This window comes from Citrobacter sp. CFNIH10, from assembly GCF_002934585.1.
GTDB classification, from domain to species: Bacteria; Pseudomonadota; Gammaproteobacteria; order Enterobacterales; family Enterobacteriaceae; genus Citrobacter_A; species Citrobacter_A amalonaticus.
This window is the reverse complement of sequence record NZ_CP026216.1, coordinates 2,824,757-2,882,427: the sequence shown is the minus strand read 5'-3', so window position 1 is coordinate 2,882,427 and position 57,671 is coordinate 2,824,757. Positions and strand designations below refer to the sequence as shown.

At 55.3% G+C, this 57,671-nt stretch carries 54 protein-coding genes (2 of these 54 running past the window's edge); 31 read left to right on the top strand and 23 right to left on the bottom strand.

Annotated features, from left to right (window positions below):
- The 8 genes from C2U53_RS17245 to cobO all read left to right on the top strand — a co-directional run.
- A protein-coding gene (locus tag C2U53_RS17245; RefSeq protein WP_043001349.1) for a methylaspartate mutase subunit E crosses the window boundary here: on the top strand, positions 1–1,085 show its 3' portion. It extends 361 nt beyond the left edge of the window; 1,085 of the gene's 1,446 nt are visible here — the last part of the coding sequence; its start codon lies off the left edge, out of view; it ends in the stop codon at positions 1,083–1,085.
- Positions 1,085–2,326 (top strand): methylaspartate ammonia-lyase, encoded by a 1,242-nt coding sequence (locus C2U53_RS17240; RefSeq protein ID WP_043001350.1) that lies wholly within the window; start codon positions 1,085–1,087, stop codon positions 2,324–2,326. The genes C2U53_RS17245 and C2U53_RS17240 overlap by 1 nt, the downstream gene beginning before the upstream one ends.
- Positions 2,327–2,329: 3 nt before the next feature.
- Positions 2,330–3,700, top strand: coding sequence for an acyclic terpene utilization AtuA family protein (locus tag C2U53_RS17235; protein WP_044256532.1), 1,371 nt, complete (start codon positions 2,330–2,332; stop codon positions 3,698–3,700).
- The gene (locus C2U53_RS17230) at positions 3,697–4,014 is read left to right on the top strand and encodes a DUF4387 domain-containing protein (RefSeq protein WP_042320615.1); all 318 of its coding nucleotides are present in this window, start codon (positions 3,697–3,699) and stop codon (positions 4,012–4,014) included. Before C2U53_RS17235 ends, C2U53_RS17230 begins: the two co-directional genes overlap by 4 nt.
- Positions 4,015–4,184: 170 nt before the next feature.
- Entirely contained in the window at positions 4,185–5,492 is a 1,308-nt protein-coding gene (locus tag C2U53_RS17225) for a dicarboxylate/amino acid:cation symporter (protein WP_043001352.1), read from the top strand.
- Between the two features lie 70 nt (positions 5,493–5,562).
- Positions 5,563–6,564, top strand: a complete 1,002-nt coding sequence (gene glsA, locus C2U53_RS17220) for a glutaminase A (protein ID WP_044256534.1) — start codon at positions 5,563–5,565, stop codon at positions 6,562–6,564.
- A 113-nt stretch (positions 6,565–6,677) separates the two neighbouring features.
- Entirely contained in the window at positions 6,678–8,330 is a 1,653-nt protein-coding gene (locus tag C2U53_RS17215) for a class I fumarate hydratase (RefSeq protein ID WP_043001354.1), read from the top strand.
- Between the two features lie 9 nt (positions 8,331–8,339).
- The gene (cobO, locus tag C2U53_RS17210) at positions 8,340–8,942 is read left to right on the top strand and encodes a cob(I)yrinic acid a,c-diamide adenosyltransferase (RefSeq protein ID WP_043001355.1); all 603 of its coding nucleotides are present in this window, start codon (positions 8,340–8,342) and stop codon (positions 8,940–8,942) included.
- A gap of 61 nt (positions 8,943–9,003) precedes the next feature.
- On the opposite strand, the gene C2U53_RS17205 is transcribed toward cobO, so the two are convergent.
- Positions 9,004–9,912, bottom strand: a complete 909-nt coding sequence (locus C2U53_RS17205) for a LysR family transcriptional regulator (protein WP_043001356.1) — start codon at positions 9,910–9,912, stop codon at positions 9,004–9,006.
- Positions 9,913–10,317: 405 nt separating this feature from the next.
- On the opposite strand from C2U53_RS17205, the gene cobA reads away from it, so the two are divergent.
- Entirely contained in the window at positions 10,318–11,097 is a 780-nt protein-coding gene (gene cobA, locus C2U53_RS17200; protein ID WP_043001357.1) for a uroporphyrinogen-III C-methyltransferase, read from the top strand.
- Here cobA and C2U53_RS17195 read toward each other — a convergent pair.
- Positions 11,076–11,969: a PocR ligand-binding domain-containing protein gene (locus tag C2U53_RS17195; RefSeq protein ID WP_054176155.1), complete on the bottom strand. Its 894-nt coding sequence runs from the start codon at positions 11,967–11,969 to the stop codon at positions 11,076–11,078. The genes cobA and C2U53_RS17195 overlap by 22 nt on opposite strands.
- Positions 11,970–12,341: 372 nt before the next feature.
- On the opposite strand from C2U53_RS17195, the gene otnK reads away from it, so the two are divergent.
- The 8 genes from otnK to C2U53_RS17155 are packed head-to-tail and all read left to right on the top strand — an operon-like array spanning position 12,342 to position 19,117.
- Positions 12,342–13,604 carry a 3-oxo-tetronate kinase gene (gene otnK / locus C2U53_RS17190; RefSeq protein WP_044266323.1) on the top strand — a complete coding sequence of 421 codons (1,263 nt, stop codon included), beginning with the start codon at positions 12,342–12,344 and terminating at the stop codon, positions 13,602–13,604.
- Complete coding sequence (locus tag C2U53_RS17185; RefSeq protein ID WP_054176183.1) at positions 13,604–14,248, top strand: aldolase; 645 nt, start codon at positions 13,604–13,606, stop codon at positions 14,246–14,248. The genes otnK and C2U53_RS17185 overlap by 1 nt, the downstream gene beginning before the upstream one ends.
- Positions 14,249–14,257: 9 nt before the next feature.
- On the top strand, positions 14,258–15,064 hold the full coding sequence (locus C2U53_RS17180; protein WP_042285318.1) for a DeoR/GlpR family DNA-binding transcription regulator: 807 nt from the start codon (positions 14,258–14,260) through the stop codon (positions 15,062–15,064).
- Positions 15,045–15,821, top strand: coding sequence for a hydroxypyruvate isomerase family protein (locus tag C2U53_RS17175; RefSeq protein ID WP_044256547.1), 777 nt, complete (start codon positions 15,045–15,047; stop codon positions 15,819–15,821). Before C2U53_RS17180 ends, C2U53_RS17175 begins: the two co-directional genes overlap by 20 nt.
- A 36-nt stretch (positions 15,822–15,857) precedes the next feature.
- Positions 15,858–16,667, top strand: a complete 810-nt coding sequence (locus tag C2U53_RS17170) for a 3-keto-5-aminohexanoate cleavage protein (RefSeq protein ID WP_043001361.1) — start codon at positions 15,858–15,860, stop codon at positions 16,665–16,667.
- Between the two features lie 24 nt (positions 16,668–16,691).
- On the top strand, positions 16,692–18,038 hold the full coding sequence (locus C2U53_RS17165) for a bile acid:sodium symporter family protein (protein WP_104446153.1): 1,347 nt from the start codon (positions 16,692–16,694) through the stop codon (positions 18,036–18,038).
- Between the two features lie 6 nt (positions 18,039–18,044).
- Positions 18,045–18,464: a heme-binding protein gene (locus tag C2U53_RS17160; protein ID WP_104446152.1), complete on the top strand. Its 420-nt coding sequence runs from the start codon at positions 18,045–18,047 to the stop codon at positions 18,462–18,464.
- Complete coding sequence (locus C2U53_RS17155) at positions 18,461–19,117, top strand: aspartate/glutamate racemase family protein (protein WP_044266333.1); 657 nt, start codon at positions 18,461–18,463, stop codon at positions 19,115–19,117. Before C2U53_RS17160 ends, C2U53_RS17155 begins: the two co-directional genes overlap by 4 nt.
- Before the next feature lie 166 nt (positions 19,118–19,283).
- On the opposite strand, the gene sucD is transcribed toward C2U53_RS17155, so the two are convergent.
- The 8 genes from sucD to sdhC all read right to left on the bottom strand — a co-directional run bounded on the left by sucD (position 19,284) and on the right by sdhC (position 29,129).
- Complete coding sequence (gene sucD / locus C2U53_RS17150) at positions 19,284–20,153, bottom strand: succinate--CoA ligase subunit alpha (RefSeq protein ID WP_043001365.1); 870 nt, start codon at positions 20,151–20,153, stop codon at positions 19,284–19,286.
- Positions 20,153–21,319 (bottom strand): ADP-forming succinate--CoA ligase subunit beta, encoded by a 1,167-nt coding sequence (gene sucC / locus C2U53_RS17145; protein ID WP_042320639.1) that lies wholly within the window; start codon positions 21,317–21,319, stop codon positions 20,153–20,155. The genes sucD and sucC overlap by 1 nt, the downstream gene beginning before the upstream one ends.
- A 115-nt stretch (positions 21,320–21,434) precedes the next feature.
- Positions 21,435–22,655, bottom strand: coding sequence for a 2-oxoglutarate dehydrogenase complex dihydrolipoyllysine-residue succinyltransferase (gene odhB / locus C2U53_RS17135; RefSeq protein WP_044256556.1), 1,221 nt, complete (start codon positions 22,653–22,655; stop codon positions 21,435–21,437).
- A gap of 14 nt (positions 22,656–22,669) precedes the next feature.
- Complete coding sequence (sucA, locus tag C2U53_RS17130; RefSeq protein WP_104446151.1) at positions 22,670–25,471, bottom strand: 2-oxoglutarate dehydrogenase E1 component; 2,802 nt, start codon at positions 25,469–25,471, stop codon at positions 22,670–22,672.
- A gap of 414 nt (positions 25,472–25,885) precedes the next feature.
- Entirely contained in the window at positions 25,886–26,602 is a 717-nt protein-coding gene (gene sdhB / locus C2U53_RS17125) for a succinate dehydrogenase iron-sulfur subunit SdhB (RefSeq protein ID WP_043001368.1), read from the bottom strand.
- Between the two features lie 15 nt (positions 26,603–26,617).
- Positions 26,618–28,384 carry a succinate dehydrogenase flavoprotein subunit gene (sdhA, locus tag C2U53_RS17120; RefSeq protein WP_043001369.1) on the bottom strand — a complete coding sequence of 589 codons (1,767 nt, stop codon included), beginning with the start codon at positions 28,382–28,384 and terminating at the stop codon, positions 26,618–26,620.
- Positions 28,384–28,731 (bottom strand): succinate dehydrogenase membrane anchor subunit, encoded by a 348-nt coding sequence (sdhD, locus tag C2U53_RS17115; RefSeq protein ID WP_043001370.1) that lies wholly within the window; start codon positions 28,729–28,731, stop codon positions 28,384–28,386. Before sdhD ends, sdhA begins: the two co-directional genes overlap by 1 nt.
- The gene (gene sdhC, locus C2U53_RS17110) at positions 28,725–29,129 is read right to left on the bottom strand and encodes a succinate dehydrogenase cytochrome b556 subunit (protein WP_043001371.1); all 405 of its coding nucleotides are present in this window, start codon (positions 29,127–29,129) and stop codon (positions 28,725–28,727) included. Before sdhC ends, sdhD begins: the two co-directional genes overlap by 7 nt.
- A 694-nt stretch (positions 29,130–29,823) precedes the next feature.
- Here sdhC and C2U53_RS17095 point away from each other — a divergent pair.
- Both C2U53_RS17095 and C2U53_RS17090 read left to right on the top strand, forming a co-directional pair.
- Positions 29,824–31,107, top strand: a complete 1,284-nt coding sequence (locus tag C2U53_RS17095) for a citrate synthase (protein ID WP_043001372.1) — start codon at positions 29,824–29,826, stop codon at positions 31,105–31,107.
- 186 nt (positions 31,108–31,293) lie between these two features.
- A complete protein-coding gene (locus C2U53_RS17090) occupies positions 31,294–32,340 on the top strand; it encodes an AbrB family transcriptional regulator (RefSeq protein WP_043001373.1) in 1,047 nt (348 codons plus the stop codon).
- Here the strand turns inward: C2U53_RS17090 and nei are convergent.
- From nei to C2U53_RS17035, 11 genes are all read right to left on the bottom strand, one after another.
- A complete protein-coding gene (gene nei / locus C2U53_RS17085) occupies positions 32,337–33,128 on the bottom strand; it encodes an endonuclease VIII (protein WP_104446150.1) in 792 nt (263 codons plus the stop codon). The genes C2U53_RS17090 and nei overlap by 4 nt on opposite strands.
- A 23-nt stretch (positions 33,129–33,151) precedes the next feature.
- On the bottom strand, positions 33,152–33,796 hold the full coding sequence (gene pcp, locus C2U53_RS17080; RefSeq protein ID WP_043001375.1) for a pyroglutamyl-peptidase I: 645 nt from the start codon (positions 33,794–33,796) through the stop codon (positions 33,152–33,154).
- A 9-nt stretch (positions 33,797–33,805) separates the two neighbouring features.
- Positions 33,806–34,801: a DUF979 domain-containing protein gene (locus C2U53_RS17075; RefSeq protein WP_043001376.1), complete on the bottom strand. Its 996-nt coding sequence runs from the start codon at positions 34,799–34,801 to the stop codon at positions 33,806–33,808.
- Positions 34,798–35,526 carry a DUF969 domain-containing protein gene (locus C2U53_RS17070; RefSeq protein WP_043001377.1) on the bottom strand — a complete coding sequence of 243 codons (729 nt, stop codon included), beginning with the start codon at positions 35,524–35,526 and terminating at the stop codon, positions 34,798–34,800. Before C2U53_RS17070 ends, C2U53_RS17075 begins: the two co-directional genes overlap by 4 nt.
- Before the next feature lie 77 nt (positions 35,527–35,603).
- A complete protein-coding gene (pxpA, locus tag C2U53_RS17065; RefSeq protein WP_104446895.1) occupies positions 35,604–36,338 on the bottom strand; it encodes a 5-oxoprolinase subunit PxpA in 735 nt (244 codons plus the stop codon).
- Positions 36,328–37,260: a 5-oxoprolinase subunit PxpC gene (pxpC, locus tag C2U53_RS17060; RefSeq protein WP_044266346.1), complete on the bottom strand. Its 933-nt coding sequence runs from the start codon at positions 37,258–37,260 to the stop codon at positions 36,328–36,330. The genes pxpA and pxpC overlap by 11 nt, the downstream gene beginning before the upstream one ends.
- Entirely contained in the window at positions 37,254–37,910 is a 657-nt protein-coding gene (gene pxpB / locus C2U53_RS17055) for a 5-oxoprolinase subunit PxpB (RefSeq protein ID WP_043001379.1), read from the bottom strand. Before pxpB ends, pxpC begins: the two co-directional genes overlap by 7 nt.
- 21 nt (positions 37,911–37,931) lie before the next feature.
- The gene (gene ybgI, locus C2U53_RS17050; protein ID WP_043001380.1) at positions 37,932–38,675 is read right to left on the bottom strand and encodes a radiation resistance protein YbgI; all 744 of its coding nucleotides are present in this window, start codon (positions 38,673–38,675) and stop codon (positions 37,932–37,934) included.
- 175 nt (positions 38,676–38,850) lie between these two features.
- A complete protein-coding gene (gene phrB, locus C2U53_RS17045) occupies positions 38,851–40,269 on the bottom strand; it encodes a deoxyribodipyrimidine photo-lyase (RefSeq protein ID WP_043001381.1) in 1,419 nt (472 codons plus the stop codon).
- A gap of 21 nt (positions 40,270–40,290) precedes the next feature.
- Positions 40,291–41,244, bottom strand: coding sequence for a 2-thiouracil desulfurase family protein (locus tag C2U53_RS17040; protein ID WP_043001382.1), 954 nt, complete (start codon positions 41,242–41,244; stop codon positions 40,291–40,293).
- Positions 41,245–41,338: 94 nt separating this feature from the next.
- The gene (locus C2U53_RS17035; protein ID WP_043001383.1) at positions 41,339–41,545 is read right to left on the bottom strand and encodes a YbfA family protein; all 207 of its coding nucleotides are present in this window, start codon (positions 41,543–41,545) and stop codon (positions 41,339–41,341) included.
- A 308-nt stretch (positions 41,546–41,853) separates the two neighbouring features.
- Between C2U53_RS17035 and kdpF the strand changes: the two genes are divergently transcribed.
- From kdpF to potE, 9 genes are all read left to right on the top strand, one after another.
- Positions 41,854–41,943, top strand: coding sequence for a K(+)-transporting ATPase subunit F (gene kdpF / locus C2U53_RS17030; protein ID WP_042285393.1), 90 nt, complete (start codon positions 41,854–41,856; stop codon positions 41,941–41,943).
- The gene (kdpA, locus tag C2U53_RS17025; protein WP_104446149.1) at positions 41,943–43,622 is read left to right on the top strand and encodes a potassium-transporting ATPase subunit KdpA; all 1,680 of its coding nucleotides are present in this window, start codon (positions 41,943–41,945) and stop codon (positions 43,620–43,622) included. The genes kdpF and kdpA overlap by 1 nt, the downstream gene beginning before the upstream one ends.
- Before the next feature lie 19 nt (positions 43,623–43,641).
- Complete coding sequence (kdpB, locus tag C2U53_RS17020; protein WP_044327929.1) at positions 43,642–45,690, top strand: potassium-transporting ATPase subunit KdpB; 2,049 nt, start codon at positions 43,642–43,644, stop codon at positions 45,688–45,690.
- Positions 45,691–45,698: 8 nt separating this feature from the next.
- A complete protein-coding gene (kdpC, locus tag C2U53_RS17015; protein WP_043001386.1) occupies positions 45,699–46,274 on the top strand; it encodes a potassium-transporting ATPase subunit KdpC in 576 nt (191 codons plus the stop codon).
- Positions 46,264–48,951 (top strand): two-component system sensor histidine kinase KdpD, encoded by a 2,688-nt coding sequence (kdpD, locus tag C2U53_RS17010; protein WP_104446148.1) that lies wholly within the window; start codon positions 46,264–46,266, stop codon positions 48,949–48,951. Before kdpC ends, kdpD begins: the two co-directional genes overlap by 11 nt.
- Positions 48,948–49,625 carry a two-component system response regulator KdpE gene (kdpE, locus tag C2U53_RS17005; protein ID WP_043001388.1) on the top strand — a complete coding sequence of 226 codons (678 nt, stop codon included), beginning with the start codon at positions 48,948–48,950 and terminating at the stop codon, positions 49,623–49,625. Before kdpD ends, kdpE begins: the two co-directional genes overlap by 4 nt.
- A 278-nt stretch (positions 49,626–49,903) precedes the next feature.
- Positions 49,904–50,008 (top strand): leader peptide SpeFL, encoded by a 105-nt coding sequence (gene speFL / locus C2U53_RS29940; protein ID WP_114149115.1) that lies wholly within the window; start codon positions 49,904–49,906, stop codon positions 50,006–50,008.
- Positions 50,009–50,265: 257 nt separating this feature from the next.
- Positions 50,266–52,464, top strand: coding sequence for an ornithine decarboxylase SpeF (gene speF / locus C2U53_RS16995; protein WP_046401512.1), 2,199 nt, complete (start codon positions 50,266–50,268; stop codon positions 52,462–52,464).
- The gene (gene potE / locus C2U53_RS16990) at positions 52,461–53,780 is read left to right on the top strand and encodes a putrescine-ornithine antiporter (RefSeq protein ID WP_044256569.1); all 1,320 of its coding nucleotides are present in this window, start codon (positions 52,461–52,463) and stop codon (positions 53,778–53,780) included. Before speF ends, potE begins: the two co-directional genes overlap by 4 nt.
- 57 nt (positions 53,781–53,837) lie before the next feature.
- Here potE and pgm read toward each other — a convergent pair whose 3' ends face one another.
- Positions 53,838–55,478: a phosphoglucomutase (alpha-D-glucose-1,6-bisphosphate-dependent) gene (gene pgm, locus C2U53_RS16985; protein WP_044266360.1), complete on the bottom strand. Its 1,641-nt coding sequence runs from the start codon at positions 55,476–55,478 to the stop codon at positions 53,838–53,840.
- A gap of 23 nt (positions 55,479–55,501) precedes the next feature.
- Entirely contained in the window at positions 55,502–56,047 is a 546-nt protein-coding gene (seqA, locus tag C2U53_RS16980; RefSeq protein WP_043001391.1) for a replication initiation negative regulator SeqA, read from the bottom strand.
- 190 nt (positions 56,048–56,237) lie between these two features.
- Between seqA and ybfF the strand changes: the two genes are divergently transcribed.
- The 3 genes from ybfF to fldA all read left to right on the top strand — a co-directional run.
- The gene (gene ybfF / locus C2U53_RS16975) at positions 56,238–57,011 is read left to right on the top strand and encodes an esterase (protein ID WP_043001990.1); all 774 of its coding nucleotides are present in this window, start codon (positions 56,238–56,240) and stop codon (positions 57,009–57,011) included.
- Between the two features lie 128 nt (positions 57,012–57,139).
- Entirely contained in the window at positions 57,140–57,433 is a 294-nt protein-coding gene (ybfE, locus tag C2U53_RS16970; protein WP_043001392.1) for a LexA regulated protein, read from the top strand.
- 149 nt (positions 57,434–57,582) lie between these two features.
- On the top strand, positions 57,583–57,671 hold the 5' portion of the coding sequence (fldA, locus tag C2U53_RS16965; RefSeq protein ID WP_043001393.1) for a flavodoxin FldA. It continues 442 nt past the right edge of the window; 89 of the gene's 531 nt are visible here — the first part of the coding sequence; it begins with the start codon at positions 57,583–57,585; its stop codon lies off the right edge, out of view.

Genomic DNA, 57,671 nt, shown 5'->3' with positions numbered 1-57,671 from the left:
TCAACGGACTGCCGGTGGTTAACCACGGTGTGGCGGCCTGTCGTCGGATGACCGAAGCGCTGGAGAAACCGATTCAGGTCCGTCACGGTACGCCGGATGCGCGTCTGTTGGCGGAGATCGCCATGGCCAGCGGCTTCACCAGCTATGAAGGCGGCGGGATCTCCTACAACATTCCTTACGCCAAGCGCGTGACGCTGGAAAAATCGATTCGCGACTGGCAGTACTGCGACCGTCTGATGGGGCTGTATGAAGAACATGGCATTCGCATTAACCGCGAACCATTCGGCCCGTTGACCGGCACGCTGATCCCGCCGTTCATGTCTCACGCAGTGGCGATTATCGAAGGTCTGCTGGCGCTGGAACAGGGCGTGAAGTCGATTACCGTCGGCTACGGCCAGGTCGGTAGCCTCACGCAGGATATCGCAGCGATTCAGTCCCTGCGTGAACTGTCTCATGAATATTTCCAGAACTACGGTTTTGATGATTACGAGCTGAGCACCGTCTTCCACCAGTGGATGGGCGGTTTCCCGGAAGACGAATCCAAAGCATTCGCCATTATCTCCTGGGGCGCAGCGGTCGCCGGTATGTCCGGCGCGACCAAAGTGATCACCAAGAGCCCGCATGAAGCCTTCGGTATTCCGACAGCGGCGGCAAATGCCCAGGGGCTGCGTGCGTCACGTCAGATGCTCAACATGGTCAGTGACCAGAAATTCCCGCCGTGTGCCGCCGTCGAGCAGGAAGTGGAACTGATTAAGAGCGAAGTTCGTGCGGTTCTGAAGAAAGTGTTTGAGCTGGGCAACGGCGATGTTGCGCGCGGCACCGTGCTGGCCTTCGAAGCAGGCGTGCTGGACGTACCTTTCGCTCCTGCCTCCTGTAACGCCGGTAAAATCCTGCCAGTTCGCGATAACGCCGGGGCGATCCGTATTCTGGAAGCCGGCTCCGTTCCGCTGCCGCAGGACATTCTCGCTCTACACCACGATTACGTCGCCGAACGTGCCCATTTCGAAGGACGTAAACCCTCATTCCAGATGGTTGTTGATGACATCAACGCTGTATCCCACAGTCAATTAATAGGAAGACCATAATGAAAATTAAACAGGCGCTTTTCACCGCTGGCTACTCCTCATTCTATTTTGATGACCAGCAGGCGATCAAAAATGGCGCAGGTCATGACGGGTTCATTTATACCGGTGCGCCGGTTACCCCGGGCTTTACCTCTGTCCGCCAGGCTGGCGAGTGCGTTTCCGTACAACTGATTCTGGAAAACGGCGCCGTCGCGGTGGGTGATTGCGCCGCAGTGCAGTACTCCGGTGCCGGCGGCCGCGATCCGCTGTTCCTGGCTGAACATTTTATTCCGTTCCTCAACGATCATATTAAGCCGCTGCTGGAAGGCCGCGATGTGGATGCGTTCCTGCCGAACGCCCGTTTCTTCGACAAACTGCGCATCGACGGTAATTTGCTGCATACCGCCGTTCGTTACGGTCTGTCGCAGGCGCTGCTTGACGCCACCGCGCTGGCCTCAGGTCGTCTGAAAACCGAAGTGGTGTGTGACGAATGGCAACTGCCGTGCGTACCAGAAGCCATTCCTTTATTTGGTCAGAGCGGCGACGACCGCTACATCGCCGTCGACAAGATGATCCTCAAAGGCGTTGACGTCCTGCCGCACGCGCTGATCAACAACGTTGAAGAGAAGCTCGGTTTTAAAGGCGAAAAACTGCGTGAGTACGTGCGCTGGTTGTCCGACCGTATTCTCAGCCTGCGCACCAGCCCACGCTATCACCCGACGCTGCATATCGACGTGTATGGCACCATCGGTCTGATCTTCGACATGGACCCGGTGCGCTGCGCCGAGTATATCGCCAGCCTCGAAAAAGAAGCGCAGGGTCTGCCGCTGTACATTGAAGGCCCGGTCGATGCAGGCAACAAACCGGATCAGATCCGCATGCTGACCGCGATCACCAAAGAGCTGACCCGTCTGGGTTCCGGCGTGAAAATTGTCGCCGACGAATGGTGCAACACCTATCAGGACATCGTGGACTTCACCGATGCCGGTAGTTGCCACATGGTGCAGATCAAAACCCCGGATCTCGGCGGCATTCACAACATCGTTGACGCGGTGCTGTACTGCAACAAGCACGGGATGGAAGCCTACCAGGGCGGCACCTGCAACGAAACCGAAATCAGCGCCCGCACCTGCGTCCACGTGGCTCTTGCCGCCCGTCCAATGCGTATGCTGATCAAGCCGGGTATGGGCTTCGATGAAGGTCTCAATATCGTATTTAACGAAATGAACCGCACCATCGCGCTGTTGCAGACTAAGGATTAAGAGATGGCACGCACATTTAAGATCTTATCGCCGACGGCTATCCTGGGCTATGGCTTCCCGGAAGAGAGCTTTCGTAAAGCCATGGAAGAGTCACCGGATCTGATCGCGGTTGACGCAGGCTCCTCCGATCCCGGCCCCCACTACCTGGGGGCGGGTAAACCGTTTACCGATCGGGCCGGAGTGAAACGCGATCTGCGCTATATGATCACGGCGGGCGTTAAGAACAACATTCCGGTGGTGATCGGCACCGCCGGGGGATCCGGTGCTGCACCGCACCTTGAGTGGTGTCGGCAGATTATCCTGGAGATCGCACAGGAAGAAAAACTGTCCTTCTCCATGGCGCTGATCCCATCGGATGTCAATAAAGAGGTGGTTCACCAGGCGCTGGATAACGGCAAAATCACCGCGCTGGACTTTGTTCCGGCACTGACCCACGAGGCGATCGAAGAGAGCACCTACATCGTGGCGCAGATGGGGATCGAACCGTTCCAGCGGGCGCTGGAAGCCGGTGCGCAGGTGGTGCTGGGCGGGCGGGCTTATGATCCGGCCTGCTTCGCGGCGCTGCCGATTATGCAGGGCTTTGATGAAGGTCTGGCGCTGCACTGTGGCAAGATCCTGGAATGTGCGGCCATTGCCGCCACCCCAGGTTCCGGTTCTGACTGCGCAATGGGGATTATCGACGACAACGGCTTTACGCTGAAGACGTTCAACCCGAAACGCAAGTTCACCGAAACGTCGGCGGCGGCACATACCCTGTATGAGAAATCCGATCCGTACTTCCTGCCAGGCCCGGGCGGCGTGCTGAACCTGAAAGGGTGCAGTTTCAAAGCGGTAAACGATGGCGAAGTGTACGTCAGCGGTTCACGTCATGAAGCAACGCCGTATGCGCTGAAACTGGAAGGCGCGCGTCAGGTGGGCTTCCGTTGCCTGACCATCGCCGGTACCCGCGATCCGATCATGATTGCCAGCATCGACACCATTCTCGAAGAAGTTCAGGCCAGCGTCGCCCGCAACCTCTCGCTGAATGATGACAGCATCCGCATGACGTTCCACCTGTACGGCAAGAACGGCGTGATGGGTAACCATGAACCGGTGCAAACCGCCGGGCATGAGCTGGGCATTTTGCTGGACGTGGTCGCGCCGACGCAGGATATCGCCAACAGCGTCTGTTCGCTGGTGCGATCTACTCTGTTGCACTACGGCTACGAAAACCGGATCGCCACGGCAGGCAACCTCGCCTTCCCGTTCTCGCCATCCGACATTCAAAGCGGGCCGGTGTATGAGTTCTCAATCTATCACCTGATCGAAGCCAGCGACGCCCTGCGTTTTGACTTCCATATCGAACAGGTGACGCCAGAAGGAGTTCAGGCATGAAACACGCTATTTGCACCCTGGCGCAGGTGATTCGTTCTAAAAACGCCGGACCGTATGAACTGGTGTTAGATATTTTATTTAAAACGCGCGAAGACTATCAGCGGGTAAAACGTTCTGAGCAATTAACCCCGCAGTTAATTGCCCGCTTATATAACGTTGAACCTGATTTTATTCATCGCATCGTCTGGTTTGACCCGGCGAATGCCGTAAAAATCGTGATGCCTCGCGATATTATTTCCGGCAACGTTGGTGACAATGATGTTTATGGCGCGCAGCAGCATGCGCCGTTATTAAGTATTGAGTTCGATCTGTAACCAATAAAATACAACAACGTCCATTGGCGTACAGGATTTCGCTGTATCACTGTATTCCAGATAATTCATGCGGTTGGTCATAACCTGCGTGCGTCTAAGCTGCTGTCCTGGCTCTGGCGCACGCGACCCTACAACACTTCACAGACCAGCCTAGATCCGATGGAGTAAACATGAAGAAAATAAGTCTAACAAAAATGATCATATTAGGCCTGATACTCGGCATGATTGCCGGGGTGGCTATTAATAATATGGCATCGGCTGATACAGCAAAATCGTATGCGCAGGATATCTCTATTTTCACCACCATATTCTTACGTATGGTGAAAATGATTATCGCGCCGTTGGTTATTTCAACCCTGGTTGTCGGCATCGCGAAAATGGGCGATGCGAAAACGCTGGGGCGTATATTTTCAAAAACTTTTTTCCTGTTTATTTGCGCCTCACTGCTGTCGATTGCGCTGGGTCTGGTGATCGTCAACCTGTTCCAGCCAGGCGCGGGCATTAACTTTGTTGCCCATGACGCCGGGGCCGTGGCGGCCGTTCAGTCTGAACCGTTCACGCTGAAAGTGTTTATTTCTCACGCCGTACCGACCAGTATCGTTGACGCCATGGCGCGTAACGAAATCCTGCAAATCGTTGTGTTCTCAATCTTTCTCGGCTGTAGCCTGGCGGCGATTGGTGAGAAAGCCGAACCGATCGTGAAGGTGCTCGACTCTCTGGTTCACGTCATGCTGAAACTGACGGGTTACGTCATGCTGTTCGCCCCGTTAACGGTATTCGCCGCTATCTCCGGGCTTATCGCTGAACGCGGGCTGGGCGTGATGGTGAGCGCCGGGATCTTCATGGGTGAGTTCTACCTGACGCTGGGTATGCTGTGGGCGATCCTCATCGGCCTGTCAACGATGATTGTCGGTCCGTGCATCGGTCGCCTGACGAAAGCGATCCTCGAACCGGCACTACTGGCATTTACCACGTCCAGCTCGGAAGCCGCGTTCCCGGGTACTCTGGATAAGCTGGAGAAATTCGGCGTCTCGTCCAAGATTGCCAGTTTCGTACTGCCTATCGGTTACTCCTTCAACCTCGTGGGTTCAATGGCCTACTGCTCGTTTGCCACCGTCTTTATCGCGCAGGCGTGCAACATTGAGCTGAGCATGGGCGAGCAAATCACCATGCTGCTGATCCTGATGTTGACTTCTAAAGGTATGGCAGGCGTACCGCGTGCCTCGATGGTGGTCATTGCCGCTACCCTCAACCAGTTCAACATTCCGGAAGCCGGTCTGATCCTGCTGATGGGCGTCGATCCGTTCCTCGACATGGGCCGTTCTGCAACCAACGTGATGAGTAACGCCATGGGCGCCGCGATTGTCAGTCGCTGGGAAGGCGAACATTTCGGTTCCGGCTGCCGGGGTACTGCGCCGGTCAAAACGCCAGAACAGGAGCGTCCTGCCACTGAGCCGTCAGAAGTGGTGATGTCCTGATGATATAAGGTTGCCGGATAAGCACTCGCCCCTTCCGGCAACATGCCAATCACACCAACAAGGTTGCACCATGAACGTAAAATTCTTCGGCGCGAGCATGTTAACCGCCAGCCTGTTTTTTAGCGCCGCCGCGCTGGCGCAAACGGCGCCGGATTACGCCGCATTGATAGAACAGGCACACCAGAAATACAAAAGTAACAACGACGGCAAAGTCGCCGACTACATCCCTGCCCTTGCCACTTACAGCCCCAACAACTTCGCCATTACCCTCGCTACCGTTGACGGCAAAATTTACCAGGCAGGAGACATCAACAAAGCATTCCCGATGGAATCGCTGAGCAAAGTCTTCACCCTCGCGCTGGCGATGGAACAGCACGGGCCACAGGAGGTGCTGGATAAACTCGGCGCTAATGCCACCGGCCTGCCCTTTAATTCCGGTCTCGCGGTCGAACTCACGAAGGGCGCACCGGAGAATCCGCTGGTCAATGCAGGTGCCATGAGTACCGTCAGCCTGATTGACGCCAAAGACAAAACCGACCGCTGGAACAAAATCCTCACCAACCTGAACGCCTGGGCCGACGCCACGCTCACGGTCAATGAACCGGTATTCAGATCGGAAATGGAGACCAACCAGCACAATCAGGCGCTGGCGCAACTGATGGCATCGTACAACAGCTTCTACGGCGATACGCAGGAGGCCGTAGAGATTTACACCCGCCAGTGTTCAGTAGACGTCACCGTTGAGCAGCTTGCCAAAATGGGTGCCGTGCTGGCCAACAAGGGTAAATCGCCGTTCAACGGCAAACAGTTGCTCAATGAGCGCTATGTACCGCAGGTGCTGGCTGAAATGGCCATCGCCGGTCTCTATGACGGCAGCGGAAAATGGCTGTACACCGTCGGTATTCCGGCGAAAAGCGGCGTCGGCGGGGGCATGGTCGCGGTGGTACCGGGACAGTACGCCATTGCCGTTTACTCACCGCCGCTGGACAGCGCCGGGAACAGCGTGCGCGCCCAGCAGACTATTGAATATGTTGCCCATGCAACACAGGCCAATCTCTTTATGGCGCATTAAGTGGATGCCGGATGGCGCTCATGCGCATCCGGCCTACGAATCAGGCATTTTTGTAGGTCGGATACGGCGCGACGCCGCCCTCCGGCGATATCAACCTTAACGTGAGAAGTAACATGTCTAAACCCTTTGTCTGGCAAGAACTCTTTGTACAAAGCAAAGAGAGTACGGAATACGAATTACTGAGCAATCAGCATGTTACGGTGACAGAGTTAGATGGCGAAGAGGTCATCAAAGTGGCGCCGGAAGCATTAACGCTGCTGGCGCAACAGGCATTCTATGAAGCATCGTTCTTCCTGCGCTCCGGACATTTAAAGCAGATCGCCAGCATCCTGCACGATCCGCAGGCCAGCAGTAACGACAAATATGTCGCCCTGCAGCTGTTACGTAATGCGGAAGTGTCGGCGAAAGGCGTGCTGCCGAACTGCCAGGATACAGGTACGGCGACAGTGGTCGCCAGCAAAGGCCAACAGATATGGACCGGCGGCGATGACGCCGAAGCGCTCAGCAAAGGGATTTACACCACCTTTAAAGAAAATAACCTGCGCTATTCGCAAAACGCCCCACTGGATATGTATACCGAGGTGAATACCGGCACCAACCTGCCGGCGCAGATCGATATCAGCGCCACACCGGGTAACGAATACCGCTTCTTGTTTGTCAATAAGGGCGGCGGCTCAGCCAACAAGGCGGCGCTGTTCCAGGAGACCAAATCGATCCTGCAACCGGAAAAGCTCACCGCATTCCTGATCGAGAAGATGAAATCACTGGGCACCGCAGCCTGCCCGCCGTATCACATCGCTTTTGTCGTCGGCGGTCTCTCCGCAGATCAGGCGCTCAAGGTCGCCAAACTGGCCTCAACCAAGTATTACGACAACCTGCCCACCAGCGGTAATGAGCTGGGTCAGGCGTTTCGTGACACGGCGCTGGAATCCGCGCTGCTCAATGCCAGCCGCGAATTTGGCATTGGCGCGCAGTTTGGCGGTAAATATTTCGCCCATGATATTCGCGTAATTCGTCTGCCGCGCCACGGCGGCTCCTGCCCGATCGCGATGGCGCTCTCCTGCTCCGCCGATCGCAATATCAAAGCGAAGATCAACAAACACGGGATCTGGCTGGAAAAACTCGAGCATAACCCAGGTAAATTTATCCCTGAATCCAGCCGCATCGAGAACAGCGCACAGAGCGTAAACCTGGATCTGAACCGTCCGCTGCGCGAGATCCTGCATGATTTATCCGCCCTGCCAGTCGGCACGCGGCTTTCGCTAAACGGCCCGATCGTCGTCGCCCGCGACATCGTGCATGCCAAACTCAAAGAGCGCCTGGACAACGGCGAAGCGATGCCAGCGTACATGAAAGATCACATTGTCTACTATGCCGGCCCGGCTAAAACGCCGGATCAGATGGCCTGTGGTTCGCTCGGGCCAACCACCGGCGGGCGCATGGACGGCTATGTCGACGCTTTCCAGGCCGCTGGCGGTAGCCTGATCATGCTGTCCAAAGGCAACCGCAGTGCGCAAGTCACCGAGGCTTGCCATAAACACGGCGGATTCAACCTCGGCAGCATCGGTGGCGCCGCCGCCTTGCTGGCGCAGCAATACGTGAAAAGCCTGCGCTGCCTCGAATATCCCGAACTGGGAATGGAAGCGGTCTGGATGATGGAAGTTGAAAACCTGCCTGCCTTCGTGCTGGTAGACGACAAAGGAAACAACTTCTTCAGTCAGTTTGAACAACAGCATCGTTGTGCATCCTGCCCGGCAGGACATTAAGGAGCGTTTATGCAAGCGCGAGCCAATGGCGACCGTCATCGCCAGCGTCAGCAAAAGCTGAAAGAACAGGTGGAAATCCGTGTGGCCGCCGCCACGGAACAAAAAGGGATTTTGATCGTATTTACCGGAAATGGAAAAGGGAAATCCACGGCCGCCTTTGGCACTGCCACCCGTGCGGTGGGTCATGGTAAAACCGTTGGCGTCGCGCAGTTTATCAAAGGCCAGTGGGATAATGGCGAATACAACACCCTGCATCCGCTGGGGGTTGAGTTTCACATTATGGGTACCGGGTTTACCTGGGAAACGCAAAACCGCGAGGCGGATATCGCGGCGGCGCAGGCTGTCTGGACAGAGAGCAAGCGCATGCTGGCCGATGCGCATTACGATCTGGTGGTCCTGGATGAACTTACATACATGCTGGCGTATCACTACCTGGATACTGACGAGGTGATTGCCGCCATTCGGGAGCGTCCGGCGCAGCAGAGTGTGATTGTGACCGGGCGAGGGTGTCACGCGCAGTTACTGGAGCTTGCCGATACGGTGAGCGAACTGCGCCCGGTCAAGCATGCGTTTGACAGCGGTATTCAGGCTCAGGCAGGAATTGACTGGTAGTTACGTCGTTGCCGGATGGCGCATGCGCTTATCCGGCTTCCCGTTTACCCGTCATCCGCCGTCAGCGTTCCAGGTGAGATACCACCGATTTTTGTAACAGCCAGTCGCGGAAAACCTGTAAATGACGGGATTCCGCTTTTTCTTCCCGCCAGGTCATGATGAAACGATTACCCGTGCGCATGGGCACATCGCAAGGGATCACCATGTCACCGTTGTCCAGATCGTGCTGGATCGCAAAACGTGGGAGCAGCGCAACCCCCAAATTCGATCGCACCGCGGCGATCAGCATCGACAGCAGATCAAAACGCGGGCCTTTGTTGACCAGTGGGCTACTGACATCCGACAGGGCGAACCACTCCTGCCAGCCGTTAATTCGCGTACTTTGATGCAACAAGGGAAACTCATTGAGCAACTCTTCAACCGCCAGTTTCTGGTTGGGCTGCGACAGCAAACTGCCGCTACAAACCGGGAGGATTTCCTCTTCGAACAGATACTCCACTTCTGACCACGGCGAACAGAAGTCTTCACGCATAATGGCCGCATCATATTCACGGTTGAGGAAATCGCCCATGTTCGCCAGCGAGTGAATATTAACGATAATATCGGGGTTAAGTTTGTTGAATTCACGCAGATTGGGGATCAGCCAGTGGGTGCTGAAGGTCGGGTTGACCGCCAGTTCAATGACTTCGACCGTGGGCTGCCAGGTCATAATGGTATTCGTATCACGCTCAAGTTTATTTAGCGTTTCTTTAACAATGCTCAAATAATGCTTCCCGGCCTCGTTTAAAAAAATCCGCTTTTTGGCATGATTAAATAATGCAGTATGCAGAAAATCCTCAAGTGCATTCACCTGGCGAAATACAGCACTTTGCGTTAATGCTAACTCCTCCGCCGCACGCGTATAACTTTCATGACGTGCCACCACTTCAAACGTCACCAGTAATTCAGTCTTTGGTATCTTTCCTCTCATAACGTCTTCCATATGCCGCGTACAAAAATAGTTTAATTTATAAAAAATAAATGCAACCGACTCCCGATTGGCCTGAGAGTTATATTTTATTTCCTACCTGGATGTCATTGATCCACTCCATGGTTTATTCACACAGGGGGCGAACAAATAATAACCAATAATACGCAAGACTGGCCATAAACACAATTTAATTAAGGTTATTTTGCGACAAATAGCGCCAATAAGTTCTTAATAATTTTTCAAGATAACTTGTTTATCGGAGAAAAAACTTTGCGGGTTTAATCAATATTATTTACTTATTATTTCAGGAGAATTCAGTTCACTCAACGATAAGCAAACGATGACGTTTTTTTATCTGCTTTTACTATTTTTACCGTTTTTCCCGACAATAATTAAGGACGACATATGAAAAATTCCGGAAAAGTCTGGCTGGTTGGTGCAGGTCCTGGTGATATCAGCTTACTGACCCTTAAAGCCCTGCAGTGTATTCAACAGGCTGATGTCATCATTTACGATCGGCTGGTCAATCCTAAAATGCTTGAGTGGTGCTCAGCGAGCTGTACCTGCATCAACGTTGGCAAAAGTCCGGGCTATCATAGTGTTCCTCAGGAGGAGATCAATGCCCTGCTTATCCAGCATGCGCGAACACAGCGGAACGTTGTGCGCCTGAAAGGCGGCGATCCTTACGTGTTTGGCCGCGGTGCCGAAGAGGTGGAATGTCTGGTCGAAGAAGGCATTGCTTTCGAAGTGGTGCCGGGGATCAGTTCCGCCATTGGCGGGCTGGCCTGCGCCGGGATCCCGGTGACCCACCGCGACCTGGCATCCGGTTTTCATGTCGTGACAGGACATACCCGCGAAGGTAATCAGCAGCAGGACTGGCGGCAGTTGGCGAAGCTCAACGGCACGCTGGTGATTGTTATGGGGATCGCTAACCTGCCGTTTATTTGTGAAGAACTGCTGATGGGAGGCAAATCACCGGCCACACCCGCGGCGATTGTGATGTCGGCTACCCGGGACAATCAGCGGCGCTTAACTTGTACGCTCGGTACATTACTCACGAAAGCACAGGAAGCGAATATTGTGCCACCGGCACTGATTGTGGTTGGCGATGTTGTCCGTTTGAGCGACCGACTCTCTTTTATTCCCGAGGTGATGGAACGCGCCTACAGCGAGAGGTGTTCATGACGGAATGACTGCGGAGACGTCTGGTGAGCCGCCCGGAACACCCGACAAAAATAGCTGGTCTGCGCATACTGAAGTTTCCGGGCGATGCTGTCGATAGAGTTCTTCGGATCGCGCAGCAACTCACTCGCCCGCTGCATTTTTTTCTGGCTCACCCAGGTTTTAAAATTCACTCCCTGCCGTTTCTTAAAGAAACGGCTAAAGTAGTTGGCGCTTAAACAGACATGCGCGGCCACCGACTCCAGCGTCAGTTCCTCGTATAAGTGTTCATCAATATAGCGCAGTGCAGCGACCAGTTTCTTTTCGTGGCGAGAAAGTTCCATTGCCGACAGACGCAGGTCGCTCAACTGCACATCAGCGGTATCCACCGTTTTACGCTGAACCGGACTGAGATTGTTAATAATAAAGCTGAGCAGGTTTGCCGCTGCCACCAGATGATTATTTTCAACAATCGCGACCTGATTCCAGGCTGATTTAATTTTAGGATCGGAAGCCCACTGCCGATCGTCATCAATGACAATAGTTTTATATTCCGGATACTTTGCGCGCACCTGACCGCAAATAATAAATCCCAGCAGATGCCCCTGACGAATTAATGGCATAGAGAAAAAACTCAACCCCGCATGACAGCAGAGTATTCTGATTTTTTCTTCTTTTAACCCTTCAAAAGCGCAATATTTATCACATTTCTGACACGTTTTTTGGTATTGCGGATTGGCGCGCAGTAATGAACAGAACGAATTAAAATTATGACAGGCAGAGATTTCCCGACCATTAATGTCTACCACCACGGCGGCGAGCCCGGTCGCCTTAGAAAATACCTCTGCCAGTGAGTAAAAAGTGTGTAAGACATCGTCCTGAATATGCTGAGGCACGTTACGCTCCGTCAGTGGTCTGGATAACGTCGCTACTATGCTTAATTTGTCCAGGTGAAAAAATGACCCTGACCGCAAAAAATAATCTCATTTAATCAGGTGATTATGATCAAATTGCAAGAGCGCCCCCCGCGCTCCTCAACACCAGTCCACCGACTGCTGTGACAACTTTTCCCAAAGATTAACGAATCTTCACATCTTCCTGTGAGTTTCATTTCAACATCAACCATCATTTTATTTATTATTTTCAATTAGTTATATAAATAACATACAATTTTATGATGTGCTTATTTGTGAGAATCATCATGTGAATGTGAAACGCCCTCCTGAATAATAGGCTCAATGACAAGATAATCTGAACGGAGTGGATGTATGCCCGTCACGACAGGTGTTATCGCCGACGACTTTACTGGCGCAACGGATATCGCAAGTTTTATGGCTGAGCAAGGCTGGAGGGTCGCGCTGCTGCCCGGAATGCCAGACGCCGCGCAGCCGTGGAATGAAGAGGTCGACGCGATTGTCATCTCGCTGAAAAGCCGTTCTCTACCGGCTGACCAGGCCATCGATCAATCATTACGCTGCTGGCAATGGCTGCACCACACGGCAGGTGCGCGGCAAATTTACTTTAAATATTGCTCCACCTTTGATTCCACCCCCGCCGGGAATATCGGTCCGGTCAGCGATGCGCTGATAGAAGCGATGCACGCGCCGTACATCGTTCACTGCCCAGCCCTGCCACAAAACGGACGGACGGTGATTCACGGTCATTTGTTTGTGAATGGCGTATTACTGAATGAATCCGGCATGGAGAAACATCCGCTCAACCCGATGACCGATGCGAACCTGATTCGCCTGCTCACGGCGCAAACTGCCAGCGCTGTCGGGCGCATTGACCTCAGCACGATTCAGAAAGGTGTGGAAGCGGTCACTCACGCGCTGGAACGCTGCCAGTCTGAAGGTGTACGTCACGTGATCGTGGATACCTTCAGCGAAGCCGATCTGCAGACCCTCGCTCAGGCCTTACGTCATACACCGTTGCTGGCGGGCGGTTCCGGCCTGGGTGGTGCACTGGCCGCTTGCGCCGCACCACAGCGTAGGCGGGAAGCGGTACATCCCTTCCCGCAGCCGGCAAAAACGGTGGTGTTTTCCGGAAGTTGTTCCGCCATGAGTAACCGCCAGGTGAATCGCTATAAAGCACAGGCCGCTTCCCTTCTACTCGACGTGGCGCGCTGCCTGACAGACGCAGAGCGTTACAGCGACGAGCTGTCGCGGTGGACAATGACTCATGTCGATGACGCGCTCGCTCCATTGATTTACGCCACCCAGCCGCCGGAAGCGCTGAAACGCATTCAACAGGAGTACGGCGAGCAGCGCGCCAGCCGGGCGATTGAGCATACCTTTGCCAGACTGACGGCCAAATTGCAGGCCGCAGGCGTAAACAGTTTTATCGTCGCCGGTGGCGAAACGTCCGGCACCGTAGTGGAGGCGTTACAGGTGACGCGACTGACGGTCGGCAAAGCCATCGCGCCCGGCGTGCCGTGGGTGTTCTCCGCCGAGCCGCCGCTCGCGCTGGCGCTGAAGTCAGGCAACTTCGGTGACGAAGACTTCTTTTTCACCGCGCAGGAGTCTGCATGATGAGTCAGCTTAACGAACAACAACTCCGCGAACAGCTGGTGCACTACGGTCGTTCTCTGTTTATGCGCGGCTTCAGCAGCGGTGGTTCGGGCAACCTGAGCGTAAAACTGCCGGACGGCGGCTATCTGGTCACGCCGACCAACTCCTGTCTGGGCGAGCTGGACGCCGCAACGCTCAGTAAACTGGATGCCAGCGGGGTTCACCTCAGTGGCGATAAACCGTCGAAAGAAGTGCCCATGCACCTGGCCTGGTATCGTCATCGTCCGGCCTGCGGCGCGGTGGTTCATCTGCATTCGCCATGGCTGACCGCCCTTTCCTGTCTGCCATGCAGCACACCGGAAAACTGTCTGCCGCCGTTAACGCCGTACTACGTAATGCGCGTCGGGCAGTTGCCTCTGTTGCCCTATTTCAAACCCGGTCATGAGGGGATTGCCAGCGCACTCAGCGAGATTGCGGCGGACCATACTGCCGCGCTCCTGGCAAATCACGGCCCGGTAGTCAGTGGTCGCTCACTTCGTGAGGCGGTGTTTAATGCCGAAGAGCTGGAAGACAGCGCCCGCATCTGGCTGACCTTAAAACCACTCGGCTACGTGCCGCTAACGGCGGAAGCAGTAGCTGAACTCGAACAATCCCGGCGAGCATGAGGTGAGAGGATGATCCCCGAACAACGACGTGATTTTATCTACCGCTACGTGCATGAAAAAAACGTCGCCTCGTTTAATGAGCTGGCGGATCTGATGAGCGTGTCGCACATGACCGTGCGCCGCGATATTCAGTTGCTGGAAGAAGAAGGCAAAGTCATCTCGATCAATGGCGGGGTGAAACTCAACAATCTGCTGAAATCGGAGCTGCCGTGGCGGGAAAAGGCCGAGCTGCATCATGACGTGAAGCGACGGATGGGGCAACTAGCCGCGATGTTGATAGAACCAGGGCAAACGCTGTATCTCGATGCGGGAACGTCGTTGTTTGAAGTGGCGAAAGCCGTCGCCGCCAGCCACTGCTTCAACCTGACGGTGGTGACGAACGATTTTTCCATCAGCCACTACCTGATGGATATGCCGCACATCACGCTGTATCACACCGGCGGACTGGTGGATCAGCGCAACCGCTCATGCCTTGGGAAAAGCGCCGCCAGTTTTCTGCGCACGATCAATATAGACGTGGCGTTTCTCAGTTCGTCCTCGTGGGATACCGAACGTGGAATGTCGACCCCCAGCGAAGGCAAAGCCTCGGTGAAAGAGGCCGTGCTCACCGTCTCCCGCCGTCGGGTGCTGGTCTGCGACAGCAGTAAATTTGGCAAATACGGGATGTTCCACATCTGCTCGCTGGATCAACTGACCGACATTATTTCGGATAACCGGTTACCCGACGTAGCGCAGGACACCATTGCCAGCCAGGGCGTGAAACTGCACCTGGTGGATTGCCGGGAGGGAACGCATCATGCTGAAGTTAGCGGCTAACCTTGACTGGCTGTTTTGCGAACGTCCCATTGCGGAGCGCTTTCAGGCCGCAAAGGCGGCGGGTTTTCACGGCGTTGAAGGGCTGTTTCTCTGGCAGCATCCGCTGGATGTGCTGCTGGCGGCGCAACGGGAAACCGGTCTGCCGGTGGCGCTGATGAATGCGCCAGCGGGTCACTGGCAGGCCGGTGAACGCGGACTGGCCTCCCTGCCAGGCTGTGACGAGGAGTATCATCGCAGTCTGCTGATTGCCCGCGATTACGCCACGGCACTGGGCTGTCGCAAGGTGCACGTCATGGCCGGATTGCGCGTGGCCGGACTTTCCGCTAACGCCCAGTATGAGCAATTAACCGACCGACTGCGTATCGCCTGTGACGTCATGGTTGGGGCCGATATCGACGTGTTGATTGAACCGTTAAACCCGGACGATATGCCTGGTTATTTTGTTGATAGCTTTCCACTGGCTGAACGTCTTATTCGCGAAGTGAACAGAAAAAATATCGGCTTACAGTTTGATATTTACCACTGCCAAAAAATACACGGTAATGTTACACATCTTATTCAACATTATTTACCGATCATTAAACACTTTCAGATTGCTTCTGTACCCGGCCGCCATGAACCGGGAACGGGAGAATTAAATGAAACATGGCTTTTTGAATTTATTAAGCAGACAGGTTATCAGGGCTGGATAGGTTGTGAATATAAACCGTCAACACCAGGGCCCGAATCGTTACGCTGGATGACACCGTACTTATAATTTTAATATCTCTGTACCGGAAAACCGGAGGAACACATGTCGGATACTGTTATTATTTCGCTGGCACCCGTTGCCGCGGATTGCCCCAGAGTTATACCCGAAGAACTGGCGCAGGAAATACTGGCCAGCGTCGAACAGGGTGCAGCCATCGTGCATTTACACGTTCGCGATAAACAAGGTCGTCTGACGTCGGACACCACCGATTTTCAGGCGACAATTGACCACGTCATGCGCCATTCCGACCTGATTATTCAGGCCTCAACCGGTGGCGTCTCCACCATGTCGATTGCCGAGCGCTGCGCGCCTCTGGACTGTCCCGGCGTCGAAATGGCGTCGCTGAACGTCGGCTCTGTTAACCTCGGCGATGCCGTGTACGTCAATCCCGGACCGGACGTTGAATATTGTTCGCAACAAATAACCCAACGTTCCATTATTCCTGAATTTGAAGTTTTCGAAATTGGCATGATTAATAACATTCTGGCGCTGGAAGAAAAAATATCGTTCAAGAAACCGATGTTATTCAATATTGTCCTCGGACACCGTGGAAGTTCACCCGCGACGGTTGATGCGTTAATTGCCTTGCGCAGTATGATCCCTCGCGACGCCTTATGGGGAATTACCCATTTTGGCCGCAAGAATTTCGATATTATTGCGGCAGCGGTCGGCATGGGTGCCAGTGAAGTGAGAATTGGTTTTGAAGATAGCTATTATTTAAGCGCCGAAGAGAAAGCTCAGCATAATTATCAGCAGGTTGCCAAACTCGCCACGCTTATTCGCAGTATGGATAAAAAGGTCGCCACGCCGGATATTGCGCGGCAAATGTTAGCTATTCCACCACGGCAGTAATAGCGAGAGAAAGGACATTTCACCATGACTATCACAACCGTTATTCACAAAACCGGACTGGGCGTCTGCATCGCCGGTGGCGTCCTGGCGGCAATTGGCGCCCTGATGCAGTCTCCCGCCCTCTGGCAGCCGGGGCTGGTGATGCTGACGACAGGCTTCGCGGCAGGTGCTGGCTACTGGACAAATCTTCGCAGCTACCAGTTTACCCTGTGGATCATTGCCGGCTTTGTCGCGGCGATGACCTGGTCAACCGATCTAATCGTCTGGGGCGGATTCAACATCACCCATAAATGGATCGTCTTTTTGGTGATCCAGGCGACCATGTTCAGTATGGGCACCAAACTCACGATTCAGGACTTTATCGACGTCGCTAAAATGCCCTGGGCGGTGTTTATCGGCACCTTCTGTCATTTCGTCATCATGCCTCTGCTCGGCCTGAGCATCACGCTGATCTTTGACTTTCCGCCGGAAGTGGCGGTAGGCATTCTGCTGATTGGTTCCTGTCCCAGTGGGCTCTCCTCCACCGTCATGGTGTATATCGCCAACGCCAACCTGGCGCTGGCGGTCTCGATCGCCGCCGTCTCGACGCTGGCGGCGACGGTCATGACCCCGCTGTGGGTGAATCTGCTGGCGGGTTCAATGATCGACATCCAGCTCACGGCGATGGTGATGGACGTCGTGAAAATCGTGTTGATCCCGATTGGCGCGGCGATTTTACATGACTACCTGAAAACCTATGCCGGCGTGCAGGGGCGTCGTACCGTGCAAACGCTGGCCGGGATCAGCGCCATCTGGCTGCTGTATATGCTTACCGGCGGCTGGGACACGCTGTTTGGTAGCGCCAGCGCCGACGCGCAAATGTATGCGGTGGTGCTGAACTTTGTGGCTGGCGGGATCATCTGGGCGCTGTTCTATAACTGGCTGTATGGACGCGTGGCCGGCGTTAAGAAGATCATGCCGACCATTTCGATGATGGGCATCATTTTCTTCACCACTACGGCAGCGGCAGCCGGGCGCGACAACCTGGTTCAGGTCGGCTTCCTGCTCTGCTTCGCCATGCTGATACACAACCTCGGCGGCTTCATGATTGGCTATCTGATGAGCCGCTGGATCTTCCGCATGGATGTTCAGTCCGCCCGGACGGTAGCCTTCGAAGTCGGACTGCAAAACGGCGGGATGGCATCAGGTCTTGCCGCCGCGATGGGAAAACTGGCCACCGTTGGTCTCGCCTCTGCGGTCATGACGCCGCTTGGCAACGTCAGCGGCTCGCTGCTGGCTAACTACTGGCGCAAAAAGGATGCCCGACAGGCGCAGGCCCAGAGCGAGAGTTCGCCTGCTCAGCCGGTATCAGAACCTCTGTCAAAAGGATAACTCACCATGATGACTTTAACCCTGCAACAGGCACGACGTGCGGTAGACTGCGCGCTCGATCTCGCCGACACCCGTTATGCGCAACGTCCGCTCAGCGTGGCGGTGTGCGACGCTCACGGCGAGTTACTGAGCTTTGCCCGTATGGATAACGCCAAACTGTTGACCATTGAGCTGACGCAGCGCAAAGCACGCACCAGCAGCCGTTTAGGTTGCACCACTCTGGCGTTTTTGCAACGTCTGCAAAATGAGTCACTGGATATCAGCTACTTTGCTGACCCACGTTTTACCGCGCTGCCCGGTGGCGTACCGATTCTACACAACGGTAAATGCCTAGGGGCCGTTGCGGTTGGTGGACTGTCCGCCCAGGAAGATCACGATGCGGCTATGGCCGTTGCCGAATGTTTGCTCAAGGAGTTCGCAGAATGAAAAAGATCGCTATGCTTCACACCAGTTCCGCCACGCTCGCCATGATGCAGCAACTGATCGGCGACATCATGCCAGAAGCGGACGTGATGCACCTGGTCGAAGAGTCGATGATTAAGCAGGTGATGAAGGCCGGAGGCGTGACGCCGAACATTGCGGCACGCATTGCCGACTACGTCCACATAGCCGAAAAAGCGGATTGCGAGATCTTCATCACCGCCTGTTCGTCCATTGGCACGGCGGTTGAACAGTGTCAGTTTATGACACCGCTGCAGCTTGCCCGTATCGACTGCGCGATGGTGGAACAAGCCATTAGCCTGGGTGAGAACATTGCCGTGCTGGCCACCGTCGCCACCACGATGAAACCGACGCTGGAGTATGTGCAACGCAAAGTACAGGCCAGTGGTAAGCAATGTACCGTGACGCCGATATTGATGGAAGAGGCCTTCCATGCTCTGCTGGCGGGCGATATGGAAACCCACGATCGCATCGTCAGCGAAGGATTGCACAGCGCGTATAAACAGGCTGATGTGGTTATGCTGGCGCAAGCGTCGATGGCGCGCGTTCTGCAGCAGCTTCCGTCGCCGCCCGTCCCGGTGATGACCTCTCCGGAAAGCGGCATCCGCTGGCTGAAAACGCTGGCGGAAAGCGCATAACCTGGCAAGTCAACACTCCCCCCTAGGCCGGATAAGCGCCAGCGCCATCCGGCAAACAGACAGGCAAAAAAAAAGGCCATCATCAGATGGCCAACCATGTCGAAAATGGACCAGCCCTTTCCCCTGCATCACGGGTAAATGCAGGGGTTGGGCTGTTTTATTGCTTTTACTTAATGACGGCTTTCAGCGCTTCGCCGATATCGGCCAGGCTGCGAACGGTTTTCACACCAGCGGCTTCCAGAGCAGCGAATTTCTCATCCGCAGTCCCTTTACCACCGGCGATAATGGCGCCTGCGTGACCCATACGTTTGCCTTTCGGCGCGGTCACACCGGCAATGTAGCCAACAACCGGTTTGGTCACGTGATCTTTGATATAGGCCGCCGCTTCTTCTTCCGCGCTACCGCCGATCTCACCGATCATCACGATCGCTTCGGTCTGCGGATCTTCCTGGAACAGTTTCAGGATGTCGATGAAGTTAGAGCCAGGGATCGGGTCGCCACCGATGCCCACACAGGTGGACTGGCCGAAACCGTAGTCGGTGGTCTGCTTAACCGCTTCATAGGTCAGCGTACCGGAACGCGAGACGATACCTACTTTACCCGGCTTATGAATGTGACCAGGCATGATGCCGATTTTGCATTCGCCCGGGGTGATAACACCCGGACAGTTCGGGCCGATCATGCGTACACCGGCTTCATCCAGCTTCACCTTCACGGTCAGCATATCCAGCGTCGGGATGCCTTCGGTGATAGTGATGATGAGCTTAATGCCTGCGTCGATGGCTTCCAGAATGGAGTCTTTGCAGAACGGTGCCGGCACGTAGATAACCGACGCGGTGGCGCCCGTCGCTTCTACGGCTTCACGCACGGTGTTAAATACCGGCAGGCCCAGGTGCGTGGTGCCGCCTTTGCCTGGCGTTACGCCGCCAACCATCTGCGTACCGTAGGCAATTGCCTGTTCGGAGTGGAATGTCCCCTGGCTACCGGTGAAGCCCTGGCAGATAACCTTGGTATCTTTATTAATTAAAACTGACATTATTTCCCCTCCACTGCGGCAACAACCTGCTGAGCTGCATCCGTCAGACTTTTCGCTGCAATAATATTCAGGCCGCTGTCAGCCAGTTTCTTCGCGCCGAGTTCGGCGTTGTTGCCTTCAAGACGAACCACCACCGGAACGTTAACACCCACTTCCGCTACCGCGCCGATAATGCCGTCAGCGATCAGGTCGCAACGCACGATACCACCGAAGATGTTAACCAGAACCGCTTTAACGTTGTCGTCAGAGAGGATAATTTTGAACGCTTCGGTGACGCGCTCTTTGGTGGCGCCGCCGCCCACGTCAAGGAAGTTAGCCGGTTCGCCGCCGTGCAGTTTCACGATGTCCATGGTGCCCATCGCCAGACCTGCGCCGTTAACCATGCAGCCGATGTTGCCATCCAGCGCGACGTAGTTCAGTTCCCACTGTGCTGCCTGCGCTTCACGCGGGTCTTCCTGAGACTGATCGCGCATTTCGCGCAGATCCGGCTGGCGGAACAGCGCGTTGCCGTCAGCGCCCAGTTTGCCGTCGAGGCAGATCAGGTCACCCTGTTTGGTGATAACCAGCGGGTTGATTTCGATCAGCGCCAGGTCGCGCTCAAGGAAAATGGTCGCCAGGCCCATGAAGATCTTAGTAAACTGCTGAACCAGTTTGCCTTCCAGACCCAGTTTGAACGCCAGCTCGCGTCCCTGATACGGCATTGGACCGGTCAGCGGATCAAGCGCCACTTTGTGGATCAGGTGCGGGGTTTCTTCCGCCACTTTTTCAATTTCAACGCCGCCTTCGGTGGAGGCCATGAAGACCACACGACGGGAGCTACGGTCAACGACCGCACCCAGATACAGCTCTTTATCAATATCGGTCGCCGCTTCAACCAGAATCTGGTTGACCGGTTGACCGTTGGCGTCTGTTTGATAGGTCACCAGACGTTTGCCCAGCCAGTGCTCAGCAAACGCGCGAATCTCTTCTTTGCTTTTTACAACTTTCACACCGCCCGCTTTACCGCGGCCACCTGCGTGAACCTGACATTTTACTACCCACGGACCCGCACCGATTTTCGATGCCGCTTCTTCAGCTTCACGCGGAGTAGTACAGGCATAACCCACCGGCGCCGGTAAGCCATAGCGGGCAAAAAGTTGTTTTGCCTGATATTCATGTAAGTTCATGTGTTCTGTCCATCCTTCAGGTAATCGTTATCTTTAAACCCGTAGACCGGCGTGGTGCTTGTGCCGGATGGCGCTACGCTCATCCGGCCTACGAGGCAGGTGATACTCTTGTTTACTACACGTCCAGCAGCAGACGCGTCGGATCTTCCAGCAGTTCTTTGATCGCCACCAGGAAGCCCACGGATTCGCGACCATCGATCAGACGGTGATCGTAGGACAGCGCCAGGTACATCATCGGCAGGATTTCGACCTTGCCATCTACCGCCATCGGACGATCTTTAATCGCGTGCATGCCGAGGATCGCACTCTGCGGCGGGTTGATGATCGGCGTGGACATCAGCGAACCGAACACACCACCGTTGGTGATGGTGAAGTTACCGCCCGTCAGATCTTCCACCGTCAGCTTGCCGTCACGACCTTTGATAGCCAGCGTCTTGATGTTTTTCTCGATGTCAGCCATACCCAGCGTATCGACGTCGCGCAGGACCGGGGTCACCAGACCGCGCGGCGTGGATACCGCCATGCTCACGTCGAAGTAGTTGTGATACACCACGTCGTCGCCATCGATAGAAGCGTTCACTTCCGGATAGCGTTTCAGCGCTTCTACTACCGCCTTCACGTAGAAGGACATGAAGCCCAGACGGATACCGTGACGTTTTTCAAACGCTTCACCGTACTGCTTACGCAGATCCATGATGGGCTTCATGTTGACTTCGTTGAAGGTCGTCAGCATGGCGGTGGAGTTTTTCGCTTCCAGCAGACGCTCGGCCACGCGTTTGCGCAGACGGGTCATCGGTACGCGTTTTTCGCTACGTGCCCCCAGCGCTGGCTGTGCAGCAGGGGCTTCTGCCGGTGCTTTGGCCTCGGCTTTCGCCGGGGCTTTCGCCAGATGCTTATCCACATCTTCACGGGTGATACGACCGCCTACACCGGTGCCTTTGATCGCACTGGCGTCGAGATTGTGCTCAGCCAGCAGGCGACGGATCGCCGGGCTCAGCGCATCGTTATTTTGTTCTTCCAGGGAAGCCTGTTGACGCTGCGCCGGGGTAGACGCTTTTTCTTCAGACTTCGCGCTGGTTTCTTTACCCGCGCTATTGCCTTCACGCAGGCGACCGAGGATCTGGCGGGAGGTCACGGTGGTGCCTTCGTCTTCCAGAACCGCATCCAGAATGCCGTCCGCTGATGCCGGTACTTCCAGTACCACTTTGTCAGTTTCGATTTCTACCAGCACTTCGTCACGAACCACCGCATCACCCGGTTTTTTGTGCCAGGTGGCAACAGTCGCGTCCGCTACGGACTCAGGCAGGTCGGGAACAAGAATATCTACGCTACTCATTTTGTATCCTTTAATTAATCGACGTTCAGCGCGTCATTGACCAGATCTTGTTGCTGTTTCTGGTGAACGGACATATACCCTACCGCCGGAGAGGCGGAGGCCGGGCGACCTGCATAACGCAGAGCGGCCCCAAATGGAATCACTTCACGGAAATGATGCTGGCTGCAGTACCATGCGCCCTGGTTGAGCGGCTCTTCCTGGCACCAGACAAAATCATGTACGTGAGCGTACTGTTTCAATACGTCCTGCATCGCCTGATGCGGGAACGGATAAAGCTGTTCGATGCGCACAATGGCGACATCTTTCTGATTGTTCTTGCGACGCTGTTCCAGCAGGTCGTAATAAACCTTACCAGAACACATCACCACACGCTTCACGCCTTTCGGATCGAGGTCATCGACTTCACCGATGGCAGGCAGGAAGGTGCCGTTCGCCAGCTCATCCAGGTTGGAGACCGCCAGTGGATGGCGCAGCAGCGATTTCGGCGACATGACCACCAGCGGACGACGCATCCCGCGCAGCGCCTGACGACGCAGCATGTGATACACCTGAGCCGGAGTAGACGGTACGCACACCTGCATGTTCTGCTCAGCGCAAAGTTGCAGATAACGCTCCAGACGCGCGGAGGAGTGCTCCGGACCCTGCCCTTCATAACCGTGCGGCAGCAGCATCACCAGGCCACACATCCGGCCCCATTTCTGTTCGCCAGAGGAGATGAACTGGTCGATAACCACCTGCGCGCCGTTGGCGAAGTCACCGAACTGCGCTTCCCAGATGGTCAGGGTGCGCGGTTCCGCTGTGGCATAGCCATATTCGAAGGCCAGTACCGCTTCTTCAGACAACACGGAGTCCCAGACGCGGAAGCTGCCCTGCCCGTTGTGGACATGCTGCAGAGGAGTCCAGGTCGACCCGTTGGTCTGGTTGTGGATCACCGCGTGGCGATGGAAGAAGGTGCCGCGACCGGAGTCTTCACCGGACAGGCGAATCGGGATCCCTTCGTCAACCAGCGTAGCGTAAGCCAGCGTTTCTGCGCCGCCCCAGTCGAACGGTTTTTCCCCGTTCGCCATTAGCTGGCGGTCGCCGTAGATTTTGGCCACACGAGACTGCATCTCAACGGTTTCAGGCACCGTACTGATGCGTTTAGCCAGTTCCTGAAGGCGCTTCATTTCAACCTTGTTCGGGTACGCTTCATCCCACTCGTGGTTGAGGTACGGCGACCAGGTAAAGGAGTGCATATTCATCGGACGCCACTCTTTCACCACGCATTCCCCCGCGTCCAGCGCGTCGCGATACAGGTTGACCATTTCGGTGGCATCTTCCAGCGTCGCGACGTTATCCGCTTCCAGCTTATCCGCATAGATTTTGCGCGGGGTCGGATGCTTTTTGATTTTCTGATACATCAGAGGCTGGGTTGCGCTCGGCTCGTCGGCTTCGTTGTGGCCGTGACGGCGGTAGCACACCAGGTCGATGAAGACATCGCGTTTGAAAGTGTTGCGGAAATCCAGCGCCAGACGAGTGACGAAAGCCACCGCTTCCGGATCGTCCGCATTCACGTGGAAAATCGGTGCCTGTACCATTTTACCGATATCGGTGCAGTACGGGGTGGAACGTGCATCCAGCGGGTTAGAAGTGGTGAAGCCCACCTGGTTGTTGATCACGATGCGAACGGTACCGCCCACTTCGTAACCCCGCGCTTTCGACATGTTCAGGGTTTCCTGAACCACGCCCTGCCCGGTTACCGCAGCGTCGCCGTGGATGGTGATCGGCAGCACTTTGTTGCTGCTTGGTTCATCCAGACGATCCAGACGAGCGCGAACGGAACCGATCACCACCGGGCTGACGATTTCCAGGTGCGACGGGTTAAACGCCAGCGCGAGGTGAACCAAGCCACCTTCGGTTTCGATATCCGATGAGAAGCCCATGTGGTACTTCACGTCACCGGTGCCGAGATGTTCTTTATGTTTACCCGCAAATTCGTCGAACAGATCCTGCGGTTTCTTACCCAGTACGTTGACCAGGACGTTCAGACGACCACGGTGCGCCATACCCAGCACCACTTCACGGGTACCGCTGTTACCGGCATGGCGGATCATCTCTTTGAGCATCGGGATTAACGCATCACCGCCTTCCAGCGAGAAGCGTTTCGCGCCAGGGAATTTGGCGCCCAGATAACGTTCCAGACCTTCGGCTGCGGTAAGTTCACTCAGGAAGCGTTTTTTCTCTTCGCTGCTGAATGCCGCGCGACCGGATTCGATGCGCTGTTGCAGCCAGCGTTTCTCTTCGGTGCTGGTGATGTGCATGTACTCAGCACCAATCGGGCCGCAGTACGTTTGTTTGAGCGCGGAAAGCAGCTCGCCCAGCTTCATCGTCTCTTTGCCGCCGGCAAAAGAACCTACGTTAAAGCTTTCCTGGAAGTCGGCCTCTGTCAGATCGTGGAAGGACGGATCCAGATCGGCAACAGTGTCTTGCTGCCACAGTCCCAGCGGATCGAGATTCGCATGCTGGTGACCACGGAAGCGATAAGCGTTGATGAGCTGCAGGACTTTAACCTGCTTCACATTGGTGTCAGGGTCGGAAATCGAAGAAGAGTAACGTGAGGCATCCTTCGCCAGACGACGGAAATAATCACGCGTTTTTGAATGGAATTGATCCGGTTTGACTCCGGTGCCAGGTAACTGCTGGAACGTCGAACGCCAGTTAGCGTCTACCGAGTCAGGATCGGTTAAGAAGTCTTCATAGAGCTGTTCTATCCAGCTCTGGTTTGCGCCAGAGAGGTAAGAAGAGTCCAACCAGGCTTTCAAAGCGCTGTTCTGCATCGTGATCCCTTAAGCATTTGTATGCTTACTTCGCCGTGGATACTACCACGCATACGTCGTATGCGTGCCGGGGTTCACTTGTTACGGACTGTCGTGTGATCTGCGTCCGCTAAGGAACCTTTAAAAACTGTCTAATAATCGTCGTTGTTCAGGCTGCGACTGCGTTGCAACCGTCCCTCACCCGGTCACATAGTGAACTATGCTCCCGGCGATTCGTTCCGTTCGCGCCTTGTCTCGCGCTGAACATCTCGATTATTGCTATCAATGTGGCAGTTTTTAGAGGTTTCCTGCACTAATTTGCCTGATGGCGACCCCGTAGGCCTGATAAGCGAAGCGCCATCAGGCAACATGTGCCGGATGGCGACGTAAACGTCTTATCCGGCCTACAGGATTGCCACCGCGGGCAATGTCTACTTACGCACTGCGTTGCAACAGCATCGACTTAATATGGCCGATGGCGCGCGTCGGGTTCAGCCCCTTAGGACATACACTGACGCAGTTCATGATGCTGTGACAGCGGAATACGCTGAATGCATCGCTTATCCCTTCCAGGCGGCTGTCCGTCTCGGTATCACGGCTGTCGATCAGGAAGCGATAGGCCGCTAACAGACCCGCCGGACCGATAAACTTATCCGGATTCCACCAGAAGGATGGGCAAGACGTTGAGCAGCAGGCGCACAGAATGCATTCATACAGCCCATCGAGTTTTTCCCGCTGCTCTGGCATCTGTAAATGCTCACGAGCCGGAGGATTTTGCCCATTATTCAATAAGTAAGGCTTAATCTTCTCATATTGTGCATAGAATTGCCCCATGTCTACTACCAAATCGCGGATCACCGGCAAACCAGGCAGCGGACGGATAACAATTTTCTTACCGGGCTGAACCAGCGCTGATACCGGCGTGATGCAGGCCAGACCGTTCTTCCCGTTCATGTTCAGACCATCTGAACCACACACGCCTTCACGGCAGGAGCGGCGGAAAGAGAGACTGGGGTCTTTCTCTTTGAGCTGCATCAACGCATCCAGCAGCATCATGTCACGCCCTTCTTCGCCTTCCAGGGTGTAATCCTGCATGCGCGGAGCGTCATCAACATCCGGGTTATAGCGATAAATTGAAAACTCGAGTTTCATTGTCCTGTCTCCGCATTAGTATGTACGAATCTTCGGCGGGAATGCCGGGCGCAGTTTCGGTTCCATGTTGACTTCACGTCGGGTCATGGATTCCGTCTCTGGCAGATACAGGGAATGGCACAGCCAGTTTTCATCATCACGCTCCGGGAAGTCGAAGCGGCTATGCGCGCCACGGCTCTCGGTACGGAAGTTGGCGGATACTGCGGTGGCATAGGCAGTTTCCATCAGGTTATCCAGCTCCAGACACTCTACGCGCTGGGTGTTGAATTCGCTGGAGGTGTCGTCCAGACGGGCATTTTTCAACCGCTCGCGGATGGCTTTCAGCTCTTCAAGCCCTTTCGCCATCGCATCGCCTTCCCGGAAGACCGAGAAGTTATGCTGCATACATTCCTGCAGCGCTTTGCGAATCACCACCGGATCTTCACCATCACGGTTATTGTTCCAGCGGTTCAGACGCGCCAGGGACGCGTCGATTTCGTCTTCTGTGGCATCGCGCAGTTCACCCTGCTCAGCGATAGATTCCTGCAGATGCAGACCGGCCGCACGACCAAAGACCACCAGATCCAGCAGCGAGTTACCGCCCAGACGGTTAGCGCCGTGTACCGATACGCAGGCGATTTCACCCACCGCAAACAGCCCCGGAACCACCACGTCTTCACCCTGCTCGTTCACCGTCAATGCCTGACCGGTTACTTTGGTCGGAATACCGCCCATCATGTAGTGACAGGTTGGGATAACCGGAATCGGCTCTTTCACCGGGTCAACGTGTGCAAACGTACGGGACAATTCCAGAATGCCCGGCAGACGGGATTCGAGGACGTCTTTACCCAGATGGTCAAGTTTCAGTTTAGCGTGCGGACCCCAAGGACCATCGCAGCCGCGACCTTCACGGATTTCAATCATGATGGAACGCGCCACCACGTCACGGCCCGCCAGGTCTTTCGCATTCGGCGCATAACGCTCCATAAAGCGCTCACCGTGTTTATTCAGCAGGTAACCGCCCTCACCGCGGCAGCCTTCTGTTACCAGCACGCCCGCACCGGCAATCCCGGTTGGGTGGAACTGCCACATTTCCATATCCTGAACCGGAACACCGGCACGGATTGCCATCCCCACGCCGTCGCCGGTGTTGATGTGCGCGTTAGTGGTGGACTGATAAATGCGGCCTGCGCCGCCGGTGGCCAGCACGGTTGCACGGGCTTTGAAGTAAACCACTTCACCGGTTTCGATGCACAGTGCGGTACAACCGACCACTGCGCCATCGGCGTTTTTAACCAGATCCAGCGCATACCACTCGGAGAAAATGGTGGTGTGGTTTTTCAGGTTCTGTTGATACAGCGTATGCAGCAGTGCGTGACCGGTACGGTCAGCTGCCGCTGCGGTGCGTGCCGCCTGCTCACCGCCGAAGTTTTTCGACTGGCCGCCAAACGGACGCTGATAGATACGACCGTCGTCGAGACGGGAGAACGGCAGCCCCATATGTTCCAGTTCCAGAATCGCTTCCGGACCGGTTTTACACATATATTCGATAGCGTCCTGGTCACCGATGTAGTCCGACCCTTTCACGGTGTCGTACATGTGCCATTCCCAGTTATCTTCATGGGTATTACCGAGCGCGACGGTGATGCCACCCTGCGCGGAAACGGTATGGGAACGGGTTGGGAACACTTTGGACAGCAGCGCACAGGTCTGGCCGCTTTGGGAAATTTGCAGCGCCGCACGCATACCTGCGCCGCCTGCGCCAATAACTACAGCATCAAATTCTCTGACTGGCAGTTTCATTACACACCCCACACCACAACAAATCCATAAATCACGTAAACCACCAGTGCAACGACGATAGCCAGTTGCAGCGACAACCGAATTGCCAGTGGTTTAACGTAGTCGGTCAACACCTGCCACATGCCGATCCAGGCATGAATCAAGATGGAGAAGAGTGCCAGCAGGGTGAAGACTTTGGTGAAAGCCGATGAGAAGAAACCGGTCCAGACTTCCCAGGTCAGTTCGCCGCTTGTGGCGAAGAAACCCACCATATAGATGATGTATAACGTCAGAACGATAGCGGTAGCACGGACCAGGATGAAGTCATGTACGCCATTACGTCCTAGTGCGGAGGCGTTGCTTACCATACGAGGACTCCTGCGAGAAGTGAAAGCACGACAGTGATAACAAAAGAGATTTTGGCTGAGCGTTTACCCGCTTCGAATGTTTCTTCCAGATAGCCAAAATCCATCATCATGTGACGAACACCGACCACGACGTGATACGCCAGCGCGGTAAGGATGCCCCACATAATAAATTTAACAAAAAAGCTACCCATGATGGCGGATGCCTGCTGGAATCCTTCAGGGGAAGAGAGGCTGGTGCCCAGTAACCACAACAGTATCCCGACCGCCACAAAGGTGATCACTCCGGAAACGCGATGGAGAATGGACGCTATCGCCGTGATTGGGAACCGGATCGTTTGCAGATCCAGATTGACAGGTCTTTGTTTTTTCACATTTCTTATCATGAATAACGCCCACATGCTGTTCTTATTATTCCCTTTGGACTTCGGGTACAGAGAGTGAATCACCTGTAGCCTGAAAGACGACGGGATTTCCTTCCTCCGGTCTGCGTGCGGGTCAGACAGCGTCCTTTCTATAACTGCGCGTCATGTAAAACACTGCTTCCAGTTGCTAAAACGACACGTTACAACGCTGGGTGGCTCGGGATTGCAGGGGTTTCCGGAGACCTGGCGGCAGTATAGGACGTTCACAAAATCATTACAATTAACCTACATATAGTTTGTCGGGTTTTATCCCGAACAGTGACACAGGTCACGATAACAACATTTATTTAATTTTTAATCATCTGATTTGACAATCATTAAACAAAGTTGTTACAAACAACACCAGAAAAGGCATATAATGCGTAAAAGTTATGGGGTCACTCTTTAACCTGCAAATAAGTTATGTAACAGTAGGAAGATATTGACCGATCCCTTCAGTACAGTTAATAGTGATAGACAGGTTGAATAATTCGGATTGCTAAGTTGTTGATTTGTTGCTAATTCACCATGAGTTAACTGATTTACCTGCAAGCGCCCATTGCTCTGTACCCTGGTTTCTCCTCTATCCAGAGCGGCGAGCCGAATAACAAACTGGTAACGGTTGATTGATGTATCGATGGCAAATCTCACCTGAGTAGTCTTAAGCAATAAGGCGCTAAGGAGACCGTAAATGGCTGACACAAAAGCAAAAATCACCCTAAATGGTGATACGGCTATTGAACTGGATGTGCTGAAGGGCACGCTAGGTCAAGATGTTATTGATATTCGTAGCCTGGGTTCGAAGGGGATGTTTACTTTTGACCCTGGTTTCACCTCTACTGCATCCTGCGAATCCAAAATTACGTTCATCGACGGCGATGAAGGCATTTTGTTGCATCGCGGCTTCCCGATCGATCAGTTAGCCACCGAGTCTAACTATCTGGAAGTGTGTTACATCCTGCTGAACGGCGAAAAACCGACGCAGGCAGAGTACGACGCGTTCAGAACCACCGTGACTCGCCATACCATGATCCATGAGCAAATCACCCGTCTGTTCCACGCTTTCCGTCGCGATTCACATCCGATGGCGGTCATGTGCGGGATCACCGGTGCACTCGCCGCGTTCTATCACGACTCTCTGGATGTTAACAATCCGCGCCACCGCGAAATCGCCGCATTCCGCCTGCTGTCCAAAATGCCGACAATGGCGGCGATGTGTTACAAATATTCTATCGGCCAGCCGTTTGTTTATCCGCGTAACGACCTCTCCTACGCCGGTAACTTCCTGAACATGATGTTCTCCACGCCGTGTGAAACCTATGAAGTGAACCCGGTACTGGAACGCGCAATGGACCGTATCCTGATCCTGCATGCCGACCATGAACAGAACGCCTCCACCTCAACGGTACGTACTGCTGGCTCGTCTGGCGCGAACCCGTTTGCCTGTATTGCTGCGGGTATTGCATCCCTGTGGGGACCGGCGCACGGTGGCGCGAACGAAGCGGCGCTGAAGATGCTGGAAGAAATCAGCTCGGTTAAACACATTCCGGAATTCGTTCGTCGTGCGAAAGACAAGAATGACTCTTTCCGCCTGATGGGCTTCGGTCACCGTGTTTACAAAAACTACGATCCGCGTGCCACCGTGATGCGTGAGACCTGCCACGAAGTGCTGAAAGAGCTGGGTACCAAAGATGACCTGCTGGAAGTGGCGATGGAGCTGGAACACATCGCGCTGAACGACCCGTATTTCATTGAGAAGAAACTTTACCCGAACGTCGACTTCTACTCCGGTATCATCCTGAAAGCGATGGGAATCCCGTCTTCCATGTTCACCGTGATCTTCGCCATGGCGCGTACCGTCGGCTGGATTGCGCACTGGAGCGAAATGCATACCGATGGCATGAAAATCGCGCGTCCACGTCAGCTGTACACCGGCTACGAAAAACGCGATTTTAAATCTGACCTTAAGCATTAATCGTCAGACTGCCGGATGGTGACGCGACTGCGTCTTATCCGGCCTACGGTTGTCAATTCGTAGGCCGGATAAGTAGTAGCGCCATCCGGCAACTTCCCTACCTTTTCTTGACCCTCGCTATATTAATCTTCTCCGCCCTTCTCTATGATTTACGGATAGTTTGTTCATTTCTTCCGGGAGCACAGGATGCCAGTTCTGCAGTGGGGCTTGTTGTTTTTGCTGTCACTCCTTCTGTCCCTGCTCTTTCTCAGCATTCATCTTCCGGCGGCGTTACTGCTCGGCCCGATGATCACCGGTATTCTGTTTAGTCTTCGCGGTATCTCACTAAAGCTTCCTCGCTGTACGTTCCTCGGCGCGCAAGCCATTCTTGGCTGTATGATCGCGCAGAATTTGTCAGGCTCATTATTAACGACGCTGGCGGCAAACTGGGTAGTGGTGCTGGCGGTTCTGCTGGTGACGCTGCTCTCCAGTACGGTCGTTGGCTGGTTACTGGTTCGCTACAGTTCACTCCCTGGCAATACCGGCGCGTGGGGCTCATCTCCCGGCGGTGCGGCGGCAATGGTCGCGATGGCGCAAGACTACGGCGCCGATATCCGCCTGGTCGCCTTTATGCAATATCTGCGGGTACTGTTTGTCGCTGGCGCAGCAGTGCTGGTGACGCGGTTTATCATGGGCGAAAGCGCAGAAGCCGTCAGCCAGCAGATTGAGTGGTTCCCGCCGCTGAGTGGCAATCTGTTCACGACGCTGCTATTAGCGGTGGTTGCCAGCGTTGTCGGTCGGGTGCTGCGCATTCCCTCCGGTACCATGCTGGTGCCGATGCTGGTAGGCGCCCTGCTGCACGCAAGCGGCGTGATGGTGATTGAACTGCCGGAATGGCTGCTGGCGATAGCGTATATGCTTATTGGCTGGCAGATTGGTCTCGGATTCGACAAGCAGGTCTTCTTTATGGCGCTGCGACCGTTGCCGCAAATCCTGCTCTCTATCTTCGCCCTGCTTGCCATTTGCGCAGCAATGGCCTGGGGAATGACCCACTATATGCAGATTGATTTTTTAACCGCCTATCTCGCCACCAGCCCCGGCGGGCTTGATACGGTTGCAGTCATTGCCGCCGGCAGTCACGCCGACATGTCGCTGATCATGGCGATGCAAACCCTGCGGCTGTTCAGTATTCTTCTCACTGGCCCTGCCATCGCCCGTTTTATTTCAGCCAAAGCGCCGCGACAAGCGCATTAATGCTGGCAATGTGGACACCAGTAGAATGGCCGTGAGGAGAGCGTGGTTTTCTCGATGATCCCGCCACAACGTTCGCAAGGTTCACCGTCGCGGTGAAACACCTTAAAGCGAAACAGCGCGCCATGATGCTTATTTTCATCGACCTGCCCACGCGTGGTGTAGGACAAGCGCGGAATATCCAGTAGCGCATACGCTAACGCCGTCAACTGCGTCTCGCTGAGATCGCGCGCTTTGTGATAACCGGTTATCCCCACCTGCCAGAGGATCTCCACCCGCAGATAGTTTCCCAGCCCAGCGAGAAAAGCCTGATCCAGCAACAGCCCGGAAAACTGGCGGTTGCGAAAACGCGGCGAGAGTAACCGGGCTTTCACCGCATCAGGGGTCAGACGCGGGTCCAGCACGTCCGGCCCAACCCGTTGCAGGAAGGGATGGGTAGTGAGCTGTTCCGGCGTCAACATCTCAATGTCAGACGCGCTATAAAGCAGAATGGTTTTATCCGCAGTTTGCAGTTTAACGCGCAGAATACGGGTGGTGTGCGGCATGTCGCCACTGTCCACCACGTGCCAGACGCCATACAGCTGATTATGGCTGTAGAGCGTCAGACCCGCGGAAAAATGGGTCAGCAACGCTTTGCCGCGCGTCTCCATCGCCGTGACGGTCTGCCCCACCAGTGTGGATTGATACGGTTTTAACTGCGCAAAGGCAAACCAGACATCCGTCAGGGGTTTGCCTTTGATCGCCGCCTCCAGGTTATCCGCCGCGCGGCGGATCTCCGGGCCTTCAGGCATGGTTCTGTCCTTATCTGAGAAGATTAGTGCGTGGCGCCACCTGTCACGGCGATGTCATCGTCAACCTGCAATGCGGTAGCGATCGCCACCTCCAGCGCCAGACGCACCGTTTCCGCCGCCATACTGGGCGCCCCCGGATGCGCCGCCGCCTGCTGCGGCAGATAAGGGATATGGATGAATCCCCCCTTCACCTCCGCGATGCCGCTCAGTTTGTGGAGCAATCCGTACATCACATGGTTGCAAACAAATGTCCCCGCCGTCTGTGAGACCGACGCTGGCACACCGGCTTCACGCATCGCCGCCACCATGGCTTTGACTGGCAGCGTGCTAAACCAGGCCGCTGGTCCACCAGCAACAATCGGCTCATCCACCGGCTGTTGGCCTTTATTATCCGGAATACGGGCGTCGTCGACGTTGATCGCCACGCGCTCAACGGTAATATCGGTCCGTCCGCCCGCCTGTCCGATGGCCAGCACCAGCGATGGAGAGAGCGTATCAATGGCGGAATTCAGCACACTGAGCGACTCGCCAAACACACACGGCAACTGACGCGCCACCACGCGGCACCCGGCGATGATAGCATTGTCGAGCTGCGAGACCACTTCCCAGGAAGGGTTAATCTGCTCGCCGCCGAAGGGCTCAAATCCGGTGATTAATACCGTTTTCATCCGTCCTCCTTACAGGAACATCAGGAAATACATCAGGAACACGTTGACTAGCAGCAGCAGTATGCCGGTTGGCACCTGCGCTTTAATGACCGCGTTTTTATCTGGCAGTTCCAGCAGCGCGGCGGGCACGATGTTGAAGTTTGCCGCCATCGGCGTCATCAGCGTACCGCAATAGCCGGAGAACATCCCGATAGCCGCCATCACCGCCGGGTTACCACCGTGCTGAAGCACCAGAATCGGAATGCCAATTCCCGCCGTGACAATCGGGAAGGCGGCAAACGCATTGCCCATCACCATCGTCAACAGCGCCATCCCAATGGTATACACCGCCACCGCGATAAAGCGGCTGTCGACGGCCAGATACTCTTGAGTAAGATACGAAATGCCACTGCCAACGCCTGCCGCCGTAAACAGCAGTCCTAACGTTGCGAGGATCTGCGGTAAAATAAATGCCCAGCCGATGGAATCCAGCAGGCGGCGCGCCTCCTGAATCGGCTGATGCACCCTCTCATGGGTCATTTTGATAGCCATACCGAGACCAATCAGTGAGCCTGCGGTCATCGAGAACAGCGTCACCAGCGTGGCATGATTACCCGGTCCAAACAGAGCGTCCTGCAACCCCGGAATGTGATTGAACATCAGTACGCCAATCACGGTGACGACCGGAATGGCCAGCGCCGGGTAAAACAGGCGGTTACCCAGACGCGTCGCGCTCTCTTCCCGCTGCTCGCGGGTGCGCTGATGATAACTGCCCAGCTTGACGCCGCCAAAACCGGCGATCAACGCCATGATCACCACCGCGACGCCGACGGCAATGTTGACTGTACGTTTGTCGCCCACCAGTTGATACGTCCAGTCGCCCAGCAGGAACAACAGCCCGTAGACGCCCCAGAATAACCCGGTCGTTAACCGACGCGGATTAGCTTTATCCTGCCAGGACATAATGGCGACAATCAGCAGCACGATCCCCGCCAGCCAGTAGAGGTAGCTTTGTTGAAAATTCATTGCGCCTCTCCTTTGCGGGTGTCAACAGAACCGGCTTTCGCCATTTCGCGTTGCAGATAGTTATCCAGCCGCCACAGGCGCGTACCGTGGATCACGAAGGCGCACAGGGCCGTTGGGATCCCCCATAAGGCAATGTGCAGCGGTTCGGTCTGAATACCGCCGGACTCCAGCATAAAGTTGTGCATGAAGATAATCGCGCCGAACGCGACGAAGATATCCTCACCAAAAAAAAGTCCCACGTTATCCGTCGCCGCCGACATCGCTCGCAACCGGTAGCGCACCGCGCCGGGCAATGCCCCGTACGTTTTCTCCGCCGCCCCTTCCGCCATAGGCGCTAACAACGGACGCACCATTTGCGGGTGACCGCCCAGGCTGGTCAGCCCCAGCGCAGCGGTGGCTTCACGAATAAACAGATAGACGATCAGCAAGCGACCTGATGTAGCGCTTTTAATCCTGGCAATCCACGCCTGGGCGCGCTCTTTCAGCCCGTGACGCTCGAGCAGGCCAATAACCGCCAGCGGTATCAGCAGGATAAACGGCAGGTTGCGGGTGTTGAGAAAACCTTCACCCAGCTTTTCGAGGATCGTGGCGATCGGCATTTGCGCCGCCAGTCCAGTGACGATCCCGGCGACAATAACCACCAGCACCGGGTTAAAACGTAAAAGAAATCCAACCACAATGACGGCGATGCCCATCAGTGGCCAGAGCGTTATTGCATCTCCCATAATCCATTCCTGTATGTTGTGTTTTGTTGTGGTGTTTTTATATGCGCAACCCCTCTATGGAGGCTGCGTCAGTGTGCTCAGGCAACAATGGTGATTCTGCGGGCTTCAAACGCCGAGCGTAAACGTCGGGCGAAGGCCAGCGCGTGTTCGCCATCGCCATGAATACAAACCGTTTGCGCCACCACGCTTGTCCATTCACCGGTAATGCTTTTCACGCGTCCGGTTTCCACCATTCCCAGCGTTTGCGCCAGCGACTGGTCCTCGTCTTCAATCAGCGCGCCCGGCTGCGTGCGTGGCACCAGACTGCCGTCCGCCTGATAACCGCGATCGGCGAACACTTCCTGGCGCGTGACGAGACCGTAACGCTCACCCGCGCGGACAAGCTCACTTCCCGCCAGGCCGACCAGAATCAGTGCCGGATCGCAGGCGTACACCGCTTTGGCAATGGCATCCGCCAGTTGCGGATCTTTCGCCGCCTGGTTGTAGAGCATGCCATGCGGTTTCACGTGCCGCATGACGCCCCCCTCCGCCCGGGCCATGGCCGCCAGCGCGCCGATTTGATACAGCGTTTGCGCGTAGACCGTTTCCGCAGGTAGCGTCATCGCCGTGCGGCCAAAGTTTTCCCGATCCGGAAAACTCGGGTGTGCCCCAATGGTTACGCCATTTTTCAGCGCCTCGCGCACGCTTGTCAGCATGGTTTGTGCATCGCCGGCATGAAAGCCGCAGGCAATGTTGGCCGATGAGACCAGCGTCAACAGTTCTCCATCGCTGGCGCAGCCTTCGCCGAGATCCGCATTTAAATCAATGTTCATCATTGAGTCGCCATGTGAGTTGTTCCAGATAGCGCTGTTGGTCCTGCCGCGCTTTCAGCGCCTCCTCCAGCGAACACTGAACAAAGTGAATGGGTTGGCCGAGCGGGATCTGCGCCAGATGGTACATGTCTGCCTCGATTATGCAGGCAATGCGCGGATAGCCGCCGGTCGTCTGGGCATCGTTCATCAATACAATCGGCTGACCGTTGTGCGGAACCTGAATCACGCCAGGCAGCAGACCGTGCGACACCAGTTCCCGATCCGTCATTCGCATCAGCGGTTGTCCCTGCAGGCGGTAGCCCATCCGGTTACTCTGCGGACTGAGATGCCACGGCGATCGCCAGAACGACTCCTGCGAAACGGCGTCAAATTCGTGGTATTCCGGCCCCGGCAGCGCCCGAATGCGATTCCCCCATAGCAGTTGTTTTACCCCTCGCGCTTCCAGGAACGTCCGTCGGGGTGTGCCGGTTGCCAGCCGGTCGCCGTCTTTCAGCAGGCGTCCTTCCAACCCGCCGATGCCCACTTTGAGATCGGTACTGCATGACCCCATCACTTCCGGCACGTCGATACCGCCCGCGACGGCAAGATAGCTGCGCATACCGTGCTGCGGACGTTTTAGCACCAGACGCTGGCCCGCTTTCACCGGCAGACGCCAGCCCGTCCAGACGGGGTGATTATCCAGCCGCGCTTCGCATCCCGCACCGGTCAGGGCAAACCAGCTGTCGGTTTCAAATTCCACAACCAGTTGTCCGAGGGTAATTTCCAACACCGGAGCACTGGCCTCATTACCCACTAACAGGTTAGCGATTTGCATCGCCGGTTTATCCAGCGCACCACAATGGCTAACGCCTGACTGACGAAAACCGTGACGACCGCCATCCTGAACGGAGGTGTACAATCCCGCGCGAATAACATTCAGCATACCCCCTCCTTCTGCGGGATAAAGCGCACGCTATCGCCAGGGCGCAGGAGAACCGGTTCCTCTTTTTTCGGGTCGAACAAGGCCTGCGAGGTATGACCAATCAACTGCCAGCCACCAGGCGTTGGCAGTGGATAAATACCGGTTTGCGGTCCGCCGATACCCACCGATCCAGCCGGAACGATCAGCCGCGGCTCAGCGCGCCTGGGCGTGTGCAGTTGTTCCGGTAAGCTACCGAGATACGGGAATCCCGGCTGAAAACCTAAAAACCAGACCACATACTCGACCGACGCGTGCAGCTCCACTACCTGCTTTTCGCTCAGGCCGCTGTGGCGGGCAACGTCCGCCAGATCGGGACCACCGGCGCCGCCGTAGGTCACCGGAATTTCGATATAGCGTGAGTCTGGCTCCAGCGCCTCACTCTCCTCCCACCAGCGTTGCAGGCGTTCAATCGCATCCAGCGCCAGCGTTTGCGGGTCGCGTAGGATCACGGTGATATTGTTCATTCCCGGAATCGCCTCGACCACGTTTGGCGTCTCAACCAAACGTTGCGCCAGACGCCAGATACGTTTCTGGCTCGCCAGCGTCACCGGCGGCTCAAGCTCCAGCACTACCGCCGTTTCACCTAACAGATAACAACGCGCTCGTTGCACTTGCGTTCCTCTTGTTTTTATTTATGCCGGGTTTGGAATATCAATAAACGTCACATCCAAATCGGTGTTCTCCGTCAACCATTCGCTGAGCGCACGGATCCCGCCACGTTCGGTGGCGTGATGCCCGGCGGCGTAAAAATGCAGTCCCTGTTCACGGGCTGAGTGGATGGTTTGTTCGGAAACTTCACCGGTGATAAAGGCGTCAACGCCAGCCTGCGCGGCGCTGTCGATGAAGCTTTGCCCGCCGCCAGTGCACCAGGCGACACGTTTGATAGTATCCGGCCCGGTATCACCGCACCATAACGGCCTGCGTCCAAGACGTGCTTCAATCCACGACGCCAGTTCCAGCCCAGGGACCGGCATCGTCAGTTCGCCCCAGGGAACCAGCGGCTCGATTTCACCCATCACGGTGATCCCCAACAGGGCCGCCAACTGTGCGTTGTTGCCCAGTTCGGGATGTGCATCCAGAGGGAGATGCCAGCCGTAGAGGTTAATGTCATTCGCCAGCAGCGTTTTCAGGCGATTGCGCTTCATCCCGCGAATCACCGGAGATTCGCCTTTCCAGAAATAGCCATGATGAACGATGACCGCATCAGCCTGCAGACGCACTGCTTCATCCAGTAACGCCTGACTGGCGGTCACACCGGTGACGATTTTTTGCACCGTTTCTTTGCCTTCAACCTGCAAACCGTTTGGCGCGTAGTCGCTGATGGCGGCGCTGTTCAGTTTCTCGTTGATCAGTTGTTCCAGTTCGGTGTTTTTCATCATCGATCCCTTGTTTATTTATGCACTCCGTTAACATAGCGTCCCTGTGGCGGTTCGTCGATAGACAATTATTAGCCATATTAAGAAACCATCACCCCGTTCTTAGCCATAAAAAAAGGGGCGTATTAACGCACCTCATTATGAATAGTTATGGCGTCAGGCCGCATAGCCACCGTTAGTTCTTTCGCGCGGCCTCATACGCGGCAAGCGTCTGCTGGCGCGCCAGTTTGTGATCGACAATCGGCTGCGGGTAGTCGAGCGTGATGCTTTCTTTCATCGCCCATTTCCACGGCTCGTGAATCGCCTTGCCCGGTACATCGCGCAACTCAGGGATCCACCGGCGGATAAACTCCCCGTCTCTGTCGAACTTTTCGCCCTGTGTCGTGGGGTTAAAAATGCGGAAATACGGCGCGGCGTCGGTTCCGGTAGAGGCCGCCCACTGCCAGCCGCCGTTATTCGCAGCGAGATCGCCATCAATCAGTTGCGACATGAAATAGCGTTCACCTTTACGCCAGTCAATCAGCAGATCTTTGACCAGGAAGCTGGCCGCAATCATCCGCAGACGGTTGTGCATCCAGCCGGTGACGTTCAGTTGCCGCATCGCCGCATCAACAATCGGATAACCCGTTCTCCCCTCCTCCCAGGCCTGTAAATCTTCCGCTCGATCCCGCCAGCGCACGCGATCGGTCCAGAGAATAAAGGGGCGGTGTTTGCACAGATTGGGATGGTACGTCATCAGATGGCGATAAAACTCACGCCAGATAAGTTCGTTCAGCCAGACACTGCCCGCGCCGCCGTCCAGCGCCTGCGGCTGTTCCGCCAGCAGGCGATGCAGACACTGGCGCGGCGATAAGCCACCGGTAGCAAGACTGGCGGATAAACGACTGGTGCCCTCAATGGCCGGGAAGTCGCGACATTCGTCGTACTCTCCTGCCCCCTGCTGGCAAAACTGGCGTAACCGGGCAATTGCGGCTTTTTCTTCGGCGGGAAAAAGGGCGGGGTCGAATTCCTGTTGCGGATAGTGAAGGTTAATTGGCACCAGTGCGGAAGAAACACTACCGTTCTCCCGGCGGGCCGGTGCGGATACGCACTCCGGCATCCCCTCCTTCAGCCGTTTTAACCAGGCGTTTTTAAACGGCGTGAAGACTTTATACATCTCATGATTTCCCGTCGTCACCGCACCTGGCGGCAGGATCACGCTGTCATCAAACCCTTCGCAAACCACATGCGGCAGCGCCTTTTCTACCGCCGCATCGCGTTCACGCTCGTTCACTTCATACTGATAGTTATAAAACAGGTGGCTGACGTCATGCTGTTCGCACACCGCTTTCACCGTTTCAATACTGCCTGCGAAGTCGTCGACTTCCTCAAACAGCAGCGGAATGCCCTTTTCCGCCAGTGCCTGTTGTAAAGCGTTTAGCTGAGCCTGGATAAAGGCGGCCTGACGCGGTGACATGACGTGATTCTTCCACTGCTCAGGCGTGGAGATAAATAACGCCACAACGTGCGCGGCGCGGTGGCGGCAGGCGGCGGCGAGGGCAAGATTGTCATGCAGACGGAGATCGCGACGAAACCAGACCAGATGGGTGGACATAACACTCCCGAATGAAAAAAATCAACTCCCGTAGCGCAGCCGCAGGGCTTCCGGCCAGGGATCAAAATAGCGTTGCCCGGAGAGATACGCATCCGGATATTCTGCCATATAGTGTTTGAGCAGCGTCACAGGCGCAAGCAGTGGCTGCGTAGCGCGTCGGTAACCGTCAATAAGGGAAGCCAACTCCTGCCGCTGACGGGCATTGAGCTGTTTGCGAAAATAGCCCTGAACGTGCATCAGGACATTGGTATGGTTACGCCGGGTGGCAGGATGGGACATCAGTTTCATCAGGCGCAGACGATATTCAATGAAAAAGTCATCAAGGCTTTCCCACTCGTAAAGCGCAGCGACAAAGCGCCCCAGCTCGCGGTATTCCGGCTGTGAATGGGCCAGCAGCAACAGTTTATAGCGGCTGTGATAGTCAATCAGCGCGCCACGCGTGAGTCCTTGTTGCCGCAATCCATGCAATTCATGCAGGGCATAAATCCGCGCGACAAAATTTTCCCGTAATTGTGGATCGTGCAATCGCCCGTCCTCTTCAACAGGGAGCCACGGGTAAGACGCCATCAGGACTGAGGTAAAGATACCGCGACCGGCTTTGCGATTGTTTTTCCCATCGGCGTCATAAACACGAACGCGTTCCATGCCGCAACTTGGGGATTTCGCACAGACAATATAGCCACAAAGGTGTTCGAAACGACTGACACGTTCTTCACTGAACGCGGTCATCGCCTGGGTTAAATCGCCCTCGCGCCGGTCACTGAAACGCAGTGCAATTGCCTCTTCCATTTTGACTAAGCGCAATGCAGGACGCGGCACCGGCAGGCCGATCGCCATTTCCGGACAGACGGGTTCAAAGTGCACCCACGGTGAAAGTTCTTCGACTGCAAAGGGCAGGCGTTTGTGTCCACCATCAAAGCGAACCGCCTCCCCTAACAAACAAGCGCTAATGCCAACAGGGATTTTCTCGCTCATGATGTCTCCTTTTCCATTTCTGAAATAAGTGTAGACACAGAGACATAAAAAAACCGCCACATTGCTGTTGGCGGTTTTTCTGAACGCGATGCGCTTAGTAGAAATCGCAGGTGGCTTTTTCAGCCTGATCCATCCACACCGGTTTATCGCTGGTTTTTGACCACACGCGGTGTAAATAGCTATAAAAACGGGCGCGGTCTTTCCAGAACAGCATGACCGGTAGTGCCAGCACCCCAGCCACGACGGCGAAAGTACGGCGTAACAATACAACATGTGCTGGATATTCTTTGTACAACTCCATGATTCTCTCCCCTTTATCTGGCCGGTAATCATCACCGGTAAAGTCAAATTGGTTATCTGCTGAAAATAGTACCGCTTTGCGTGTAATTTTACTACTCATCCGACCACTTATTTTTAGCTATTTACGCTTTATTTATCTTTATCGCGTAATTAAGTTACAAAAAAGTTAAATTAATACTAATCATTAGTTAAATAATGGTCTTTGCCATTTTTATACTTTTTTTACACCCCCGACGTCGATTTTTGCGAAATCTTTGCAGGCAGATATTTACGCTTTGTTTATCACATTTATGCCACGGGAGGTGCACTGTGAGTGCAGGCGTGATAATCGGCATCGTGCTGATTTTCTTATTATTAGGTTACCTGGTATATGCATTGATCAATGCGGAGGCGTTCTGATGGCTGCGCAAGGATTTTTACTCATCGCCAGTTTTCTGCTGATTCTGTTCGTGCTCGCCAGGCCGTTAGGCGCGGGCCTGGCACGGCTGATCGGCAACCATTCGCTGCCTGGTACCGCGAGGGTTGAACGCCTGATCTGGCGCGGTCTGGGCATTTCGACAGACGAGATGAACTGGAAGCAGTACCTGCTGGCGATCCTCGCGTTGAATGTGCTGGGGTTGACGCTCCTGTTCCTGCTGTTGTTGTGGCAACACCTTCTGCCGCTGAATCCACAGCAGTTGCCCGGTCTGCCCTGGCATCTGGCGCTTAATACGGCGGTGAGTTTTGTTACCAATACCAACTGGCAGGCTTACAGCGGGGAAACCACCTTAAGCTATTTCAGCCAGATGGCCGGGCTGACGGTACAAAACTTCCTGTCCGCCGCGACCGGCATTGCGGTGGTGTTCGCGCTGATCCGCGCCTTTACCCGCCAGAGCATGAATACGCTGGGCAATGCGTGGGTCGACCTGGTGCGTATTACCTTGTGGATTTTATGCCCCATCGCGCTGGTGATTGCGCTGTTCTTTATTCAGCAAGGCAGCCTGCAAAATCTGCTGCCCTATCAGACTTTCACTACTCTGGAAGGTGTGCAGCAACTGCTGCCGATGGGGCCGGTGGCCTCGCAGGAAGCCATCAAGATGCTGGGGACCAACGGCGGCGGCTTCTTTAACGCCAACTCGGCACACCCGTTCGAAAACCCCACCGCGCTGACCAACATGGTGCAAATGCTGGCCATCTTTTTAATTCCAGCCGCGCTCTGTTTCGCGTTTGGCGACGCGGCAGGCGATCGTCGCCAGGGGCGGATGTTGCTGTGGACCATGTCGCTCATCTTCATCGTCTGCGTCGCCGTGGTGATGTGGGCGGAGGTCCAGGGCAACCCCCATCTGCTGCAATTTGGCGCGGATTCCACTCTTAATATGGAAGGCAAAGAGAGCCGCTTTGGCGTGCTGGTGAGCAGTCTGTTTGCGGTGGTGACGACGGCAGCCTCATGCGGCGCGGTGATCGCCATGCACGACTCGTTTACCGCGCTGGGCGGCATGGTGCCAATGTGGCTGATGCAGATTGGCGAAGTGGTGTTCGGCGGCGTTGGTTCGGGCCTTTACGGCATGCTGTTGTTCGTGCTGCTGGCAGTGTTTATCGCCGGACTGATGATTGGCCGCACGCCAGAATACCTGGGCAAAAAGATCGACGTTCGCGAGATGAAAATGACCGCACTGGCGATTCTGGTCACCCCTGCGCTGGTTTTACTCGGCACCGCGCTTGCCATGATGACCGATGCGGGACGCAGCGCCATGCTCAACCCTGGCCCACACGGCTTTAGCGAAGTCCTGTACGCCGTCTCTTCCGCCGCCAACAACAACGGCAGCGCCTTTGCTGGTCTGAGCGCAAACACCCCGTTCTGGAACTGCCTGCTGGCGTTTTGCATGTTCGTCGGTCGCTTCGGGGTCATCATCCCGGTGATGGCGATTGCCGGATCGCTGGTGGTGAAAAAGAGCCAACCGGCCAGTCCCGGCACCCTGGCGACCCACGGCGCGCTGTTTGTCGGTTTACTGATCGGCACGGTGCTGTTAGTCGGCGCCCTAACCTTTATTCCTGCACTGGCGCTTGGCCCAGTCGCTGAACACCTTTCCTTACGCTAAGCGATGCGGAGCAAATGTTATGAGTCGCAAACAACTGGCGCTGTTCGAACCGTCTCTGGTCGCTCAGGCGCTGATGGACGCAGTGAAAAAATTAAGCCCACATACCCAGTGGCGCAACCCGGTGATGTTCATTGTCTGGATGGGTAGCCTGCTGACCACCGTGATTACCGTTGCGATGGCGACAGGACAGATGGCCGGCAGCGCGCTGTTTACCGGGGCGATCAGTCTGTGGCTGTGGGTCACTGTACTGTTTGCCAACTTTGCGGAAGCGCTCGCCGAAGGGCGCAGTAAAGCACAGGCCAACAGCCTCAAAGGAGTGAAAAAGACGGCCTTTGCCCGCAAACTGCGCGAGCCGAAGTACGGCGCGAAAATGGATCACGTTCCGGCCGATGAGCTACGCAAAGGCGACATCGTGCTGGTGGAAGCAGGTGATATCATTCCCTGTGACGGCGAAGTCATTGAAGGCGGCGCCTCCGTGGATGAAAGTGCGATTACCGGCGAGTCTGCGCCGGTCATCCGCGAATCCGGCGGCGATTTCGCCTCGGTGACTGGCGGGACGCGCATTCTCTCCGACTGGCTGGTGATCGAGTGTAGCGTGAACCCCGGCGAAACTTTCCTTGACCGGATGATCGCCATGGTCGAAGGCGCCCAGCGTCGTAAAACGCCCAACGAGATCGCCCTGACCATTCTGCTGGTAGCCCTGACGATTGTCTTTTTGCTGGCAACCGCCACGCTGTGGCCGTTTTCTGCCTGGGGCGGTCACGCGGTCAGCGTCACGGTGCTGGTCGCCCTGTTGGTTTGTCTGATCCCAACGACAATCGGCGGGTTACTCTCCGCGATTGGCGTCGCCGGGATGAGCCGTATGCTCGGTGCGAACGTCATCGCCACCAGTGGACGCGCGGTGGAAGCCGCAGGCGACGTGGACGTACTGCTGCTGGACAAAACCGGCACCATTACTCTCGGTAACCGTCAGGCCTCGGACTTCCTGCCTGCGCAGGGTGTCGACGAAAAAACGCTGGCCGACGCCGCACAGCTTTCGTCGTTAGCCGATGAGACGCCGGAAGGTCGCAGTATTGTGATCCTCGCCAAGCAGCGCTTTAATCTGCGCGAACGTGACGTGCAGTCGCTGCATGCCACCTTCGTCCCCTTTACCGCCCAGAGTCGTATGAGCGGTATTAACATCGACAACCGGATGATTCGTAAAGGTTCCGTCGACGCCATCCGTCGCCACATAGAAGCCAGCGGTGGCCAGTTCCCGGCGGATGTCGAGCAGAAAGTGGACAGCGTCGCCCGTCTGGGCGCCACGCCGCTCGTGGTGGTGGAAGGTTCCCGGGTGCTAGGCGTGATCGCGCTGAAAGATATCGTCAAAGGCGGGATAAAAGAGCGTTTTGCCCAGTTGCGTAAAATGGGCATTAAAACGGTGATGATCACTGGCGATAATCGCCTGACCGCCGCTGCCATCGCCGCCGAGGCGGGTGTGGATGACTTTCTTGCTGAAGCGACACCGGAAGCCAAGCTGGCGCTCATCCGCCAGTATCAGGCGGAAGGCCGCTTAGTGGCGATGACCGGTGATGGTACCAACGACGCCCCGGCGCTGGCCCAGGCCGATGTCGCGGTAGCAATGAACTCCGGTACGCAGGCGGCAAAAGAAGCGGGCAACATGGTCGATCTCGACTCTAACCCCACCAAGCTTATCGAAGTGGTGCACATCGGCAAACAGATGCTGATGACGCGTGGTTCACTGACCACGTTCAGTATCGCCAACGACGTGGCGAAGTATTTTGCGATCATTCCGGCCGCGTTCGCCGCGACCTATCCGCAACTGAATGCGCTGAACATCATGCGTCTGCATTCGCCGGACTCGGCCATTCTGAGTGCGGTGATCTTTAACGCCTTGATTATTGTCTTTCTGATCCCGCTGGCGCTGAAAGGCGTGAGCTACAAACCGCTTTCCGCCTCCGCCATGCTGCGCCGTAACCTGTGGATTTACGGTCTGGGGGGGCTGGTGGTGCCGTTTATTGGCATCAAAGTAATTGATTTGCTGCTGACCCTGCTGGGTCTGGTGTGAGGTGTCTGATGAGTGCTTTACGTCCGTTGTTTTCAACACTGATTTTCCTGCTGCTGCTGACGGGCGGTGCGTATCCGCTGCTGACCACCGCGCTGGGGCAATGGTGGTTCCCGTATCAGGCCAACGGTTCACTGATTCGGGATGAGCATGGGGTGCGGGGTTCTGCGCTGATCGGGCAGAACTTTACCTCTGAAGGCTATTTCCAGGGACGGCCTTCGGCCACCGCTGAAATGCCCTATAATCCCATGGCATCCGGCGGCAGTAATCTCGCCGCCAGTAACCCGGAACTGGATAAACAACTGCAAAACCGGGTCGCCACCCTGCGCGCCGCCAACCCGCAGGCCAGTCGTAACGTACCGGTGGAACTGGTTACTGCCTCCGCGAGCGGTCTGGACAACAACCTGACGCCCGCCGCGGTGGCGTGGCAAATCCCCCGCGTGGCGCAGGCTCGTCATCTGACCATTGAACAGGTGACGCAACGGGTTGCAGAATACACGCAGAAACCACTGGTGAGCTTTATCGGTCAACCGGTCGTAAATATTGTCGAACTCAATTTAGCGCTGGACAGCATGAATGGCGAATAGTGAACCAGTACGCCCCGATCCCGATCGCCTGCTTGAGCAGGCGGTCGCCCCCCATCGGGGAAAACTAAAAATCTTCTTCGGCGCCTGTGCGGGCGTCGGGAAAACCTGGTCGATGCTGGCTGAAGCCCAGCGCCTGCGCGCACAGGGACTCGACATCCTGATTGGCGTGGTGGAGACCCATGGACGCAAAGAGACCGCCGCCCTGCTGGAGGGTCTCAGCATTCTGCCGTTGAAACGCCAGGCGCGCCACGGACGTCATATCAGTGAATTCGATCTCGATGCCGCGCTCGCACGCCGTCCGGCGCTGATCTTAATGGATGAACTGGCGCACAGTAATGCGCCGGGTTCACGCCATCCCAAGCGCTGGCAGGACATTGAAGAACTGCTCGACGCCGGTATTGATGTCTTTACCACCGTCAACGTGCAGCATCTCGAAAGCCTGAACGATGTGGTCAGCGGCGTGACGGGGATTCAGGTGCGCGAAACCGTGCCGGATCCGTTTTTTGACGCTGCCGACGAGGTGGTGCTGGTCGATTTACCACCTGACGATCTGCGCCAGCGCCTGAAAGAGGGCAAAGTCTATATTGCGGGACAGGCCGAGCGTGCTATTGAACACTTTTTCCGTAAGGGTAATTTAATCGCGCTACGCGAACTGGCGCTGCGCCGCACCGCCGATCGGGTGGACGATCAGATGCGCGCCTGGCGCGGTCGTCCGGGTGAAGAGAAGGTCTGGCATACCCGCGACGCCATACTGCTCTGCATTGGTCACAACACCGGCAGTGAAAAACTGGTGCGTACTGCCGCACGACTGGCGTCGCGACTGGGCAGCATCTGGCACGCCGTCTACGTCGAAACCCCCGCGCTGCATCGCTTGCCGGAAAAGCAGCGGCGCAATATTCTGCACGCCCTGCGACTGGCGCAAGAGCTGGGCGCGGAGACCGCCACGCTATCCGATCCCAGCGAGGATAAAGCGGTGGTCCGCTACGCTCGCGAGCATAATCTGGGAAAAATAGTGCTGGGGCGGACGTCAACGCGACGCTGGTGGCACCGGGAGTCGTTTGCCGATCGGCTGGCGAAACGCGCCCCTGAGCTGGATTTGATGGTGGTCGCCCTCGATGAGCCACCGGTGCGGACGCTGTCGTCCCTGCCCGATACCCGCGCCTTTAAAGACAAGTGGCGGGTGCAAATTCAGGGCTGTCTGGTTGCCGTTGCACTCTGCGCTCTGACAACGTTTATCGCCAGCCAGTGGCTGGCCGCCTTTGATGCCGCAAACCTGGTGATGCTCTATCTGCTCGGTGTGGTGGTCATCGCTCTCTTCTATGGTCGCTGGCCATCGGCGTTTTCCACCTTTATTGGCGTGGTCAGCTTTGATCTGTTCTTCATTGCGCCGCGCGGCACGCTCGCCGTCTCGGACGTGCAGTATCTCCTCACCTTCGGCGTCATGCTGACGGTTGGACTGGTCGTGGGTAACCTGACGGCGGGCGTGCGCTATCAGGCTCGCGTTGCGCGCTACCGGGAACAGCGAACTCGTCATCTTTATGAGATGTCGAAAGCGTTGGCGATGGGGCGCAGTGCGCAAGACATCGCCAGTACCAGCGAACAATTTATTGCCTCCACCTTTCATGCCCGCAGCCAGATTTTATTGCCGAATGAAGAGGGCAAACTGGCCGCCCTCACCCACCAGCAGGGAATGACCCCCTGGGATGATGCTATTGCCCGCTGGAGCTTTGATAAAGGGTTACCGGCAGGCGCTGGCACCGATACCCTGCCAGGCGTGCCGTACCAGATCCTGCCGTTACGCAGCGCCGACAAAACCCACGGCCTGGTGGTTGTCGAACCCGGCAATCTGCGTCAGTTAATGATCCCCGAGCAGCAGCGACTGTTGGAAACCTTCACTTTGCTGGTGGCGAATGCGCTGGAACGTCTGACCTTAACGGCCAGCGAAGAGCAGGCGCGGCTGGCCAGCGAACGGGAAAGCCTGCGCAACGCTCTGCTCGCGGCACTTTCTCACGACCTGCGCACCCCGCTGACCGTGCTGTTTGGTCAGGCGGAAATCCTCACGCTCGACCTCGCCAGCGAAGGCTCGCCTCATGCCAGACAGGCCAGCGAAATTCGCCAGCATGTACTGAATACCACCCGTCTGGTGAATAACCTGTTGGATATGGCGCGGATTCAGTCTGGTGGTTTCAACCTCAAAAAAGAGTGGCTGACGCTGGAAGAAGTAGTGGGCAGCGCGCTGAAAATGCTGGAGCCAGGCCTGGTTCATCCGGTAAACCTTTCCCTGCCCGCGCCGCTGACTCTCATTCACGTCGATGGCCCCCTGTTCGAACGGGTACTGATTAATCTGCTGGAGAATGCCATTAAATATGCCGGACCGCAGGCGGAGATCGGCATCGACGCGCACGTTGAAGACGAACATCTGCAACTCGACGTCTGGGATAATGGGCCAGGCATTCCACAAGGACAGGAGCAGCGCGTGTTCGATAAATTCTCACGGGGGAACAAAGAGTCAGCGGTGCCGGGCGTCGGGCTGGGGCTGGCCATTTGTCGGGCGATAGTGGAAGTGCATGGCGGGTCAATTGCCGTCTATAATCGCCCTCAGGGCGGTGCCTGTTTCCGTGTTACACTGAGGCAAGACGCTCCACCAGAACTTGAAGATTTTCATGAGGATATGTGACAAACGTTCTGATTGTTGAAGATGAGCAGGCCATTCGCCGCTTTCTGCGTACCGCGCTGGAAGCCGATGGGTTGCGCGTGTACGACGCCGAGACGCTTCAGCGTGGTTTGCTGGAAGCGGCAACGCGCAAGCCCGATCTCATTATTCTCGATCTCGGCCTGCCGGATGGTGACGGCATCGATTTCATTCGCGACCTGCGACAGTGGAGCGCCGTCCCGGTGATCGTGCTCTCTGCACGTAGCGAAGAGAGCGATAAAATTGCCGCGCTCGACGCCGGTGCCGACGACTACCTGAGCAAACCGTTTGGCATTGGCGAGTTACAGGCACGTCTGCGCGTCGCCCTGCGCCGTCATTCTGCAACGCCCTCTCCTGAGCCAGTGGTACGCTTTTCCGATGTGGTCGTCGATCTCGCCGCGCATCTGATTCATCGCGGAGAAACAGAAATCCATTTAACACCGATTGAGTTTCGCCTGCTGGCCGTGTTGCTCAACAACGCCGGGAAAGTGCTGACCCAGCGCCAGTTGTTGAACCAGGTCTGGGGACCGAACGCCGTCGAGCACAGCCATTATTTGCGTATTTATATGGGTCACCTGCGACAAAAACTGGAGCGTGATCCCGCGCGCCCCCGCCACTTTATTACCGAAACCGGTATTGGCTATCGTTTTATGCCATGAATGGTTATTCATTATTTTTAAATAAATCTTAAAATTAATTTTTATTATTCTTACTTAGCCGAAATTATATTATTTCGGGTATTTAAGATTTTCCACAAAATTAAAAAATACAGAATTATAACAAATAATAAACAAAACGATATCTTATCGCCAGCCATGCATAAAAAACGACTAAATATTTTGCGAATGATCGTTTTTTATTGATCTCCTTCACGGATCAGGCCGTTTTCCTGGATAAAATACCTTCACCTTCTACTGATAAAGAAAAGGTAATCAAAATGGAAAACAATAGCCGTACTATGCCACATATCAGGCGGACAACACATATTATGATGTTTGCCCACCGTAATAGTTTTGACTTTCATTTCTTTAATGCCCGTTAGTCTTTCGACTATGGGCACTCCAGCATACAGGTCTTCCTGACTCGCTGTATCGCAGGCTCACGCCTGTATTCCTCAGTGCTCACTCTGCTTAAGCCTTGATTTGCCTGTGACCGGACAGGTAAGGTTTTTTGCATCCTGAAAAAAAGCAATTTACTGATTTATTTATCAGGGGACACACTTTGCTTTTATTCCGGCGTTATCAGTTTCTCATTCGGGAAATTGAGGACCTGCTATTATCTGAAAATAAAGAGATGAAAATGTCTGAATTAAAAATTGCCGTGAGTCGTTCTTGCCCTGACTGTTTTTCTACACAACGCACGATTGTGAATGTTGATGAAAGTAATTTTATTGATGTCGCTGCCGTCGTGTTGTCTGTCAATGATATTGAACGTGGGAAGCTCGATGAAATTGACGCGACCGGATACGGTATTCCGGTATTTATCGCAACCGAAGAGGAAGAGCGCGTTCCGGCAGAACATCTGCCGCGCATTTCGGGCGTATTCGAATGCAATGAAGCCCGTACCGCTTTCTACGGTCGTCAGTTAGAAACGGCAGCCAGTCATTACGAAACACAATTACGACCACCGTTCTTCCGCGCGCTGGTTGATTATGTAAACCAGGGAAACAGCGCCTTCGACTGCCCAGGACATCAGGGCGGCGAGTTTTTCCGCCGTCACCCGGCAGGTAACCAGTTCGTGGAATATTTCGGCGAAACGCTTTTCCGCTCCGACCTGTGCAATGCTGACGTAGCAATGGGCGATTTGCTGATCCATGAAGGCGCACCGTGCATCGCTCAGCAACATGCCGCGAAGGTTTTTAATGCCGATAAAACCTACTTTGTGTTAAACGGAACCTCTTCGTCTAACAAAGTGGTGCTGAACGCACTGCTGACTCCGGGCGATCTGGTGCTCTTCGACCGTAACAACCACAAGTCAAACCACCACGGCGCGTTATTGCAGGCGGGCGCAACGCCGGTCTATCTGGAAACCGCACGTAACCCGTACGGCTTTATCGGCGGGATCGATGCCCACTGTTTTGAAGAAAGCTACCTGCGCGAACTGGTCAGCGAAGTGGCGCCGCAACGGGCTCGTGACGCACGTCCATTCCGTCTTGCTGTTATCCAGTTGGGCACCTACGACGGCACGATTTATAACGCCCGTCAGGTGGTGGATAAAATTGGTCACCTTTGCGATTACATTCTGTTCGATTCCGCCTGGGTGGGCTATGAGCAGTTTATCCCGATGATGGCGGATTGTTCTCCGCTGCTGCTGGAACTGAACGAAAACGATCCGGGTATTCTGGTAACGCAGTCCGTTCACAAACAGCAAGCGGGCTTCTCCCAGACCTCGCAAATTCACAAAAAAGACAGCCATATCAAAGGTCAGCCGCGCTATGTGCCGCATAAACGCATGAATAACGCGTTCATGATGCACGCCTCCACCAGCCCGTTCTATCCACTGTTTGCCGCACTGGATATTAACGCCAAAATGCACGAAGGCGTCAGTGGCCGCAACATGTGGATGGACTGTGTCGCCAACGGTATCGACGCCCGTAAGCTGATCCTTGATAACTGCCATCATATCCGTCCCTTTGTTCCGGAACTGGTTGATGGCAAACCGTGGCAGTCTTATCCGACTGCGGAAATCGCCAACGATCTGCGCTTTTTCCACTTCGTCCCTGGCGAACACTGGCATGCGTTTGAAGGTTACGCCGAGCATCAATACTTTGTTGACCCTTGCAAACTGTTGTTGACCACTCCTGGTATCAACGCACGCAATGGCGAGTACGACACCTTCGGCGTCCCGGCGACTATTCTTGCCAACTTCCTGCGTGAAAACGGCGTGGTCCCGGAAAAATGCGACCTCAACTCGATCCTGTTCCTGCTGACCCCGGCGGAAGACATGGCGAAACTGCAACAACTCGTCGCCCTGCTGGTGCGCTTCGAGCGCCTGCTGGAATCTGACGCACCGCTGGCGGACGTTCTGCCGTCTATCTACAAACAGCACGAAGCGCGTTATGCCGGTTACACCCTGCGCCAGTTGTGTCAGGAGATGCACGACCTGTATGCGCGTCACAACGTGAAACAACTGCAAAAAGAGATGTTCCGCAAGTCCCATTTCCCGCGCGTCAGCATGAACCCACAAGATGCCAACTACGCCTATCTGCGTGGTGAGGTGGATCTGGTGCCGCTGCCTGAGGCCGAAGGCCGTATTGCCGCTGAAGGCGCGCTCCCTTACCCGCCGGGTGTGCTGTGCGTGGTTCCTGGGGAAGTCTGGGGCGGTGCGGTACTGCGTTACTTCAGCGCACTGGAAGAAGGGATCAACCTGCTGCCCGGTTTCGCGCCGGAACTTCAGGGTGTGTACATCAACGAGTGCGATGGTCGCAAACAGGTGTGGTGCTACGTGATTAAACCGCGTGAAGCACAAAGCGACCTGTTGAAAGGAGAAGCATTATGAGTAAAGCCAAATCCAATAAAATGGGCGTGATGCAGCTCACCATCCTGACCATGGTCAATATGATGGGCTCCGGGATCATCATGCTGCCGACCAAACTGGCTGAAGTCGGCACCATTTCGATTATCTCCTGGCTGGTGACAGCCGTCGGGTCCATGGCGCTGGCCTGGGCGTTCGCCAAGTGCGGAATGTTCAGCCGTAAAGCCGGCGGGATGGGGGGCTACGCAGAATATGCGTTTGGTAAATCCGGTAACTTTATGGCGAACTACACCTATGGGGTATCGCTGTTGATTGCCAACGTCGCCATTGCCATCTCCGCCGTGGGTTACGGTACCGAACTTTTCGGCGCCACCCTCTCCCCGGTGCAAATCGGTCTCGCCACCATCGGCGTACTGTGGATCTGTACGGTCGCGAACTTTGGCGGTGCGCGCATTACCGGACAGATCAGTAGCATTACCGTCTGGGGGGTGATCATTCCGGTGGTCGGTCTGTGCATTATCGGCTGGTTCTGGTTTAGCCCGACGCTGTATGCCAACTCGTGGAACCCGCATCATGTACCGTTCTTTACCGCCGTCGGTTCCTCTATCGCCATGACGCTGTGGGCGTTCCTTGGTCTGGAATCCGCCTGTGCGAACGCGGAAGTGGTGGAAAACCCGGAGAAGAACGTACCGATTGCCGTACTGGGCGGGACGCTGGGCGCGGCGGTGATCTACATCGTCTCTACCAACGTGATTGCCGGGATTGTGCCTAACATGGATCTGGCTAACTCCACCGCACCGTTTGGTCTGGCGTTCGCGCAGATGTTCACACCGGAAGTGGGTAAAGTGATCATGGCGCTGATGATCATGTCCTGCTGTGGTTCATTGCTGGGCTGGCAATTCACCATTGCGCAGGTCTTTAAATCCTCTGCCGATGAAGGCTATTTCCCGAAAATCTTTTCTCGCGTGACCAAAGTCGATGCGCCGGTTCAGGGTATGCTGACGATTGTTATCATCCAGAGTGGCTTATCGCTGATGACCATCAGCCCATCGCTGAACAGCCAGTTTAACGTGCTGGTCAACCTGGCCGTGGTGACGAATATCATTCCGTATATTCTGTCGATGGCCGCACTGGTGATCATCCAGAGAGTGGCGAACGTTCCGCCGTCAAAGGCGAAGATGGCAAACTTTGTCGCCTTCATCGGTGCGATGTACAGCTTCTATGCGCTCTACTCGTCAGGTGAAGAAGCGATGTTGTATGGTTCCATCGTGACCTTCCTCGGCTGGACGCTGTACGGCCTGGTATCACCACGCTTTGAACTGAAGAATAAACACGGTTAAGGCTAGCCAAACAAAAAAAGGAGCCTTTCGGCTCCTTTTTTAATTCAGTGGTACAACTCAGGCGTTTTTCAGCACTTCGCTGACGATTTCGACCGCTTCTTTCTCGATCTGCTTGCGATGTTCTTCGCCAAGGAAGCTCTCGCAATAGATCTTGTACGCATCTTCCGTACCCGACGGGCGTGCCGCGAACCAACCATTGTCAGTCATGACTTTCAGACCGCCAATCGACGCACCGTTACCGGGTGCCGCCGTCAGACGTGCTGTGATCGGGTCTCCAGCCAGCGTACTGGCGCTGACCATCTCCGGAGACAGTTTCGACAGCGCCGCTTTCTGTGCCGATGTTGCGCCAGCTTGCAGACGGTTGTAGCTCGGCGCACCAAAACGGGCGGCAAGCTCGTTGTAGTGCTCCTGCGGGTTCTTCCCGGTGACGGCAGTAATTTCTGCTGCCAGCAGACACATGATGATCCCGTCTTTATCAGTAGACCACGGCGTACCGTCGAAACGCAGGAAGGATGCCCCCGCGCTCTCTTCGCCGCCAAAGCCGAAGCTGCCGTCAAACAGACCATCAACAAACCATTTAAAGCCCACCGGAACTTCAACCAGTTTACGCCCCAGATCGTTAACCACGCGGTCAATCATTGCCGACGAAACCAGCGTCTTACCGACAGCCACGTCTTTGCCCCACTGCGGACGATGCTGGAACAGGTAGTTGATAGCCACCGCCAGGTAGTGGTTTGGATTCATCAGCCCCGCCGGAGTGACGATACCGTGACGGTCATAATCCGGATCGTTGGCGAACGCCAGGTCGAACTTATCACGCAGCGCCAACAAACCGGCCATGGCACATTCAGACGAACAGTCCATACGGATTGCGCCATCTTTATCGAGATGCATAAAGCGGAAAGTCTGATCAACCTGATCGTTTACGATGGTCAGATTCAGTTTGTAATGCTCTGCGATACGCTTCCAGTATTCAATACCGGAGCCGCCCAGCGGATCCACACCCAGCGTCAGGCCGGCTTTCTGAATCGCCGCCATATCGACGATATCTGCCAGCCCCTCAACAAACGGCTGTACCAGGTCCTGCTCTTTGACATGACCGGACGCCAGCGCTGCATCCAGAGAAATGCGCTTCACGCCTTTCAGATCGTCAGCCAGCAGCGCATTCGCCCGATCTTCCACCACTTTCGTGACGTTGGTATCTGCCGGGCCACCATTAGGCGGGTTGTATTTAATGCCACCATCTTCTGGCGGGTTGTGGGACGGGGTAATCACAATACCGTCAGCCAGTGGACCGCCTTTTTTGTTGTGAACCAGAATGGCATTTGACACAGCGGGTGTTGGGGTAAAACCGTTGTTCTCCTGAACAATCACATCAACACCGTTCGCGGCAAGCACTTCCAGCACGGAGATAAACGCCGGTTCAGACAGTGCATGGGTATCTTTCCCCACGTAGCATGGACCCGTAATACCATTTTTTGCACGTTCTTCCGCGATAGCCTGCGCAATCGCCAGAATGTGGGGTTCGTTGAAGCTATGACGGCCTGCACTGCCACGGTGTCCGGAGGTGCCGAACTTCACCGCGTGTTCCGCATTTCCTTTTGCGGGCTTCAGTACATAGTATTGTGACGTCAGTTGCGCGACGTTAATCAAATCACTCTGTTGCGCAGGTTTACCTGCACGGTCGTGGATTGCCATTGCCTGGTCCTTTTCTGCATGGATTAAATTGTTCCGCAAACCTTTTCAATCAATTCCGCCGGGAATTGCATTGACTGCATGATGTGCTCAATCATGCTGCATTTACGGCCGGTGTTGGTGTTGGTGATCACCCAATACGGCGTGCCGGGCACGTGTTTTGGTTTGGTTTGGTTACCGTTTTTCAGTAGCGTCTGTTCATCAGCCGCGAAGTAGACACGCGTACGGCCATGCAACGATTCGGTTGCCTCAGCAAACGCGTGCTGATCCAGTGTATAGAGTGTAGTCAGCACCAGCATAAAGCGGTTAACGGCCTTCTTCTGTTCCGCATATTCATCGGACAGAAGCAGTTCACGCATAGCGCGCACTTTATCTTTGACAAGATTGACGGGTTTCGCCTCAGCAACAACCGGTTGCGCAGCGCGAACCTCTTTTGTCACTGGCGTGACGGGCTGTGATGCGGCGGAAAACTTCAACATACGCCGTAAAATCTCGGATGCGCTCTCGCCGATATGCTTCGTGTGGCTGGCAATATAGCTGTAGAGTTCATCATCAACTTCAATCGTTTTCATCTTAATCCAGTGCGGTGTCTTATCTGATCTGAAATACAAATCGTTGGGAGTATAGGAGCAAATCCCAACAGCGAATAGCGTCAAACCCGGCTGAACAAAAAACTCGGAGAAAACCGAAGTGGTTGCAGCCCAGTGGCAGAATGGTCAACATAATACCCTAACCCGACAGAGCGAAAAAAAGAACTTTGCCATGAAATTGAATATCCGAGCGCAATCCGCACAAAACCTGCACAATAATTCTCCCATCGTACTGGTTCACGGTTTATTTGGCAGTCTGGACAATCTGGGCGTGCTTGCTCGTGACCTGGTGAACGACCATGACATCATCCAGGTCGATATGCGTAACCACGGTCTCTCTCCTCGCGACCCGGTGATGAACTACCCGGCGATGGCGCAGGATCTACTGGATACGCTGGATGCGCAACACATCGAAAAAGCCACCTTCATTGGCCACTCTATGGGGGGTAAAGCGGTGATGGCGCTCAGCGCGCTGGCACCGGAACGCATCGATCGCTTAGTGGCTATCGATATCGCCCCGGTGGATTACCATGTCCGCCGCCACGACGAAATTTTCGCGGCTATCAACGCGGTGACGGCATCAGCGGCAAAAACTCGCCAGCAGGCGGCAGCGGTCATGCGCGAACATCTTAATGAAGAAGGCGTGATTCAATTTTTGCTGAAATCGTATGTTGACGGCGAGTGGCGCTTCAACGTGCCGGTACTGTGGGAACAATATCCGCATATCGTCGGCTGGGAGACAATACCCGCCTGGAATCATCCGGCGCTGTTTATCCCCGGCGGCAACTCCCCATACGTCACCGAGGCGTATCGCGACGATTTACTGGCACAGTTTCCGCAAGCACGTGCGCATGTGATTGCCGGGGCCGGTCACTGGGTGCATGCCGAAAAACCGGAGGCGGTGTTGCGCGCCATCCGTCGTTATCTTAATGAAACAGCTAACTGATTAAAAACTCAGCGTCCGTGCGCGATTACGCGTGTGAACGTTGGCGCGCCTCATTCGCTGATGTATGATGGCGCGCTATCCATCCGGGCAGAGGCCTGGCTGATTGTTTCCCCGAAGTCACCAATATCATGGCCAAAGAACAAACGGACCGTACGACACTAGATCTGTTCGCGCACGAGCGTCGCCCGGGACGACCGAAAACCAATCCGCTTTCACGCGATGAACAGCTGCGCATTAATAAGCGTAATCAACTCAAACGCGACAAAGTTCGCGGTCTTAAGCGTGTCGAACTCAAACTCAACGCAGAAGCTGTTGACGCGTTGAATGAGCTGGCGGAATCCCGAGAGATGAGCCGCAGTGAACTGATCGAAGAGATATTGATGGCCCAACTGGCAACGCTACGCGGCCAGGATCTCGCCTGAAATTATCCTCTCTCCCACTTTCGTGTAGCATGGAGTGCACTCGTATGCGTTTGCTATTTCCGCATACCTGACTGTTCTGCTATGATTGCCCTTATCTGTGGGCAATTCGCCACCACCATTTCAATAAGTTTCAAGAGGTTACTTTACTCATGGCAATCACTGGCATCTTTTTCGGCAGCGACACCGGGAATACCGAAAATATCGCAAAAATGATTCAAAAACAGCTTGGTAAAGACGT

Coding starts and splice junctions, on each gene's coding strand:
- C2U53_RS17070 (WP_043001377.1), bottom strand. CDS start 35,526: ATGGGAGATGCAATAACGCTCTGGCCACTGATGGGCATCGCCGTCATT.
- ybfF (WP_043001990.1), top strand. CDS start 56,238: ATGAAATTGAATATCCGAGCGCAATCCGCACAAAACCTGCACAATAAT.
- C2U53_RS17165 (WP_104446153.1), top strand. CDS start 16,692: ATGACTATCACAACCGTTATTCACAAAACCGGACTGGGCGTCTGCATC.
- C2U53_RS17040 (WP_043001382.1), bottom strand. CDS start 41,244: ATGAGCGAGAAAATCCCTGTTGGCATTAGCGCTTGTTTGTTAGGGGAG.
- ybfE (WP_043001392.1), top strand. CDS start 57,140: ATGGCCAAAGAACAAACGGACCGTACGACACTAGATCTGTTCGCGCAC.
- C2U53_RS17090 (WP_043001373.1), top strand. CDS start 31,294: ATGCCAGTTCTGCAGTGGGGCTTGTTGTTTTTGCTGTCACTCCTTCTG.
- C2U53_RS17075 (WP_043001376.1), bottom strand. CDS start 34,801: ATGAATTTTCAACAAAGCTACCTCTACTGGCTGGCGGGGATCGTGCTG.
- speF (WP_046401512.1), top strand. CDS start 50,266: ATGTCTGAATTAAAAATTGCCGTGAGTCGTTCTTGCCCTGACTGTTTT.
- C2U53_RS17240 (WP_043001350.1), top strand. CDS start 1,085: ATGAAAATTAAACAGGCGCTTTTCACCGCTGGCTACTCCTCATTCTAT.
- cobO (WP_043001355.1), top strand. CDS start 8,340: ATGCAAGCGCGAGCCAATGGCGACCGTCATCGCCAGCGTCAGCAAAAG.
- kdpA (WP_104446149.1), top strand. CDS start 41,943: ATGGCTGCGCAAGGATTTTTACTCATCGCCAGTTTTCTGCTGATTCTG.
- sucA (WP_104446151.1), bottom strand. CDS start 25,471: ATGCAGAACAGCGCTTTGAAAGCCTGGTTGGACTCTTCTTACCTCTCT.
- C2U53_RS17235 (WP_044256532.1), top strand. CDS start 2,330: ATGGCACGCACATTTAAGATCTTATCGCCGACGGCTATCCTGGGCTAT.
- pgm (WP_044266360.1), bottom strand. CDS start 55,478: ATGGCAATCCACGACCGTGCAGGTAAACCTGCGCAACAGAGTGATTTG.
- C2U53_RS17205 (WP_043001356.1), bottom strand. CDS start 9,912: ATGAGAGGAAAGATACCAAAGACTGAATTACTGGTGACGTTTGAAGTG.
- C2U53_RS17170 (WP_043001361.1), top strand. CDS start 15,858: ATGTCGGATACTGTTATTATTTCGCTGGCACCCGTTGCCGCGGATTGC.
- speFL (WP_114149115.1), top strand. CDS start 49,904: ATGGAAAACAATAGCCGTACTATGCCACATATCAGGCGGACAACACAT.
- sucD (WP_043001365.1), bottom strand. CDS start 20,153: ATGTCAGTTTTAATTAATAAAGATACCAAGGTTATCTGCCAGGGCTTC.
- C2U53_RS17175 (WP_044256547.1), top strand. CDS start 15,045: ATGCTGAAGTTAGCGGCTAACCTTGACTGGCTGTTTTGCGAACGTCCC.
- C2U53_RS17230 (WP_042320615.1), top strand. CDS start 3,697: ATGAAACACGCTATTTGCACCCTGGCGCAGGTGATTCGTTCTAAAAAC.
- kdpD (WP_104446148.1), top strand. CDS start 46,264: ATGGCGAATAGTGAACCAGTACGCCCCGATCCCGATCGCCTGCTTGAG.
- C2U53_RS17215 (WP_043001354.1), top strand. CDS start 6,678: ATGTCTAAACCCTTTGTCTGGCAAGAACTCTTTGTACAAAGCAAAGAG.
- C2U53_RS17035 (WP_043001383.1), bottom strand. CDS start 41,545: ATGGAGTTGTACAAAGAATATCCAGCACATGTTGTATTGTTACGCCGT.
- pxpA (WP_104446895.1), bottom strand. CDS start 36,338: ATGAACATTGATTTAAATGCGGATCTCGGCGAAGGCTGCGCCAGCGAT.
- sdhC (WP_043001371.1), bottom strand. CDS start 29,129: ATGTGGGCGTTATTCATGATAAGAAATGTGAAAAAACAAAGACCTGTC.
- C2U53_RS17160 (WP_104446152.1), top strand. CDS start 18,045: ATGATGACTTTAACCCTGCAACAGGCACGACGTGCGGTAGACTGCGCG.
- C2U53_RS17155 (WP_044266333.1), top strand. CDS start 18,461: ATGAAAAAGATCGCTATGCTTCACACCAGTTCCGCCACGCTCGCCATG.
- otnK (WP_044266323.1), top strand. CDS start 12,342: ATGCCCGTCACGACAGGTGTTATCGCCGACGACTTTACTGGCGCAACG.
- phrB (WP_043001381.1), bottom strand. CDS start 40,269: ATGTCCACCCATCTGGTCTGGTTTCGTCGCGATCTCCGTCTGCATGAC.
- sucC (WP_042320639.1), bottom strand. CDS start 21,319: ATGAACTTACATGAATATCAGGCAAAACAACTTTTTGCCCGCTATGGC.
- potE (WP_044256569.1), top strand. CDS start 52,461: ATGAGTAAAGCCAAATCCAATAAAATGGGCGTGATGCAGCTCACCATC.
- kdpB (WP_044327929.1), top strand. CDS start 43,642: ATGAGTCGCAAACAACTGGCGCTGTTCGAACCGTCTCTGGTCGCTCAG.
- kdpC (WP_043001386.1), top strand. CDS start 45,699: ATGAGTGCTTTACGTCCGTTGTTTTCAACACTGATTTTCCTGCTGCTG.
- C2U53_RS17185 (WP_054176183.1), top strand. CDS start 13,604: ATGAGTCAGCTTAACGAACAACAACTCCGCGAACAGCTGGTGCACTAC.
- C2U53_RS17095 (WP_043001372.1), top strand. CDS start 29,824: ATGGCTGACACAAAAGCAAAAATCACCCTAAATGGTGATACGGCTATT.
- odhB (WP_044256556.1), bottom strand. CDS start 22,655: ATGAGTAGCGTAGATATTCTTGTTCCCGACCTGCCTGAGTCCGTAGCG.
- sdhD (WP_043001370.1), bottom strand. CDS start 28,731: ATGGTAAGCAACGCCTCCGCACTAGGACGTAATGGCGTACATGACTTC.
- sdhB (WP_043001368.1), bottom strand. CDS start 26,602: ATGAAACTCGAGTTTTCAATTTATCGCTATAACCCGGATGTTGATGAC.
- pcp (WP_043001375.1), bottom strand. CDS start 33,796: ATGAAAACGGTATTAATCACCGGATTTGAGCCCTTCGGCGGCGAGCAG.
- ybgI (WP_043001380.1), bottom strand. CDS start 38,675: ATGAAAAACACCGAACTGGAACAACTGATCAACGAGAAACTGAACAGC.
- sdhA (WP_043001369.1), bottom strand. CDS start 28,384: ATGAAACTGCCAGTCAGAGAATTTGATGCTGTAGTTATTGGCGCAGGC.
- glsA (WP_044256534.1), top strand. CDS start 5,563: ATGAACGTAAAATTCTTCGGCGCGAGCATGTTAACCGCCAGCCTGTTT.
- pxpC (WP_044266346.1), bottom strand. CDS start 37,260: ATGCTGAATGTTATTCGCGCGGGATTGTACACCTCCGTTCAGGATGGC.
- C2U53_RS17225 (WP_043001352.1), top strand. CDS start 4,185: ATGAAGAAAATAAGTCTAACAAAAATGATCATATTAGGCCTGATACTC.
- cobA (WP_043001357.1), top strand. CDS start 10,318: ATGAAAAATTCCGGAAAAGTCTGGCTGGTTGGTGCAGGTCCTGGTGAT.
- C2U53_RS17180 (WP_042285318.1), top strand. CDS start 14,258: ATGATCCCCGAACAACGACGTGATTTTATCTACCGCTACGTGCATGAA.
- nei (WP_104446150.1), bottom strand. CDS start 33,128: ATGCCTGAAGGCCCGGAGATCCGCCGCGCGGCGGATAACCTGGAGGCG.
- seqA (WP_043001391.1), bottom strand. CDS start 56,047: ATGAAAACGATTGAAGTTGATGATGAACTCTACAGCTATATTGCCAGC.